This window comes from Nocardia sp. JW2, assembly GCF_051843015.1.
Taxonomy (GTDB): domain Bacteria; phylum Actinomycetota; class Actinomycetes; order Mycobacteriales; family Mycobacteriaceae; genus Nocardia; species Nocardia coubleae.
Map to the genome: position 1 here is coordinate 1 of NZ_JBPXLK010000031.1, position 57671 is coordinate 57671.

Annotated in this window: 49 protein-coding genes; 13 read left to right on the forward strand and 36 right to left on the reverse strand. The window is 67.2% G+C overall.

What is annotated here, in order from left to right:
* Positions 1 to 192: 192 nt before the first annotated feature.
* The 4 genes from ACSVDM_RS27770 to ACSVDM_RS27785 form a co-directional block, all read right to left on the reverse strand.
* Positions 193 to 1683, reverse strand: coding sequence for an aldehyde dehydrogenase family protein (locus tag ACSVDM_RS27770; RefSeq protein WP_439268733.1), 1491 nt, complete (start codon positions 1681 to 1683; stop codon positions 193 to 195).
* Positions 1684 to 1787: 104 nt separating this feature from the next.
* A complete protein-coding gene (locus ACSVDM_RS27775) occupies positions 1788 to 3341 on the reverse strand; it encodes an aldehyde dehydrogenase family protein (protein WP_439268734.1) in 1554 nt (517 codons plus the stop codon).
* A gap of 171 nt (positions 3342 to 3512) precedes the next feature.
* Positions 3513 to 4679, reverse strand: coding sequence for a lactonase family protein (locus ACSVDM_RS27780; RefSeq protein WP_439268735.1), 1167 nt, complete (start codon positions 4677 to 4679; stop codon positions 3513 to 3515).
* A 521-nt stretch (positions 4680 to 5200) separates the two neighbouring features.
* The gene (locus tag ACSVDM_RS27785; protein ID WP_439268736.1) at positions 5201 to 6115 is read right to left on the reverse strand and encodes an alpha/beta hydrolase; all 915 of its coding nucleotides are present in this window, start codon (positions 6113 to 6115) and stop codon (positions 5201 to 5203) included.
* A 312-nt stretch (positions 6116 to 6427) separates the two neighbouring features.
* Between ACSVDM_RS27785 and ACSVDM_RS27790 the strand changes: the two genes are divergently transcribed.
* Positions 6428 to 7657: a CaiB/BaiF CoA transferase family protein gene (locus tag ACSVDM_RS27790; protein ID WP_439268737.1), complete on the forward strand. Its 1230-nt coding sequence runs from the start codon at positions 6428 to 6430 to the stop codon at positions 7655 to 7657.
* A gap of 23 nt (positions 7658 to 7680) precedes the next feature.
* Here the strand turns inward: ACSVDM_RS27790 and ACSVDM_RS27795 are convergent, their stop codons facing one another.
* Positions 7681 to 8706 carry an FAD-dependent monooxygenase gene (locus tag ACSVDM_RS27795; RefSeq protein WP_439268738.1) on the reverse strand — a complete coding sequence of 342 codons (1026 nt, stop codon included), beginning with the start codon at positions 8704 to 8706 and terminating at the stop codon, positions 7681 to 7683.
* A 370-nt stretch (positions 8707 to 9076) separates the two neighbouring features.
* On the opposite strand from ACSVDM_RS27795, the gene ACSVDM_RS27800 reads away from it, so the two are divergent.
* Entirely contained in the window at positions 9077 to 10015 is a 939-nt protein-coding gene (locus tag ACSVDM_RS27800) for an alpha/beta hydrolase (RefSeq protein WP_439268739.1), read from the forward strand.
* A gap of 85 nt (positions 10016 to 10100) precedes the next feature.
* On the opposite strand, the gene ACSVDM_RS27805 is transcribed toward ACSVDM_RS27800, so the two are convergent.
* The 13 genes from ACSVDM_RS27805 to ACSVDM_RS27865 form a co-directional block, all read right to left on the reverse strand.
* The gene (locus ACSVDM_RS27805) at positions 10101 to 11387 is read right to left on the reverse strand and encodes a bifunctional 3,4-dihydroxy-2-butanone-4-phosphate synthase/GTP cyclohydrolase II (protein WP_439268740.1); all 1287 of its coding nucleotides are present in this window, start codon (positions 11385 to 11387) and stop codon (positions 10101 to 10103) included.
* A 39-nt stretch (positions 11388 to 11426) separates the two neighbouring features.
* A complete protein-coding gene (locus ACSVDM_RS27810; RefSeq protein ID WP_439268780.1) occupies positions 11427 to 12611 on the reverse strand; it encodes a thiolase family protein in 1185 nt (394 codons plus the stop codon).
* Positions 12608 to 14074: an aldehyde dehydrogenase family protein gene (locus ACSVDM_RS27815; protein WP_439268741.1), complete on the reverse strand. Its 1467-nt coding sequence runs from the start codon at positions 14072 to 14074 to the stop codon at positions 12608 to 12610. The genes ACSVDM_RS27810 and ACSVDM_RS27815 overlap by 4 nt, the downstream gene beginning before the upstream one ends.
* A gap of 33 nt (positions 14075 to 14107) precedes the next feature.
* Positions 14108 to 15616 carry a GMC family oxidoreductase gene (locus ACSVDM_RS27820; RefSeq protein WP_439268742.1) on the reverse strand — a complete coding sequence of 503 codons (1509 nt, stop codon included), beginning with the start codon at positions 15614 to 15616 and terminating at the stop codon, positions 14108 to 14110.
* 19 nt (positions 15617 to 15635) lie between these two features.
* A complete protein-coding gene (locus tag ACSVDM_RS27825) occupies positions 15636 to 17126 on the reverse strand; it encodes an aldehyde dehydrogenase family protein (RefSeq protein ID WP_439268743.1) in 1491 nt (496 codons plus the stop codon).
* A 61-nt stretch (positions 17127 to 17187) separates the two neighbouring features.
* Entirely contained in the window at positions 17188 to 18273 is a 1086-nt protein-coding gene (locus tag ACSVDM_RS27830; protein WP_439268744.1) for an LLM class flavin-dependent oxidoreductase, read from the reverse strand.
* Between the two features lie 31 nt (positions 18274 to 18304).
* The gene (locus ACSVDM_RS27835; protein ID WP_439268745.1) at positions 18305 to 18691 is read right to left on the reverse strand and encodes a RidA family protein; all 387 of its coding nucleotides are present in this window, start codon (positions 18689 to 18691) and stop codon (positions 18305 to 18307) included.
* Positions 18692 to 18724: 33 nt separating this feature from the next.
* The gene (locus tag ACSVDM_RS27840; RefSeq protein WP_439268746.1) at positions 18725 to 19897 is read right to left on the reverse strand and encodes an LLM class flavin-dependent oxidoreductase; all 1173 of its coding nucleotides are present in this window, start codon (positions 19895 to 19897) and stop codon (positions 18725 to 18727) included.
* A 355-nt stretch (positions 19898 to 20252) separates the two neighbouring features.
* Positions 20253 to 20768 carry an NADPH-dependent FMN reductase gene (locus tag ACSVDM_RS27845; RefSeq protein WP_439268747.1) on the reverse strand — a complete coding sequence of 172 codons (516 nt, stop codon included), beginning with the start codon at positions 20766 to 20768 and terminating at the stop codon, positions 20253 to 20255.
* The gene (locus ACSVDM_RS27850; protein ID WP_439268748.1) at positions 20765 to 21250 is read right to left on the reverse strand and encodes a flavin reductase family protein; all 486 of its coding nucleotides are present in this window, start codon (positions 21248 to 21250) and stop codon (positions 20765 to 20767) included. The genes ACSVDM_RS27845 and ACSVDM_RS27850 overlap by 4 nt, the downstream gene beginning before the upstream one ends.
* Positions 21247 to 22047, reverse strand: a complete 801-nt coding sequence (locus ACSVDM_RS27855) for an enoyl-CoA hydratase-related protein (RefSeq protein WP_439268749.1) — start codon at positions 22045 to 22047, stop codon at positions 21247 to 21249. Before ACSVDM_RS27855 ends, ACSVDM_RS27850 begins: the two co-directional genes overlap by 4 nt.
* Before the next feature lie 5 nt (positions 22048 to 22052).
* Positions 22053 to 22448 carry a RidA family protein gene (locus ACSVDM_RS27860; RefSeq protein ID WP_439268750.1) on the reverse strand — a complete coding sequence of 132 codons (396 nt, stop codon included), beginning with the start codon at positions 22446 to 22448 and terminating at the stop codon, positions 22053 to 22055.
* 26 nt (positions 22449 to 22474) lie between these two features.
* A complete protein-coding gene (locus ACSVDM_RS27865) occupies positions 22475 to 23323 on the reverse strand; it encodes an amidohydrolase family protein (RefSeq protein WP_439268751.1) in 849 nt (282 codons plus the stop codon).
* Positions 23324 to 23667: 344 nt separating this feature from the next.
* On the opposite strand from ACSVDM_RS27865, the gene ACSVDM_RS27870 reads away from it, so the two are divergent.
* Positions 23668 to 24138 carry a hypothetical protein gene (locus tag ACSVDM_RS27870; protein ID WP_439268752.1) on the forward strand — a complete coding sequence of 157 codons (471 nt, stop codon included), beginning with the start codon at positions 23668 to 23670 and terminating at the stop codon, positions 24136 to 24138.
* 12 nt (positions 24139 to 24150) lie between these two features.
* Here ACSVDM_RS27870 and ACSVDM_RS27875 read toward each other — a convergent pair whose 3' ends face one another.
* From ACSVDM_RS27875 to ACSVDM_RS27885, 3 genes are all read right to left on the reverse strand, one after another.
* Complete coding sequence (locus tag ACSVDM_RS27875; protein WP_439268753.1) at positions 24151 to 26493, reverse strand: LuxR C-terminal-related transcriptional regulator; 2343 nt, start codon at positions 26491 to 26493, stop codon at positions 24151 to 24153.
* 51 nt (positions 26494 to 26544) lie between these two features.
* Positions 26545 to 27351, reverse strand: coding sequence for a TetR family transcriptional regulator (locus tag ACSVDM_RS27880; protein WP_439268754.1), 807 nt, complete (start codon positions 27349 to 27351; stop codon positions 26545 to 26547).
* Between the two features lie 210 nt (positions 27352 to 27561).
* The gene (locus ACSVDM_RS27885) at positions 27562 to 28917 is read right to left on the reverse strand and encodes an MFS transporter (protein ID WP_439268755.1); all 1356 of its coding nucleotides are present in this window, start codon (positions 28915 to 28917) and stop codon (positions 27562 to 27564) included.
* Between the two features lie 223 nt (positions 28918 to 29140).
* Between ACSVDM_RS27885 and ACSVDM_RS27890 the strand changes: the two genes are divergently transcribed.
* From ACSVDM_RS27890 to ACSVDM_RS27920, 7 genes are all read left to right on the forward strand, one after another.
* Entirely contained in the window at positions 29141 to 29593 is a 453-nt protein-coding gene (locus ACSVDM_RS27890) for a MaoC/PaaZ C-terminal domain-containing protein (RefSeq protein ID WP_439268756.1), read from the forward strand.
* Positions 29590 to 30039, forward strand: coding sequence for a hypothetical protein (locus tag ACSVDM_RS27895; protein ID WP_439268757.1), 450 nt, complete (start codon positions 29590 to 29592; stop codon positions 30037 to 30039). Before ACSVDM_RS27890 ends, ACSVDM_RS27895 begins: the two co-directional genes overlap by 4 nt.
* The gene (locus tag ACSVDM_RS27900; protein WP_439268758.1) at positions 30036 to 30758 is read left to right on the forward strand and encodes an SDR family oxidoreductase; all 723 of its coding nucleotides are present in this window, start codon (positions 30036 to 30038) and stop codon (positions 30756 to 30758) included. Before ACSVDM_RS27895 ends, ACSVDM_RS27900 begins: the two co-directional genes overlap by 4 nt.
* A complete protein-coding gene (locus ACSVDM_RS27905) occupies positions 30755 to 31903 on the forward strand; it encodes an acyl-CoA dehydrogenase family protein (protein ID WP_439268759.1) in 1149 nt (382 codons plus the stop codon). The genes ACSVDM_RS27900 and ACSVDM_RS27905 overlap by 4 nt, the downstream gene beginning before the upstream one ends.
* Positions 31903 to 32919 (forward strand): acyl-CoA dehydrogenase family protein, encoded by a 1017-nt coding sequence (locus ACSVDM_RS27910; protein WP_439268760.1) that lies wholly within the window; start codon positions 31903 to 31905, stop codon positions 32917 to 32919. Before ACSVDM_RS27905 ends, ACSVDM_RS27910 begins: the two co-directional genes overlap by 1 nt.
* Before the next feature lie 39 nt (positions 32920 to 32958).
* Positions 32959 to 34899: a flavin-containing monooxygenase gene (locus ACSVDM_RS27915; protein WP_439268761.1), complete on the forward strand. Its 1941-nt coding sequence runs from the start codon at positions 32959 to 32961 to the stop codon at positions 34897 to 34899.
* A gap of 283 nt (positions 34900 to 35182) precedes the next feature.
* Entirely contained in the window at positions 35183 to 35863 is a 681-nt protein-coding gene (locus ACSVDM_RS27920) for an AIM24 family protein (protein WP_439268762.1), read from the forward strand.
* A gap of 16 nt (positions 35864 to 35879) precedes the next feature.
* Here the strand turns inward: ACSVDM_RS27920 and arfB are convergent, their stop codons facing one another.
* The 7 genes from arfB to ACSVDM_RS27955 form a co-directional block, all read right to left on the reverse strand.
* The gene (arfB, locus tag ACSVDM_RS27925; protein ID WP_439268763.1) at positions 35880 to 36308 is read right to left on the reverse strand and encodes an alternative ribosome rescue aminoacyl-tRNA hydrolase ArfB; all 429 of its coding nucleotides are present in this window, start codon (positions 36306 to 36308) and stop codon (positions 35880 to 35882) included.
* 75 nt (positions 36309 to 36383) lie between these two features.
* Entirely contained in the window at positions 36384 to 37538 is a 1155-nt protein-coding gene (locus tag ACSVDM_RS27930; protein ID WP_439268764.1) for a CaiB/BaiF CoA transferase family protein, read from the reverse strand.
* Entirely contained in the window at positions 37525 to 38715 is a 1191-nt protein-coding gene (locus ACSVDM_RS27935; RefSeq protein ID WP_439268765.1) for a CaiB/BaiF CoA transferase family protein, read from the reverse strand. The genes ACSVDM_RS27930 and ACSVDM_RS27935 overlap by 14 nt, the downstream gene beginning before the upstream one ends.
* Before the next feature lie 9 nt (positions 38716 to 38724).
* Complete coding sequence (locus tag ACSVDM_RS27940) at positions 38725 to 39147, reverse strand: Zn-ribbon domain-containing OB-fold protein (RefSeq protein ID WP_439268766.1); 423 nt, start codon at positions 39145 to 39147, stop codon at positions 38725 to 38727.
* A gap of 18 nt (positions 39148 to 39165) precedes the next feature.
* On the reverse strand, positions 39166 to 40371 hold the full coding sequence (locus ACSVDM_RS27945; protein WP_439268767.1) for a thiolase family protein: 1206 nt from the start codon (positions 40369 to 40371) through the stop codon (positions 39166 to 39168).
* A 4-nt stretch (positions 40372 to 40375) separates the two neighbouring features.
* A complete protein-coding gene (locus ACSVDM_RS27950; RefSeq protein ID WP_195152253.1) occupies positions 40376 to 40879 on the reverse strand; it encodes a MaoC family dehydratase in 504 nt (167 codons plus the stop codon).
* Between the two features lie 48 nt (positions 40880 to 40927).
* Complete coding sequence (locus ACSVDM_RS27955) at positions 40928 to 42073, reverse strand: acyl-CoA dehydrogenase family protein (protein ID WP_439268768.1); 1146 nt, start codon at positions 42071 to 42073, stop codon at positions 40928 to 40930.
* Positions 42074 to 42417: 344 nt separating this feature from the next.
* Between ACSVDM_RS27955 and ACSVDM_RS27960 the strand changes: the two genes are divergently transcribed.
* Positions 42418 to 43773: a phenylacetate--CoA ligase family protein gene (locus ACSVDM_RS27960; RefSeq protein WP_439268769.1), complete on the forward strand. Its 1356-nt coding sequence runs from the start codon at positions 42418 to 42420 to the stop codon at positions 43771 to 43773.
* A gap of 79 nt (positions 43774 to 43852) precedes the next feature.
* Positions 43853 to 44794, forward strand: a complete 942-nt coding sequence (locus ACSVDM_RS27965; RefSeq protein ID WP_439268770.1) for a LysR family transcriptional regulator — start codon at positions 43853 to 43855, stop codon at positions 44792 to 44794.
* A gap of 82 nt (positions 44795 to 44876) precedes the next feature.
* On the opposite strand, the gene ACSVDM_RS27970 is transcribed toward ACSVDM_RS27965, so the two are convergent.
* The 7 genes from ACSVDM_RS27970 to ACSVDM_RS28000 form a co-directional block, all read right to left on the reverse strand.
* Positions 44877 to 45773, reverse strand: a complete 897-nt coding sequence (locus ACSVDM_RS27970; RefSeq protein WP_439268771.1) for a LysR family transcriptional regulator — start codon at positions 45771 to 45773, stop codon at positions 44877 to 44879.
* 12 nt (positions 45774 to 45785) lie between these two features.
* On the reverse strand, positions 45786 to 47201 hold the full coding sequence (locus tag ACSVDM_RS27975; protein WP_439268772.1) for an MmgE/PrpD family protein: 1416 nt from the start codon (positions 47199 to 47201) through the stop codon (positions 45786 to 45788).
* Positions 47194 to 48678: an aldehyde dehydrogenase gene (locus ACSVDM_RS27980; protein ID WP_439268773.1), complete on the reverse strand. Its 1485-nt coding sequence runs from the start codon at positions 48676 to 48678 to the stop codon at positions 47194 to 47196. The genes ACSVDM_RS27975 and ACSVDM_RS27980 overlap by 8 nt, the downstream gene beginning before the upstream one ends.
* A gap of 201 nt (positions 48679 to 48879) precedes the next feature.
* The gene (locus tag ACSVDM_RS27985; RefSeq protein WP_439268774.1) at positions 48880 to 49971 is read right to left on the reverse strand and encodes an NAD-dependent epimerase/dehydratase family protein; all 1092 of its coding nucleotides are present in this window, start codon (positions 49969 to 49971) and stop codon (positions 48880 to 48882) included.
* Positions 49968 to 51260, reverse strand: coding sequence for a CaiB/BaiF CoA transferase family protein (locus ACSVDM_RS27990; RefSeq protein WP_439268775.1), 1293 nt, complete (start codon positions 51258 to 51260; stop codon positions 49968 to 49970). Before ACSVDM_RS27990 ends, ACSVDM_RS27985 begins: the two co-directional genes overlap by 4 nt.
* A gap of 4 nt (positions 51261 to 51264) precedes the next feature.
* Positions 51265 to 52512 carry an acetyl-CoA hydrolase/transferase family protein gene (locus tag ACSVDM_RS27995; protein ID WP_439268776.1) on the reverse strand — a complete coding sequence of 416 codons (1248 nt, stop codon included), beginning with the start codon at positions 52510 to 52512 and terminating at the stop codon, positions 51265 to 51267.
* A 109-nt stretch (positions 52513 to 52621) separates the two neighbouring features.
* Entirely contained in the window at positions 52622 to 54955 is a 2334-nt protein-coding gene (locus ACSVDM_RS28000; RefSeq protein WP_439268777.1) for an ATP-binding protein, read from the reverse strand.
* Positions 54956 to 55241: 286 nt separating this feature from the next.
* Between ACSVDM_RS28000 and ACSVDM_RS28005 the strand changes: the two genes are divergently transcribed.
* Entirely contained in the window at positions 55242 to 55991 is a 750-nt protein-coding gene (locus ACSVDM_RS28005) for an alpha/beta hydrolase (RefSeq protein ID WP_439268778.1), read from the forward strand.
* A gap of 25 nt (positions 55992 to 56016) precedes the next feature.
* Here ACSVDM_RS28005 and ACSVDM_RS28010 read toward each other — a convergent pair whose 3' ends face one another.
* On the reverse strand, positions 56017 to 57369 hold the full coding sequence (locus ACSVDM_RS28010; RefSeq protein WP_439268779.1) for an SLC13 family permease: 1353 nt from the start codon (positions 57367 to 57369) through the stop codon (positions 56017 to 56019).
* Positions 57370 to 57671: the final 302 nt, after the last annotated feature.

Below are 57671 nucleotides of genomic sequence, written 5' to 3' on the forward strand. Positions count from 1 at the left end.
CACCGTCATCGGCCCAGATACTCATGAAGGTCTGCTCGTCCTTCTGATCGATACCGTGGCAGTACTTCGCCATCAGCATCTTGATCTGCTCCAGGTCGACGACCCATTGGATCTTCTGTTCCAAGCCGTCGTTGAGAATCGCCATAGTCGATCAAACTTTCGGCAGTCGGGATCGGGGATACTTCGTTTGCATCAGCGGTCGAGCAGGGTGACGACCGATTTGGTCTCGAGGTATTCCTCGAGCGCGTCGGGGCCGTTCTCTCGGCCCCACCCGGACTGTTTGAAGCCGCCGATCGGCATCTGGACGCCACCGGCGCGGTGGATGTTCACGCCGATGCGACCGCCGCGCAGGCGGCGGGCGACGCGATGAGCCAGCGCGACATCGCGCGTCCAGACACTGCCCGCCAGCCCGTACTCGGTGTCGTTGGCCGAGGCGATCGCGGCATCGAGATCGGTGAACGACATGGCCGCGATCACCGGACCGAAGATCTCCTCGCGGACGATCCGCATGTCCGGTGTCGCGTCGGCCACCACGGTCGGCGCGTAGTAGTAGCCGCGTCCGTCCAATCGCTCGCCGCCGCTGACGACCCGCGCGCCCGCCGCTCTGCCGCCTTCGACGTACCCTGCTACCCGGTCGAGCTGTCGCTGGGAGATCAACGGGCCGAGCAGCGCGTCCGGGTCGGTGCCGTAACCGACCTTCATGGCCCGGCCCTGCTCGGCGATTCCCTCGATCAACTCGTCGTAGATGTCGGCGTGCGCGAACAACCGCGTGCCCGAGGTGCAGATCTGGCCCGAGTTCCAGAACACGCCGATCGCGATCCCCGCCGCGGCGGCGGCGATATCGGCGTCGGGCAGCACGATCACCGGCGACTTGCCGCCCAGTTCCAGCGACACCTTCTTCAGGTTGCCGGTGGCCGCCGCGACGATCTTGCGACCCACTTCGGTCGACCCGGTGAAGCTGATCTTGTCGACGCCGGGGTGCTCGGCCAGCGCCGCGCCTGTCGCCCCGAAACCGGTGACGATGTTGACCACACCGGCCGGAACGCCCGCCTCGAGCAGGATCCGGCCGAGGGCGAGCGCGGAGAGCGGCGCTTCCTCCGACGGCTTGAGCACACACGCGCACCCGGCCGCCAGCGCGGGCGCCAACTTCATCGACATGGCGATCAGCGGTGCGTTCCACGGCACGATCATCGCCACCACGCCCACCGGTTCGCGGTAGGTCGCGCCCTGCAACCGACGCTCGGCGGTCCCGATCTCGATGGTGGTGCCCTGGATCTTGTCCGCCCAGCCCGCGTAATAGCGGAACTGGTTGACCGCCTCGGCGAGCATCAGTTTCGCCTGCGAGACAGGCATTCCGACGTCGAGGCTCTCGAGCCGGGCCATCTCCTCGGACTTCGCCTCGAGCAGCTCGGCCACCCGCCACAGCACCACACCGCGCTGCGCCGAGGACAGCCGCAACCAGCGTTCCTCGTCGAAAGCGCGCCGGGCCGCCGCGACCGCGGCGTCGACATCGGCGACCCCCGCCTCGGCGACCCTACCGACGACTTCCTCGGTGCCCGGATCGATCACCTCGAACGTCGAACCCGCCGCGGCGGGCACCCACTCACCATCGATGAGCAGGTGCCCGACCTCGGACCCGAACGCCGACCGCACCACCTCTTGCACTGCCACGACCAAGCTCATGCGAGATCGTGGATGTAGCGGGTGAACTGAGCTTTGATCATGGGATTCTCCGGCTCTTTCGGATACGGCCCGCCCTTCGGGCGCGCGGGTTCTGGGGGAACGTGCTACTCGGCCGCGGGTGGGGTGCCCAGCACCAGGCCGTAGGCGCGGCGGCTGACATCACCGGACAGGTCGAGGGTGATGCCCTTGTCCTGGGTGAACTCGTCGAGCGCGTCCGGACCGAGCTCACGGCCGGTACCGGACTGCTTGAAACCGCCGAACGGCAGGTACTGAGAGATGTTGTGGTAGTCGTTGATCCACACCGAACCGGCCTCGATCTGGTGGGCCACCGCGAGCGCGCGCTGGTTGTCGCGGCTCCACACCGCGGCGGCCAAGCCGTACTCGGTGTCGTTGGCGATCTTGATCGCCTCGTCCTCCGAGTCGTACTTCAGCACCGAGAGCACGGGACCGAAGATCTCCTCGCGGGCGATGGTCATGTCGTTGGTGACACCGGTGAACACCGTCGGCTCCACCCAGTAGCCCTTCTCGAAGCCAGCGCCGGTCGGCACGCCGCCACCGGCGACGACCGTGGCGCCCTCGGCCTTGCCCTTCTCGATGTAGCCCAGGATCCGCTCGTGCTGGGTCTTGCTCATCACCGCGCCGATATCGGTGGCCGGATCAAGGGGGCTGCCGATCTTGAGGGTCTTCAGCCGTTCGACCAGGCGGGCGACGAACTCGTCGTGGATCGAGGCGGGCAGCAGCAGTCGGGTGCCGGACTCACACGCCTGGCCCGCGTGCAGCAGGAAGGCGTAGATCGAACCGTCCACCGCCGCAGTCAGATCGGCGTCGTCGAGCACGATGTTCGGGCCCTTGCCGCCGAGTTCGAGCAGCACGCGCTTGACGGTGCCCGAGGCGTCGGCCATCACCTGACGGCCGGTGGCGGTGGAGCCGGTGAACGACACCAGCCGCACGTCGGGGTGCTTCACCAGGTGGGCGCCGACGGTCGGGCCGTCACCGACGACGATGTTGAGCGCGCCGTCGGGCAGTCCGGCTTCCTTCAGCAGCTGGGCGAGCTCGAGAGCGAAGATCGGGGTCTTCTCGTCGGTCTTGAGGACCACGGTGTTGCCCGCCGCCAGCGCCGGGATGGACTTCCACACGGCGATGACCGCCGGGAAGTTCCACGGAACGATACCCGCGCACACACCGACCGGCTCCTTGCGAATGAAGCTCGCCGAAAGCACTTGCCCGGCAACAGGTCCCGAGCGTTCCCACTCATAGGTGCGGGTCAGCTCCGCGTAGTGCCCCAGGTGCATCAGCGGGAAGCCGACACCGATGGCGCCCGCCAGCCGCACCGGCATGCCGGTCTCCCTGGCGCTCAGCACCGCCAGCTCCTCCATCTTGCCGCTCAGCGCGGCGATCACACGGTCGATCACCGCGGCCCGCTCGACGGGCGGGGTGTTGCGCCAGACACCGGACTCGTGGGTCCGCTTGGCGGCGGCGACCGCCGCGTCGACGTGGCTGGTATCGGCCTGCGCGACGGTGACCACAACCTCTTCGGTGGCCGGGTCGATCACCGGAATCGCGGTGTCGGTATCAACCCACGCGCCATCGATGAACAACCGATAATGCGGCACACCGTCACGGTCGACGGCGGCGGTTTCGGGGAGGGTGGCAGTCATTTCTCACCTTTTGTTTCGAGTTGCCGGAAAATCCGGCCGGGCGGGAATGTGTGAATGGTTCGGTCGTCCGCCAGGCAAATGTTACCGATGCAAGGCGGCACGGTTTCGACAGTAGGGAAATAAAGATCACACGAGTGTCCAGATTCTTGGACACTCATTTCGCGCGCAGTGCTATCGACCGGCTACGAGCATCGATGCGGCCGAAAACAGCAGTCCGGTGCCGATCGGCAGTCCGGGTTCCTGCGTCAGGCTGCCGTCGGTGGCAATGCGGTAGCTGCGCAGCGCGGCCGCGGGAGGCGGTGAGGCCCCGGCCAGATCCACGGCGTAGAGCCGTTGACCGTCGGACGAGACGAAGACCTGCCCCGGCATCGTGCCGACCGGTCCGCCGGGGAACGGCGAGCCCGGCAACGGACGCAGCGCGCCATCGGGTTCGACCGCGAAGCCGCTGATGTCGTTGGTGAGCGCGTTCGGGGTGTAGAGGAACCGGCCGTCAGGACTGAGACCGATGCCGTGGGGGGTCGCCCCGGCGGCCGGGAACGGTGAGCCCTCGACCTCGACCAGCGCACCCGTGTTCGGCTGCTGCCGGAAGACCGAGACATCGCCGCTGTGCTCGTTGGACGTGTACAGGTACCGACCGTCCGGGGAGAACGTGGGGCTGACCGGGCCGCCACCAGTGCGCACCGTTTCCCGCGCGGGCGAGACGGTGCTGTCGGCGCGCAGTTCGAACCTGGTCACCGATCCGGCGGAATAGTTGCTCACATAGACGTTGAGGTTGTCCGGCGAGACCACCGGCATCGGCACAGGCCCACCCGCGGCAGAGCCCGCGGGACCGATCGCCACTGCCTCACCACGCGGCGACGGCGCTCCGTCGGCGGCCACCGAGTACCCCTGAAGACGGGCGCCCCCGTCGAGATCGGGGCCGGTCAACAGCACCAGATGCTTGCCGTCGGGCGACAGATTCATCCCGAGCGGGGACGCTGGAACAGCAACCGGCGTGCCGGGAACCGGCGTCAGCCCGCCGCCTCCGCCGATCTCGTAGGCGCGGATCGCGGCGGTCGGCGCGATGGTCAGGACGTAGAGGAATCGGTGATCGGCCGACTCCTTCACCGACAGGTTGCCGAATCCGGTCGGCACATCGGCGACGAGACGGGGTTGCGCCCCCTGGCCCACCCGGTACCCGACCAACCGGCCGGAAGCGGCTCCGGTGACGTAGAGGTAGTCGTCGCCGGGCGCGCCGTGCGCGGTGCTCGCCGGGACGGGCATCAACAATGCGGCGGCCGCCAGGACGCCCAGCGACGCCGAGCGACGCCGTCGGCCCGAATGGTCTCGTATCCTCACGCTTTTCTTTCCTGTGGAGTCGGCGGCTCTGAACAGCCGAAATGCGTCGCGCTGTCGATCGCGAAAGTCACCGTCGCGTCGCGAGCGGATACCGGGAGGAAGATTTTCCCGAGGGGTGTGACCTCGATCCTATCGATGCGCGCGACCGGAGCAATTGACTTTTTCCGAACCACCGCTTCGCCTACTCCGAAACCGTGAGCGCGCACGCACTTCACCCGATTCGAATCGCCGAATTCCGAAACGTCAATTGGCATCCGGTGTGATGCGGGTTACGGTCACCTCGTTCGCTGCCGGAGTTCCGTCGAACATTCCCATTCCTTGACAGGAGTCCCACTTCCATGGCTATTCAGGTGACAATCGACATGTCGGCCGAAGAGGGCCGATTCGATGATCTGCGCGAGTGGTTCATCAAGAACCTGCCGGGCACCCGCAGCTTCCCCGGCAACATCGTCTGACGAAAACGTCTGCCCCGCACGAGGATCACCCGTGCGGGGCAGACGTCTGTGTGAACGGTGGCGGGATCAGCCAGCCAGACCCTTACCGAAGAACTCGTCGAGCTTGTCCACGGCGGGGGTGACGTACTGGTCCAGGTCGTAGAGGTCGACGTGGGTCGCGCCGTCGACCACGAACAGTTCCTTCGGTTCGGCGGCCTTGGCGATGGCCTCCTCGCTGAAGTAGGCGGTGTCGGCCTTCGACCCGACGATCATGAGCAGCGGACGCGGGGAGATCATGGCGATCTTGGCGTACGCGTCGAACTGGGCGATGCGGTCGATGCTCTGCAGCGGCCACTTGTTCTCCGAGCGCTCGTGCTGCCCGCGAGGGGTGCGGTAGTAGTCGTGGGCATCGCGGAACAGATCTGGAGCCTGCTCGAGGCCTTCGGCGCTCGGCGGCGCCCAGATCTGGTAGTTCGGCTCGGCACCCTGCGCCTCGGCGGTGCGCAGCGCACCGGCGGCGTCGAGCATCTCCCGCAGGACCGACGGGTCCTGGGTGCGGCCGAGGCCGTTGCTCAGGTAGTCGCCGATGTCGAGACCGCTGACGGTGGCCACGGCCTTGATGCGGTGGTCGGTCTGCGCGGCGAAAGGCACATAACCACCGGAGGCGCAGATGCCGAGGGCACCGATGCGGGCGGGGTCGATGTCGTCGCGGGTGGTCAGGAAGGTAACGGCGGACTTGACGTCCTCGCTGCGCTGGAAGGGGTCTTCCAGGAAGCGCGGCTCGCCTTCGCTCTCGCCCTGGTAGGCGGCGTCGAACACGAGCGCGGCGTAGCCCTTGTCGGCCAGACGCTGGGCGTAGACGCTGGCGGTCTGCTCCTTCACACCACCGCCGGGGTGCGACACGACCACGGCGGGCAAGCGCTCGCCGCCGCGGTTGTCGGGGGTGAACAGGATGCCCGCCAGACGCAGGCCGTTGCTCGGGAAGGTGACGCTTGTGCGCATCAGGCACGATCCTTTCGATGAGATCTGTTCCGGCTCGAAGCCGATGCGACAACCTTCTCTCCTGCTGGAGCCACCGACAATGGGAAAGATTCTTCCTATGAACGCTGTAGCCCAGTAATAACTTCTGCCGCATGGTGATCGCCCGCGATTCGACCCTCGCGAATTCCCGCTTCGGAACACGTCACTGGGTTCGAGCTGCCCACCGGCCTACGATGAGGTCAGCCGGTGACGGAACCTCGGGTTCTCCCGGCACACGATCGCTGCCGGTGAGCTGCCCCGGCCGGGTTCCCCCATTCACGAAAAGAGACGAACATGACCGGACCGCTCGACGGCGTGCGCATCCTCGACCTCACCTCGAACTTCATGGGCCCGTTCGCGACCCTGCTGCTGGCCGACATGGGCGCCGATGTAGTGAAGATCGAGTCGACGGCCGGGGACACCACCCGTGGGGTCGGCCCACGTCGCAACCCCGGCATGGGCGCGATCTTCCTGCACCTCAATCGCAACAAGCGCAGCGTTGTGCTCGATCTCAAGTCCGCCGACGGCAACGCCGCGCTCCAGCGCATGCTGGCCTCGGCCGATGTGCTGCTCTACAGCCTGCGCCCGAAGTCGATGGCGCGCCTGGGTTTGGCCTACGAGCAGGTCCGCGAGCGCAATCCGCGTCTCATCTACTGCGGCGCTTTCGGTTTCGGCCAGAACGGGCCCTACGCCGACCGGCCCGCCTACGACGACCTGATCCAGGCCGCCGTCGGCATGCCGGTCCTGCAGAGCCGCAAAACCGGTGAGCCCACCTACATCGCCACCGCGATCGCCGACCGCGTCGTCGGCATGGCCGCGGCCAACGCCATCACCACCGCGCTGTACCGCCGCGAACGCTCGGGACACGGCCAGGAGGTGCAGGTCCCGATGTTCGAGACATTCGCCCAGTTCGCCATGGGCGACCACCTCTACGGTCACACCTTCATCCCCTCGATCGGCACCTCCGGGTACGCCCGGATGATGAACTCCGATCGCCGCCCGTACCGGACCCGTGACGGTTATCTCGGCGTGAACGTCTACAACGACAAGCACTGGCACCGTTTCTTCGCCCTGGCGGGCAAGCCGGAGATGGCGCAAGACCCACGCTTCGCCGATATCGGCGGACGCACCGAGAACATCGGCCTGCTCTACCGCTTCCTCGCCGAAGTACTCGAAACCAAGACGACGGCCGAGTGGGTGCGGATCCTCGCCGAAGCCGACATCCCCGCCATCGAGATGAACACCCCCGAAACCCTCCTCGACGATCCGCACATGAAAGACGTCGGGTTCTTCATCGAGGAGGAACACCCGACCGAGGGCCTGCTGCGATCGCTCGGCATCCCGCAGCAATGGAGCGACGACAAGCCCGAATTGCGTTACCCCGCACCGAGACTCGGCGAGAACTCGATACAAGTACTCAGCGAGTACGGGTTCGGTGACGACGAGATCGAGCACCTGGTGTCGACGGGTGCGGCCTACACGCCGGAGACCCTGCACACCCGACCGAAGGAGCCGTCGACCTGATCGACGACAGCGTCGAGCGAGGTTCAGACGCCCGCGAAGGATCGGCTGAACGACTGCCCCGCCGACACCCGGTTGCGCATTCCCACCAACCGGGCGGATTCGTAGCGCGCCAGGCCTTCTTCGACCTCGACGCCGTCGAGCGCCTCGGCCAGCGCCGCCGCGTCCGCAACCGCCTCTTCGAATCCCGCACCGGTCATGGGTGTTTGGGCGTGCGCGGCGTCACCGAGCACACCGATGCGGCCGTTGACCACTCGATGCGGCAAATACTCGGTGATCGGGGTGGCCACCACCTCCCTCGCCTGGAACGCTTCGACAACCCCCGTACGCCACGGTTCGGACCACCGCTGCTCGGCGGTGCGCACCATCTCCTCGTACACCTCGGCGGGAATCGCGTCCACGCGCGGCGTGTGTTTGACCTCGGTGCCCTCGATCGCGCCGATCCGCTGGAACAGCGAGGTGTGGTGCGGATCGAACCAGCCCCACCCGTAGCGGGTGACGCCCCCGTCGCGGTCGATCAGTGGGTACACCGCGAGCATGTCGTCCTCGCCGGAGAAGAAGTCCGGGCCGCTGGTCCGATCGAGATAGGACTCGGGCAACTCCGACTGGCCCAGCCACACGACGTAGCCCGCGTAGTCGGCGACAGGGCGGGACTCGTCCACCCAGCGGCGCACCACGCTGCGATACCCGTCCGCTCCGAGGAGGACGTCGCCGGTCCACGTGGAGCCGTCCGCCTCCCTGGCCCAGGCGGTGGTGTCGTCCTGTCCGACCTCGACGACATGCGCGTTCTCGACCACCGTGACGAGCGGCTCCGCGTCGGCGGCGGCGCGCAACGCCGAGTACACGTCCCACCAGGAGTGCGGGTACACACCCTGGCGCATCGAGGCGGGCCCGAGCGCCTTGCCGACGATCTCGCGCGCTTGCCGACCGAGCGCCCGACGCAGACTGGCGCCCGATACCAGAATCGCCACACCACGTTGGGTGCGCCCGGATGTCCGCTCGAGCACGGTCACCGCTGTGCCGCGAGCCGCCAACGCGAGCGCCGTTGTCAACCCGCCCAGCGAGCCGCCGACGATCAGTGCCGCCGCGTGCCGCGACGTCTGCCCGGAATTATTCGTAGAAATGACGGTCTCCTCAATTCACGCCGCACGACCCCTTCCCCGGCGTCGATGCGGTAGGTGCGATCGGCCCACAGCACTCGGCCGTGCTGATGTTCGACTCGATGGTGGCACCCGCCGACCCCCTGTTGCAGGGGAGAAATCCCTCCCAGGAAGGCGCTGAACACCACGGGGAACACCCGGGGCGAAATTCCTCCCTGGTTATCCGGCGGCTAACGGTGAAGACTGTGAACAGGTCGAAGATGTCGGCCGGTTCGAAATCCCTCGTGCCAGTCGTGCGGGCGGTGGTGAAAGGAGCTAGCTGGTGGCAACCGACAACATCGAGCACGTCAAGTTCCGCAATCCGGATATGGCGTGGGACATCGCCGCGGATTTGTACTTCCCGCCTGCGTTCGACCGTTCGAAGACCTACCCGACGATCGTCTGCGCGCATCCGATCGGTAGCTGCAAGGAACAGACCGCGGGCAACATCTTTGCGACCCGCCTGGCCGAGGAAGGCTATGTAGCCATCGCCTTCGACGCGAGCTTCCAGGGCGAGAGCGGCGGCAGCCCGCGCCGTGTCGAGGATCCGACGCAGCGGGTGGAGGACTTCCGGCGGGTAGCCGACTATCTGATGACCCTGCCCTACGTCGACAAGGACCGGATCGGTGTCCTCGGTGTGTGCGGCGGTGGCGGTTATTCGCTCAACGCCACGATGACCGAGCGCCGGTTCAAGGCAGTGGTTTCGATCACCGGCGTCAACTACGGCCGGATGGTGCGCGAGAACTCGCTCGCTCAGGGCGGGCCCGTCGCGGCTCTCGAGGCAGTCGCCAAACAGCGGTCGGCCGAACTCGGTGGCGCCGAGGGCGAGGTCAGCGCCGCACTGCCGCCCTCGGCCGAGGTCGCCCAGCAGATCGGCGACATCGACGTCATCGAGGCGTACGACTATTACTGCACGCCCCGCGGTCAGGCGCCCAACGGTCCGGCGACGTTCGACATCGCCCACGGTGCGTCGGCGCTCGGCTGGGACGCGTTCCACCTCTCCGAAGTTCTGCTCACCCAACCCGCACTGATCGTCATCGGTGACAAGCCCGGCGCGTTCGGCGCCTATCGCGACGGCTATGAGATCTACAACCGTGCCGCCTCGGCGGACAAGGAGCTCGTCGTCCTGAAGGACGTGTCACATTACGACCTCTACGATCAGCCCCAGGGCGCGGGCGCCGCGCTGGAGAAAGTGATTCCGTTTCTCGCCAAGCACATCTGAGGCACCGATATCGCAGTACCCGGCAGACGGCCGGTAGTCGCGCGGCGACTACCGGCCGTCTCGTGTCGGGGGCAAGACCACCGGCTCAGGAGTACTCGAGAATTTCCGTGGCCGACGCCGTGCTGCCCACTTGGAGCCGGTCGTCGCTCGGCGACAGGAGATCCGGCAGCGCGTGACCCATCCGCTCCCGTTTGGTGCGCAGATACGCGGCGCTGTGCGGGTCGGCCTCCACGGTGAGCGGCAGCAGCGACGACACTCGAATCCCGTTGTCCGCCAACGCCATCGCCTTGTCGGGGTTGTTCGTCAACAGCCGCACCGCGCTGATGTCCAATTCGCGCAGCATCTGGGCGGCCGCACCGTAGTCGCGGGCGTCGACCGGCAGACCGAGCGCGATGTTGGCGTCGACGGTGTCGGCGCCGTCGTCCTGGAGACGATAGGCCCGGAGCTTGTCGGCCAGTCCGATGCCTCGGCCTTCGTGTCCGCGCAGGTAGATCACGACGCCGCGGCCGCGCGCGGCGATGCGGTCCATCGCCTCGCCCAGTTGCGCGCCGCAATCGCAGCGGCGGGAACCGAAGACGTCACCGGTGAGACATTCCGAGTGCACACGGGTGAGGACGGGCTCCGGTCCGGACACGTCGCCGAGGACGAGGGCGATGTGCTCGACCCCGTCCTCGACGGACCGATAGCCCACGGCGGTGAAGTCACCGGACCGGGTCGGTAGCCGGGTTTCGGCGACACGTTCCACGAGGCGTTCGTGTCGGCGCCGGTAGCGCACCAGGCTCTCGATGGAGATCATCGTCAGTCCGTGTTCGTCGGCGAAGGCACGCAGGCCCGGGCCGCGCTTCATGGTGCCATCGTCCTCCACCAGCTCGACCAACACACCGACCGGTGGGAGGCCCGCCAGTCGGGCCAGGTCCACCGCGGCTTCTGTGTGTCCGCGCCGAACGAGCACTCCGCCCTCGCGGCAGCGCAGCGGAAAGACGTGACCGGGCCGGTTCAGGTCCGCCGCGACCGACGACGGATCGGCGAGGACCTGGGCGGTGCGGGAGCGGTCGGCGGCCGAGATCCCGGTGGTGACACCGGAACTCGCGTCCACCGACACCGTGTAGGCGGTGCGCAACGGGTCCTGGTTGTGCGGCGTCATCAACCCGATGTCGAGGCGGTCGAGCCACTCCCCCGCCATCGGCACACAGATCACCCCGCTGGAGTGCCGGATGGTGAACGCCATCAGCTCGGGGGTGGCTTTCGCCGCGGCGAAGATGATGTCGCCCTCGTTCTCCCGGTCCTCGTCGTCGACGACGACCACGGGTTTGCCCGCGGCGATGTCGGCGATCGCCCGCTCCACGTCGTCCCACTGGACCCTGCTGTTCATCGCCATTCTCCTGACTGCCCGGTCACGGCCGAGCACACGTCAATCTCGTTGCAGTACCAGCGCATTGGCCATGCCACCGGCCTCGCACACGGTTTGCAGGCCGTAGCGCCCGCCGTTGTCCTCCATGGCGTGCAGCATCGTGGTGAGCAGCCTGCACCCGGTGGCGCCGAGTGGATGACCCAGCGCGATCGCGCCGCCGCGCGGGTTCAGCCGCTCGGGGTCGGCGCCGAGTTCGTCGGCCCAGGCCAACGGCACCGACGCGAACGCCTCGTTCACCTCGACATGGTCCATCTCGTCGAGTCCGAGCCCGGTGCGCGCGAGCAGCGTCCTGGTGGCCGCGATGGGTGCGGTCAACATCAACAGTGGGTCGTCGCCGCAGGCGTGGAACCCGTGGAACCTGGCACGGGGCTGCCAGCCCATCCGCCGGGCGGCGCGTTCGCTCGCGATCAGCACCGCGCTCGCGCCGTCGGTCAGCTGTGACGAGCTCGCCGCCGTGACCCGCCAGTCGAGCTCGGGGAACCGCGCGGCCAGTTCGTCGGTGCGGAACGCCGGGGCCAACGCGCCGATCTTGTCGGCGGTGGTCCCGGGCCGGATCGTTTCGTCACGATCAACCACCGTCCCGGTACCGGGCACGGTGATCGGCACGATCTCCCGCTCGAACGCACCCGCCGAATCCGCCGTGTGCGCCAATTCGTGTGAGCGCGCGGCGAATTCGTCGAGCCGGTCGCGTCCGATTCCCCATCGCTGCGCGACGAGTTCGGCCGCGACACCCTGGGATACGAGGCCGGGTGCGTACCGTTCGGTCACCGACGATCCGTAGATGTCGGCGCCTTGCCGGTTGGAGCCGATCGGCACCCGGCTCATCGATTCCACCCCGGCCGCGATGACGATGTCGTAGGAGCCCGCCATCACGCCCTGGGCGGCGAATTGCAGCGCCTGCTGCCCCGACCCGCATTTGCGTTCGATCGTCACCGAGGGCACGTGTTCGGGCAGACCCGCGGCCAACCACGCCATCCGGCCGATGTTGCCCGACTGCTCCGCCGACTGCGTCACACAGCCGACCAGCAGGTCCTCGACTTCACCCGGATCGACGGCGGTCCGCTCGATCAACGCCGAAATCACCTGGGCGAGCAGCTCGACCGGATGCACGTCCGCCAGCGCGCCACCGGCGCGGGCGCGCCCCATGGGTGAGCGCACCGCGTCGATCACGAAGGCCGGGTTCACCACCGCGACACCACCAGCTTCTGGTCGGTGAAGAAGTCGAGCGGTGCGGCGCCGCAGACATGCGAATCCCCGTAGAAGGATTCGCCGTATCCACCCATCGTCACGTTGGCCGGCGGGGCGGGGAACGCGTTGACACCGACATTGCCCGCCCGCACGCGACGTTCGAACTCGGCGGCGACCGCACCGGAGGTGGTGAAAATCGAAGCGGCATTGCCGAATTCGGTGTCGTTGGACAGTTCGATCGCGGCATCGAGGGAGTCGACGCGATGCACATTGATCACCGGGCCGAACAGTTCGCGCCGTTCCACCGCTTCCCTCGGGTCGAGTCCGGCGACGATCGTCGGGCCGACGAAGTACCCCGCCTCGGTCTCCGCGCCACCGGTCGGCTTGACCTTGCGTCCATCGAGAACGATTGTCGCCCCGAGCTTTTCGGCTTCCGCCAGGGCGCTGATGATGCGTTCCTTGCTCGCCGCGCTGACCACCGGCCCCATGGTGACGCCCTCGTCGGCCCCGGCGCCGACGACGATCTGCTCGGCACCCGCCACCAGTTTCGCCATCAGCGCGTCGTACACCTCGCCGATCACCACGACCCGGCTGCCCGCCAGGCAGCGCTGACCGGCCATGCCGTAGGAGGACGACAGGATGCCCGCCGCGGCCCGGTCGAGATCGGCGTCGGGGGCGACGACGATCGGGTTCTTCGCGCCGCCGTTGGCCTGCACCCGCTTACCCGCCGCGGCCGCCTGGGCGTAGATGGCCTTGGCGGTCGGCGAGGAGGTGATGCACGAGACCGCCCGCACCGTCGGATGCGCGATCAGGTGCTGGACGACATCGGCGCGCCCGTGTACGAGATTGAGCACACCCGCGGGCAGCCCGGCCTGCTGCAACAACCGGATCGCCGCACTGGAGGCGATCGGGTCCTGCTCGGATGCCTTGACGATCAACGTGTTTCCGGTGACCAGCGCCCACGCCGAGAACTGCACGGTGTTCATCACCGGGAAGTTCGACGGAGTCACCGCCAGGCACACCCCGAGCGCCTCACGCACCCGGCGGGCGTCGAGTCCGGTGGTGACGTTGACGCTCTCACCGTGGTACAGCATCGGCGCGGCGATGGCTGTTTCGAGGAAGTCCATGGCGCGGGCCACCTCGCCGCGAGCTTCCTCGATGGTCTTGCCCTGGTCGCTGGTGATCACTCGGGCCAGCGCCTCGGTGTTGTCCTCGAGCAGCCCACGCATCCGGTAGAGGAAGCGCACCCGGTCCGACAGCGGGCGCGCGCTCCATTCGGGGAAGGCCCGCTGGGCGGCCGCAACGGCGGCGTCGGCGTCGGCGATGGAGGCAGGTGCCACCTCGGCGATGCGGCTGCCGGTGGCGGGGTCGAAGACCTCGATGGTCGCCGTGCCCGACCCCGGCCCCCATTCTCCGTCGATGAGGTTGGCGGCGATCGAATCCAGTTCTGTGAACGTCACTTCGGTAACTCCTTCTCGAGAAATCTGTGGTTTTCAGGCACGCAGCAGGTCGGCGGCCTTTTCGGCGATCATCACGACGGTGGCGTTGGTATTGCACGAGACGATGGACGGCATCACCGAGGCATCGGCGACGCGGAGGCTCTCGATGCCGTTGACCCGGAGCCGCGGGTCGACGACCGCGCGAGGGTCGGCGCCCATCCGGCAGGTGCCGGACAGATGGAAAAAGCTGCTCACCGCGTCGTGAATCGCCCGCTCGAGGCCGGTGGGGCTCAGCTGCAACAGCACCGCCGCCTCCGAAACACCGCCCCACTCGTCGAACGCACCCGTGCGAACCAAGTTGTCGACGGTCTCGATCCCCGTGACGAGCTGTTCCAGGTCGCCGGGTGCGCTGAGGTAGCGCGGATCGATCACCGCGGGCACGTCGGGATCGGCGGCGGCCAGCCGGACGGTCCCCCGGCTGCGCGGACGCATGTGCCCGATGCCGAAGGTGAAGCTGTTGGCGACAGGTTGCTGCCAGGGCAGGTGGTAGTCGACCTGGATCTGCACGATCTGCAACTCCGGTCGGGTCTGCGCCGGGTCGGTCGTCAGGAACAGGGTCGACTCGGCGTAGTTCCCGCTCGGCGGCGGCAACGGACGTTGGGCCCGCACCCGCACCCCGGCGAGCATGATGTGGTCCTGCAGGTTCTCGCCGACCTCGGGCGCGTCGACGACGGGTTCGATACCGAGCCGCGAAAGCTCTTGTGCCGGACCGATTCCCGACAGCATGAGCAAGCGCGGCGAGTCCACCGCTCCGGCGCAGAGCACCACTTCGGTGGCGGCACTCGCCTCGACCGAACGCCCTTCCCGCACGTACCGCACGCCCGTGCACCGCGTGCCACGCATCGTCAGTCCGCGCACCTGGGCACCGGTGCGGACCGTCAGGTTGGGTCGGCCGATCACCGGACGCAGGTAGGCGGTGGCGGTGCTCTGCCGGTGCCCGTCCTCGAGCAACAGGTCGTGGCAGGCGGCGCCGAGCAGTTCGCCGGTGTTGAGGTCGTCGACGACCCGGTGTCCGGCGCGCCGGGCCGCCTCGAGGTGCGCGGTCGTCAGGGGGTGTGGTGAGCGGATCGGCTGCGGGCGCAACGGACCACCGCGGCCGCGGTGGCGTGGGTCACCCTCCGGAACATGCTCGCTGCGCCGGAAATACGGCAGGACGTCGTCGTAGCCCCACCCTTCGGCACCTGCCCGTACCCACTCGTCGAAGTCGAGTCGGTGGCCGCGCAGGTGGGCCATCACGTTGATCGAGCCGGACCCACCGAGAACCTTGCCGCGGGTGGCGGGGATGCTGCGTCCGGTGACCGTTTGCGTGGTCGTCGCATAGCCCCAGTCGGCGTCGCCGCCGATCAGGCTCGGCCAGGCGGCGGCGGTCTCGACGTCGGCCCGCTGTTCGGTGCCGCCCGCCTCGAGCAGCAGCACCGTCACCGCGGGGTCCTCGGTGAGCCGGGCGGCGACGACGCATCCCGCGCTGCCGCCGCCGACCACGATGTAGTCGTAGGTACTCATCGCCGGTTCTCGCGTCCCGTCACAGGTTCACCACGACGGTCTTCAGTTCGAGGTACTCGTCGAGGTTTTCCCGGCAGGTCTCGCGACCCCACCCGGACTGCTTGTACCCGCCGAACGGGAGCGCGGCGTCGACGGCCTGATAGCAGTTGACCCACACCTGGCCGCTCTCGAGCGCTCCGGCGAACCGGTGCGCGCGGCTCACATCGCGCGTCCAGACGCCCGCGCCGAGCCCGAAGTCGGTGTCGTTGGCCAAGGCGAGCACCTCGTCCTCGGTGTCGAAGGGAATCACCGACAGGACGGGGCCGAAGATCTCCTCACGCAGCAGGCGCGACTGCCGATCGACACCGGTGAGCACGGTCGGTTCGACGAAGAAACCCTTGTCGCCGTGGCGATTTCCGCCAGCGGCGAACTCCACGCCCTCGGACCGGCCGAGTTCGAGATACCCGAGTACCTTCTCCCGGTGCTCGGCCGAGATCAACGGCCCCATCTCACTGGCCGGATCGAGGCCGGGGCCGAGGGTGATGGCACGGGCGCGCTCGGCCAGCCCCGCGACGACCTCGTCGTACACGCCGCGCTGCGCGTACAACCGGGAACCGGCCACGCAGCTCTCACCCTGGCAGGCGAAGATCGCCAGCGCCGCGGACGGGATCGCCTTGTCGAGGTCGGCGTCGTCGAAGACGACGTTCGGTGACTTGCCGCCCAATTCCAAAGAGACGCGCTTGAGCGTGTCCGTCGCGGCCCGGGCGATCAGTTTGCCGGTCGCCACCGAACCCGTGAAGGTCACCTTGTTCACGCCGGGGTGGCGGACCAAGGCGGCACCGACGGTCTCGCCGTAACCGGTGACGTAGTTGACGACACCCTCGGGGATACCGGCCTCCAGCACCAGCCGCGCCAGCAACGCGATGGAAAGTGGCGTCTGCTCAGCGGGTTTCACCACGATGGTGTTGCCGGTGGCCAGGGCGGGCGCGAGCTTCTTCACCGTCATCAGCAACGGCAGGTTCCACGGCACGATCGCGGCCACCACACCGAGCGGTTCGCGCACCGTGTACGCGTGGTACGGGCCGCCGAAGTTCATCGGGAACGACACCGGGATGGTGTCGCCGGTGATCTTCGTCGGCCAGCCCGCGTAGTAGCGCAGGATGTCGATCGAGAGCGCCACGTCGACATACCGCGCCTCCGCGATCGGCATGCCCGCGTCCAGCGCTTCCAATTCGGCGAGCTCCCCGGCATGGGCCTCGAGCAGATCGGCGAGCCGCCAGATCAGCTTCCCCCGTTCCTGCGGGGTGAGCAGACGCCACGGTCCGCGCAGCGCCGCACGCGCCGCCGCGACAGCGCGGTCGACGTCCGCGCTGTCCCCGGCGGGAACCTGGGCGACGACGGCGCCGGTCGCCGGGTCCTCCACCGCGAGCGTGCGGCCCGAACAGGCCTGCACCCACTCACCGCCGATCAACATCTGTTGTGCCTCGGCGACCCGCGTGCGCAGGCCGTCGGAGTGCAGGGTCATGGTCATAGCTGCGAATCCTTTGTGGATGGTTCCCGGCCGCCGCGGGCGCGGCGGCCGGGAACTCGGGTCAGACGGAGGCGGGTGTGGCGGTGGTCGCGGTGAAGTTCTTCATCAGCGGGAACACTTCGCTGCCCATGCGTTTGATGTCCTCGACGTAGTCGGGGAAGATCAGCATGTATCCGGCGACGCCGTCGATCTCGGCCCATTCGTCGAGCTGGCGGGCGATGCTGGCCGGTGAGCCGGTGATGAAGTCCGTCGACATCTGGACGGCGCCCTTGCGGTCCATGCTTGCCAGGATCTCGGAGGTGCCGCCCTGCGCGGTGTCGGTCACCGCGCCGCTCACCATGTACTCGATCGCGGCCAGGTCGGCGTGATCGACGTAGTTCTGCAGTTTGGCCTCGGCCTCCTCGTCGGTGTCACCGAGGACCACGCCCAGCGCCACGTACGGCTTGATCGTCCGGCCCGCCTCCTCCATCTGCGCGCCGAACCGGTCGACCACCCCGCGCAGCGCCTCCTGCCCGCCCCACGCGAGACGGAAGGAGTAGTCGGCGTACTTGGTGGTGAACTTGATCGCGTCGTCGGAGGCGCCCGCGCACACGATGTTCATGTGGTGCTGGGGTTTCGGGCCCATCCGCAGGTCCTCGTACTGGAAGTACTCGCCCTGGAAGTTGGTGACCCCGTTCTCCCACAGGTCACGAACCACCTGGCAGTACTCGCCCGCGTAGCGCCAGCGGTAGTTGTTGTACTCGTAGCCGGGCCACACCTTCAGCACCTCGAGTTCGCGCGGATGCCAGCCGCCGGGAACGATATTGAGCGAGAAGCGGCCGTCGCTGATGGAGTCGATGGTCATCGCCATCCTGGCCGCGATCGCGGGGTGGATGGCCAGGATGTTGACCGAGCCGATCAGCTTCATCGAGGTCGTGTCCCTGGCCAGCGCGGCCATCTGGGTCATCGACTCGAGCGCGTCGTCCCAGAAGCCGGTGGTGCCGCCGTGGCCGCGCAGACACGACAGCGACAGCGCGAACGAGAAACCGTTCTGCTCACCGGTCCGCACGATCTCGCTCATGTGCTCGTAGGTTGGCGAGTACTGCGGCGCGGTCTCGGACATGATGTAGCCGTTGCGCGCACTCGGGATGAAGATGCCGAATTCCATGGAATGTTCCTGTCTTTCTGGTTGACGGTGATTACCGGGGCCGGACGGCGATCGCGTCGATCTCCACGCGGCAGTCCCCCGCGATGCCGACCACGAACGTCGTGCGAGCGGGGAACGGTCCCGGCGCGAAGACCTCGGTGTAGGCCTCCCAGAACTCCTTGCGGTAGGAGTCGTCGCTGAGGTAGCAGGTCGTCTTGACCACGTCGCCCAGCCCGCACCCGGCCGCCTTCAGCAGGCCCTCGATCTCGGCCAGCGCGATCTTGGTCTCGTTGGCGATGGTGTCGGCCTCGGGTTTGCGATGCAGCGTCTCCAGATCCAGCGCCATACCGCCCGCGAAGACGTAGTCCCGGGTGGCTACGCCGGGGGTCATGCCGTAGCGCGGGTAGAGCAGGTCGCCAGGGTTCAGGTACTCGGTCATGTTGTGTCTCTTCTCTTTTCGAGGGGAAGGGAGTCAGCCCGCTACGCGCAGCGACGCATCGAGCTTGCGCAGCTGCGGCATCACCTCGGCGGCGAACAGTTCCAGTGAGCGGTCCACATCGGCCGCCGCGATGCCGGGCGCGCCCATCTGCAGCAGCCAGTGCTGGATGCCGTGGGTCTCGGTGAGCCGGGTCATCCGTTCGGTGACGCTCTCGGGCGAGCCGATCATCAGGTGGTCGCGTTCCATCAGCAGGTCCCACGGGTCCATCTCGCGGAAGCGGGGATCGTTCGGGTCCTCGTCGGCGTCGAGCCACACCCCGATACCGCGGACGCGGCACAGGAACTCGAAGAACTCGACGATCGCGGGTTCGGCCACCCGACGGGCCTCGGCAGCGGTCTCGGCGATGCAGCACAGTCGCAGCACCCCGCAGCCCTCGCCGAGCGCGGGCATGGTTCCGGTGGTCGCGGCCACCTCGTCGCGATAGTTCTCGAAGAGGTTGGCGAGGACCTTGCCGGTCGGATACCAGGTGATCGGACGCAAGTTCTTGCGGGCCGCGCCGAGGAAACCCTCCATCGACTCGGTGACAGCGAACAGCGGCGGGGTGGGCTGCTGGAACGGCCTGGGGGTCATGCCGAAGGCGACGAGGTTGCCGTCCTCGCCCACCCAGCCCTCCGGCATCGGGGCGCCCGGCGAGTGGATGAACTTGGTGCCCGGCTCCGGGAAGGTGTATCGGTCGCCTTCCCAGCTGAAGACGTCCTCGGTCCATATCTTGCGGACGATGGCCAGGTGCTCGTCGAAGATCGCCTTGCTGGTGTCGGACCCGTTCCAGCGATTCGCGGCCGGATTCAGGTTCATCACCTCGATGGGCAGGATGCCCCGGCCGAAGGCCACGTCGAGGCGACCGTTGCTGAAGTGGTCGAGCAGAGCCAGATCCTCGGCCACGCGCAGCGGGTGCCACAGCGTGAGCGAGACGGCGGCCATGCCGAACCGCAGCCGCTCGGTGCGGGCGGCCAGGTCGGTGGCGAGCATGATCGGGTTGGGGCTGGCATCGGTGCCGTCGACGTCGAAGTGGTGCTCCCCCAACCAGATCCGGTCGAATCCGAGCCGGTCGGCCATCTCGGTGTGTCGACGGGTTTCGAGCATCACGTCGTGCCAGGACTGTTCGCCCGAGCGGTTGGTGAGTGCGTACAGAAGATCCAATTCCATGGTTACTCCGAGGTTCCGGGCTGTGGCCCACCTGCCGCGGTCGTTCGACCGGATTCCGGGTGGGGCTTGTGCGAGGACAGAGGGGGAAGGTCGCCGATGCGCCTGTTCGCCGAGTGGCAACCGTCACACCAGACTCCACGTGGCCGCCCGGCTCCACGACCGCGCAATTACGTATTCGCTACGTATTCGCGGGTGTACGTAGCGAATACGGCGGGTGAACACGACAACGGCCGGACCCGCACGTGGCGGGTCCGGCCGTTTCGTCGGGCCTGTATCAGCTCCGCCCGATGTCCGGGCAGCACGCAGTCACGGCAGGACTCGCTCGTGAAGTACTGCCGCTCAACGCTTTTCGTTGTCAGTTGGAGACGCGGACCGCTCCCAGCGCGGTGACCGCGCCCGTCGACCAGTCGGCGACGACCTCGGTCAGCCGGTCGATATCGGACTCGAGGACGTAGAGCCCGCGAGTCGGTACGACCGCCCCGAGCTCGACCAACAGCGGGCGCAGATGCACCTCGACCGCCATCGCGTGGGCGGGCGCACCACCGACCATCACCGGGACCGCGACGACTCCGCCCAGCGCGGGCGGGCCGTAGCGGTCGAGGAAGGCTTTCAGCAGGCCGGTGTAGCTGGCCTTGTAGGTCGGTGAGGCGACGACGAGTACGTCCACCTCGCTCAGCGTCGCCATGTCGGCGCGTACGGCCGGACTGTCGGAGTCGAGCACCGCCGGGCCGTGGTCGGCCAATTCGACAACAGCGCCGACCTTTCCGCCGATCGATGCCGCGAGCTGGTCGGCGACTTCCCGCGCGACCTTCGTCGTGCGTGAACCCGAGCGCGGGTTGCCGACGACGACACCGACCACCGGGGCCCTCACGCGCTCACCGCCGTGAAGAAGGCCCGACGCGCGTAGGCGAGGGCATGATCGTCACCGGCCTGCCCCTCGACCACCGCGCCGACGACGATCACATGATCGCCCGCCTCGATGAACTGCTCGACCCGGCACACCGCGTACGCCGCGCAGTGCTGATCGAGGATCGGGCCACCGCACGAGGCGGCGGGCGCCGACCAGACGTGGCTGTCGAACTTCGAATCGGACTTCACCGCGAAGTCCAACGCGACCCGTTCCCGGCCCGCGGCGATGTAGTTGACGGTGAACGCCTTGCTCGCCCGCACCGCCCCCAGGGTGTTGGAGCCGAGATCCAGACACGCCAGCAGCAGTGGCGGGTCGAGCGAGACCGAGCACACCGCCGACACGGTGAGCCCCTGCGGTCGACCGTCCGCGCCGGTCGCGGTGACGATCGCCGCCGGACCGGGCGCGCACGCCATGATCTTCTTGAACTGCTCCTGCTCGATCATTTCTTCTCCTTCGTCGCGGCGCCGGTACTGCGGCCCGCCGCCCGGATTCCCTCACGCACCCCCGGGTGATACGAACTCGCCGCCTGCGCCCACGATTCGAACCCGAGCGTCGCCTCGAACGATCCGTCCGCCGCGATCGCGACCGCGCGTTTGATGTCACGGGCCAGGGACGGCTCCAACGCGGCGACCGACGCCGCGAACGTCAGCGCTTCGGCCCGCGCGTCCGAGGCGAACACATCGGCCAGACCGCGCGTGTACGCCTCTTCACCACCGAGGACAGCCCCCAGCAGCAGCGTGTGCAGAGCCCGCCCGGCGCCGAGTCGTTCGGTGAGGAACCACGAGCAGCCACCACCCGGGTGCAGACCGAGACGGGCGAAGGTCGCGCCGAATTTCGCGGCGGGACCGGCGATGACGATGTCGCAGGCGAGGGCGAAGTTCAGGCCCGCGCCGATGGCGTGGCCCTGCACCGCCGCGATCGTCGGATACGGCAGTTCACGCAGCCAGAGAAAACTCTCGTAGTAGGACAGTTGTCGCTCGCGGATCTGGGCGGGTGTCGCGCCGTCGACATCGAAGAGCGCGATCAGGTCGGCGCCCGCGCAGAACGAGGTCCCCGTTCCGGTGACCACGAGTGCCCTCGCCTCGGTGTCGTTCGCCAATTCCGCTGCGGCGCTGAGCAATTCCTCGCGCATCACCGGTCCGATGGCATTGCGTTTGTCCGGGTCGTCGAGTTCGAGCACCCGCACACCGTCGGCACGACGTTCGAGCCGGATCTTCTGGAATTCGGGTGTCGAGCTCACGGCACTCACCGCGCGTCCGCGCGCACGGCGACCGCTTCGATCTGCACCCGCAGATCCGAGGCGATACCGAGAACGAAAGTCGAGCGCGCCGGGTACGGGCCAGCGCCGAACGCACCCTTGTACGCCTCGATGAACTCACCTCGGTAGGCGTCCTCGCGCAGATAGCAGGTGGTCTTGACGATGTCGCCGAGGCCGAGACCCGCCTCGGCGAGGATGGTGGCGATGTTGTCCAGACAGATCCGGGTCTCGTCCGCGATCGTGGTCGCGTCGGCGCGCCGCTTCATCGTCGCCGGGTCCATGGCCAGACCCGCGGCGTAGACGAACTTCTCGGTCGCGGTGCCGGAGGACAGGCCCGCGGCGGTGTAGTCGCCGATCGCTGGCGGGTTCAGATACTCGATCATGACGGTCTCCTTCGTTGGCGGGTGCGCTACTTGCGCAGGATCAGGTCGAATGGGCGGTTGTAGAGGATGTCCTCGACGACGTCACGCGCGATGGGCAGCGGCATCTCGAGGTCGGCGATGGCCAGGAACTGGTCGGCGGCCTCGCGCGGATCGAACGACGGGAAGTCCGATCCGAAGACGAGCCGGTCGGTGACGTGGCCTTCGACGGCCAGGCGCAGCCCGTTGTACAGCTGCCAGGTCTTCACCGGCAAAGTCGAGACGTCGGCGAAGACGTTGCGGTTCTTCATCATCAGCTCGACGGTCTCGTTCATCCACGGCTTGCCGAAGTGCGCGACGAGGATATTGGTGTCGCGGAACTCGCGAGCGACCTTGTCGAGCAGCATCGGGTACGCGTACTCGTTGCAACCATCGGGCGCGAACACGCTCGCCTGGTGGAACATCAGGAAGATGCCGAGATCCGCGGCCGCGCGGTAGACCTCGTAGGCCTCCTCGCAATGGGGGTGGAACCCCTGATACGGCGGCGACAGCTTCACCCCGTGCAGCCCGTATTCGGTGACGGCACGGCGCAATTCGGCCGCGGCGCCGGGCTGGGTCGGGTCGACGCTGCCCACACCGATGGCGTGATCGCGGTTGGCGTCGAGGTATTCGCCGACGTAGTCGTTGGGGACCTTCATGCCGATTCTGGCCACCTGCAAACCGAGGACCAGGAATCGGTCGACCCCGGAGGCGGCCATCACCCTGGTGTGCTCGTCGAGATCGGCGGCGCCGAATCCGGGGCGGCCGACGAGCTCGGTCCCGCGATCGGTCCATACCGGACCCAAGTGCTCGGGCAGATAGATGTGGGTGTGCCAGTCACTGAAAGCGCGTTCGGGCATCAGTGCCGCTCCTGTCGCCGGTAGGGGTCAATTCGCACGATCTCCTCCAAGTCTCGAAATCGGCAGGCACCGGTATGCTCACGGTCCCGTTCCGACTAGTTGGTACCTTGCGGTGATGTAGGCCACTTTGTCAAGGGGTTACGTCGCAGCGATCGATTCTTTAATGCATTCCGACCAGCCGGTATACGACCCTCGCCGGTGCTTTCGAGAAGCGTATCCCCTGCGCCAGGCGCGCAGCGCCGGATTCGTACCGAGATACGTACGATTACGGATGGCACCGTCGCGGTGAGCGCCGAAGATCTGGTGGTACCAGCGCAGACCCGCCTGTACCAGGAGTGATCGCCATGACGCCAGTGCCCGTCGTAACCCTGTGGCCCCTCGACGAGGGGAGCGAACCCGCGTTCCGTCGCATCGACGGCCTGCCCGCCGCGGTCCACCCGTGGCCCCTCGACGCCGACAACCTGCGCGACGCCGCGGTGCTGGCGGGCAGGCTGGACGACGCGGACGGCCTGACGCCGATGCCGATCCTGCGCATCGACACCACCCGCCACGCGCGGCTCGACCCGGCCATCCACTCACCGCGACCGAGCGAGATCGTCTTCCCCGCCTCGGCACGCCTGCTCGCGGGACTGATCGCCGACGCTGTCCGGGTCGGTGTGGCCGTTGGCGCGCTCATCAGAACAAACGAGGACCCGGCCACCCGCGGTCAGCTGCTCCACGAGGTCGGCGACCATCTGCGCCGAGCCGGATTCGTCGTCGCGTTCGCGGTCGAAGGCTGGCAGCTGTACGACGAAGCCCTGCTGCGCGTGTCGTGACCCGGCGCCGAATCAGCCCTCGTCGCGGGTGTCGGCCACCCACGCGGCGATCTGGGTGCGGTTCCCGAGACCGAGTTTGGCCATGATGTGGTCGACGTGCTTCTCCACCGTGCGCACCGAGATCACCAGCGAGGAGGCGATCTCGCGATTGGTCAGCCCACGGGCGACCAACATGCTGATCTCCCGTTCGCGTCTGGTCAGGGTTTCCTGCGCCGGAGTCGACTCCGCACGGCGGCGTGGTTGCGCGACAACGACATTCGCTCCGTCGTCGAGCGCGAGCGCGACAGCGGCATCGGTCGACAGGTTCGCACCCGCCGAATACGCGCTGCGGAAACCGCGCTCGCTGGCCCGGCGGCGCATGGTGTCCTCACCACGCAGATGGAACGCCCACAACCGGGGGATGCCGTCCAGCGCCATCCCGACCTTGCGCAACATCGCGTCCGCCGCGCCGAGCAGCTGGGCCGCCCGTTCGGCATCACCCTCGGAAGCCACGATCCACGACATCGCCTCCAGACACACCGCGGTGCCGAGCCGATCGTCCAATTGCCGCTTGAGTTCCAGGGTTTCGCGCTCGAGCTTCGCCGCCGTCGCCACATCGCCCTGCCGCAGCTTCTCGATGCCGAAGGCCCACAGCGAGAACGACCGCCACCACGACTCGCCGATCCGGGTGGTGATCGCACAGCACCGGCGATGCCAGTCGGCGGCGCGTTCACCCTCGCCCGCGAGGCTGAGCGCGAGCCCCACCTCGAACATCGAATGAACCTCGGCCGTGCGGTGCCCCAGTTCGGCGAACCGTACGACCGCTTCCTCGAGCCGCTCGACAGCCAGGGGCAGCTCACCTCGGAACAGCGCGAGCAACCCCCAGGTCTGGTCGACGAACGCCGACAGCAACGGGTCACCCGTCGTCGACGCGATGTCCGCGGCTTCCTCGAGCAGGGCTGCGACGACCTCGTGGTCGCCTTGCAGGATGGCCAGCCAGGCATTGAGCCGCAGGACCCGCCCACGCTCGATCGTCGGTTCCGGCCCGGCGGCCGCCAGCAGGTCGAGCCATTGCCTGGCCTCGGCGAGGAAACCCCTGGCGAGCCAATAGTTCTCGATCGAGTAGGCCAGGCGCATACCGGCCACCGGGTCGGCGGCGAGAGCCGAGTTCAGCGCCGCACGCAGGTTCGCGTGCTCCCAGCGCAACCGCTCGAGCCATTCCATCTGGCGTGGGCCCGACCAATCCGCGTCGGCGCGCTCGGCGAGGGCGACGTACCAGTGGCGGTGGTGGCCGTCGAGTTCGGCGCGTTGCTCGGCGTCGAGCCGACCCGCGCCGTACTGGCGGATCGTCTCCAGCATCTGATAGCGCGGCTCCCTGGCTTCCATCACTCTGGTCAGGATCGACTTGTCCACCAGCCCCGCGACCAGGTCGAGCACTTCGTCACGATGGATCTCACCACCGGCGCCGACGGCCTCGGCGGCGTCGAGCCCGAAACCACCGGTGAACACCGACAACCGACTCCACAACAGTCGTTCGGCGGGCGAGCAGAGCTCGAAAGTCCAGTCGATGCAGGCTCGTAAGGTCTGGTGCCGAGCCGGAGCGGTGCGACTGCCCTGGGTGAGCAGCCGGTAGCGGTCGCTCATCCGCGCCGACAACTCGGCCAGCGGCAACACCCGCAACCGGACGGCCGCCAGCTCGATCGCCAACGGGATACCGTCCAGCAACCGGCACAGCTCGACCACCTGTGGTTGCGTGCTCGCACTCAGGGTGAAACCCGGGACCACGCTCGCCGCGCGATCGACGAACAAGCTCACGGCCTCGCTGTCGGCCGCCGCGGCGCTGCGATTCCACCCGTTCTCGACGTCGGGAACCGACAGCGGTGGCACCGGAACAACCGTCTCACCATCGATATTGAGCGCCTGCCTGCTGGTGGCGAGGATCCGCAGCCGCGGACACGAGCGCAGCAGCGCGGCGGCGAGTTCGGCGGCGGCGTCGACCAGGTGCTCACAGTTGTCGAGCACGATCAGCATCTGCCGGTCGCCGAGGTATTCGACGAGCGTGTCGAGCTGCCAGCGAGCGGAGGTCTCCCGGATGCCCACCGCCGCGTTGACGGTGTGACCCAACAGGGTTCGGTCCTGCAGATCGGCCAGCGCGACGATCCGGACACCCTCGTCGAAAGCGCGTGACACTTCCCTGGCCAGCTGGAACGCCAGCCGGGTCTTGCCGACACCGCCGGTGCCGGTCAGCGTCACCAGGCGGGCGCGCTCGAAGGATTGCCGCGCGGCCGCGAGCTCGCGCCGCCGCCCGATGAATCGGGTGAGGTCCACCGGCAGATCACCGGCGGCGCCACCGCCGTCGTCCGGAACAGTCACCACGCCACCAACCTCGGCTATCTCTGATCGGCTACGTCGGTCGCGGCCCGGTTGTCATCGCGCATCTGCGTCATCGGTTTCGAGCAGGCCTTTCAGCAGGATCTCCGCGTAGATGTTGCCGATCTCCTGCGGGGTCACCGGTCCGTTCAGGTCGAGCCACACGTGCGTCCAGGCACCCATGCCGATGATGCCGAAAGCCACCAGCCGGGCGGGGGCGAGTGCGCGGAAGACGCCCTCGTTCATGCCGCGCTCGATCACATCGACGAAGTACTGCTCGAATTCGTCGCGCTTGCGCTGAATCTCGGAGAACACCTCACCGGAGAGGAACCGCCGCTCCTGCAGGAAGACGGTGATCTCCGATTTGTAGAGCGACATCGGTTCCAGCAGGGCCTCGGCGATCAACCGCCGCAGGGTCTGCTCGGTGGACTGCTCGGTGTCGGCGAGAACATTGCGGGCGCGCCCGAGCTGGTAGTTGATGAACTCGTCGTGCACCCTGCGCAGCAGGTCTTCCTTGCTCTCGAAGTGATGGTAGAAAGCGCCTTTGGTCAGTTCGGCGCCCTCCACGATGCTCTGCACCGACGTGGCGGCGTACCCGTTGCGTTCGAACAAGCGCACCGCGCTCTCGAGCAACGCCCGGCGGGCGCCTTCGGGGTCGCGCACTCGGCGGCCGTCGGTGCGCGCGCTGCTCGCGGACGTGGTGTTCGCGACGGCCTCGACGAGGTTGCGCACGTCGGCGGCGTCGTAGCCCTTCTCCTCGAACAGACGCCGCGCGCTCTCGAGCAGCGCCTGGTGCTCGCGCTCGGACGGCCTGCGCTTGCGTGTGCCCTGTTCGGCACCGGTGGACTTCGCTTCTCTGGTCACAACGCCTCTCTTCTCAGGCCGGACCACGGTGCTCCGACGCTCCCCTGTATACCAACGGGTTGGTAGGTTGATCGACCTTTCACTCAGTCGGGGCGAGGAAAGGTCCCGACTGCCTGCCACAATGCGCGTCGTCCGGGGTGCGGCGTTCCCGTACCACACCGGTCGGTACGGCAGCCTAACAAACCGGACGACGCCACCGTGGCGAAATCCTCAGTCGCCGATCCGATACAGGTCGGCCCGTCGCGTCTCACCCAGCGCCCACACGCATCCGGCGCTCACCACACAGAACGCCGCGATCATCACCGACACCGCGATGATCCCCGGCCCGCCCGGTGCGACGAACGTGGCCGCGAGCAGCGGCCCGAGCCCGCCGCCGATCACCCCGGCGAACTGGTAGGCCAGCGACACCCCGGTGTAGCGCGACGAGGTCGGGAACAACTCGGCGAGCAGCGCGCCAACCGGCCCGAGAACCGCGGCGTTGAGCAGCGTCAGGCCGATCACGTAGGCCGTCAGGATCAGTGCGAACGAACCGGAGGTCACCAGCGGGACGACCGTGAAGGCGTGCACGACGGTGAGCAGGGTGGCCGTGATGTAGACCGGCCTGCGACCGATCCGGTCCGACAGGGCGGCGAACAGCGGAATCGTCACCAGCATGCCCGCCGTGGCGATCATGAGGGCATTGAGCATCAGGTGCCGCGGCACGCCGTAGCGCGTGGTGGCGTAGGTGACCAGGAACGAGGTCGCCGTCGCGTAGGCCATGAACGGCCCGGCGTACACGCCGATCCCGAGCAGAACCCGCATCGGCCGCTCGCGAAGCAGCGCGACCAGCGGAGCGGGGCCGCTCTCGGCCGTCGCGGACTGCTGCTGGGCCACCATCACCGGGCTCTCGACGACCGCCAACCGCACATACATGCCGATTCCGAGCAGGACAAGGGTCGCCAGGAACGGCAACCGCCAACCCCAGGACAGGAACTGCTCCTCACTCAACCCACCGAGTGCGGCGTAGGCCGCGAAGGACAGCAACAGCCCCACCGCCGACCCGGTCTGGGTGGCACTGCCGAACAGCCCGCGCGACTTCGACTTCGCGTGTTCCACCGACATCAGCACCGCACCCGCCCACTCGCCGCCGACGGCGATGCCCTGGACGACGCGGAACAGGACCAGCAGGCACGGCGCGAGCACCCCGATCCGGTCCGGGGTCGGCACCAGCCCGATCGCCGCGGTCGCGAGACCCATCAGGGTGAGCGTCCAGATCAGAGTGGACTTGCGGCCGACGCGGTCACCGAAATACCCGAAGACGATGCCCCCGAGGGGGCGCGCCAGATAACCGACGGCGAGCGTGCCGAAGGAGGCGATCACGCCCACGGCGGGACTGGCGCTCGCGAAGAACACCGGGCCGAAGACCAGGCTGGCGGCGGTGGCGTAGATCAGGAAGTCGTAGTACTCGATCGCGCTGCCGATGGCGCTCGCGGCGTACACCCGCCGACGTCGGCGGGCCAGCTCGTCGTCCGTCGGCGTGATCGGTACCGGATCGGTCTGTCGTCGACCGGTGGGCAAGGTGTCCATCTGCTGCTCCAGGACTCGAGGGGTGATGCGTCGGCGCACAGACGGTGTCGGCGAAATCGCGCACCCATGTTCCGACTAGTTGGTACCTTGGATTCACAGTACGCACATGTCAAGGCTTTGAACTGGGAATTATCAATATTGACGTTCCGACTAGACGGTATTAAGTTGCATTCCAGGCGGCGGTTTCCGCCGCACTCCCCCCGGCATCTTCGAAAGGTTCACCATGACCGGAATGTGGTTCGACGACGCCGAGCTCGGCATGCGCTTCGACACCGAGCGGCGCACCGTCACCGAGGCCGACATCGTCAATTTCTGTGGCGTCTCCGGCGACTTCCATGCCCTGCACACCGACGCACAAGCCATGCGCGACAGCCAGTTCGGCGAACGGATCGCCCACGGCGCGCTCATCCTGTCGATGGTCACGGGCCTGCGCGGGCGGTTGAACATCTTCGGCGACTCGCTGCTGGCGTTCGCCGAGATCCGCGGCTGGCGTTTCCTGCGGCCGGTGCTGATCGGCGACACCATCCGGGCCGCCAACGAGATCATCGAATTGCGCCCGACCTCCAAGCCCGATCGCGGGGTGATGGTGCAGCGCGTCGAGGTCTTCAACCAGCACGATGTGGTCGTGCAGGAGGGTGAGATGGTTTCCCTGCTCAAGCGGGCGGTGCAGGTATGAGGGCCAGGGTCATCGATCCCGAACTTTCCGAACATCTGTCGAAAACACCTGTCGGACAGAATGATTCGCCGATCGGTCTGGTGTTCGAAGCCCGCACCGGGCTGTCCGACTGGTCCGCGGCCGAGGACGAACTCGCCGAGGCCTTCGCACTCACCAGGGAGGCCGTGCTGGCCGACGCGCCGGTCGTGTACGTCGTGCGTGCCGCGGCGATCCTCGGCCGCGGCGCACCGCTGGACGCGGCGGTGGCCACCGGCCTGCTCGGGGGCGCCCGCGCGCTGGCGTTCGAGCGCAGGAAGAACGACTGCTATGTGAGCGTGCTCGCCGTTGGCGCGGGCATCGAACCGGCGACAGTTGCCGAGTCGATCGAACTGTTGGTCGCCACCCGCGGCGCCAACGGCCAGATCTTCCCGCTCGGCACCGACCATCTGGGAGCGGCACTGCCATGACCATCGCACTCGTCACCGGCGCCGCGCGCGGCATCGGCGCCGCCATCGCCCATCGGCTCGCGACCACCGGTCACCGGCTCGTCCTGGTCGACCTCAATCCGGCGGTGCGCGACAGCGCCTCGGCTCTGGACGCGGTAGCCGTCGAGGCCGACATCGCCACCGAGCCGGGTCGCGCGGCGATCCGCGACGCCGTCCGCGCCACCGGCGAACCGCTCGCCGTGCTGGTCAACAATGCCGGGATCACCCGCGACGCGCTCGTCGCGGACCTGACCGAGGACATGTTCCGGCAGGTGACCCGGATCAACCTGGGCGCGACCTACGAACTCACCAGTGCGCTGGCCGAGGACATGGCCGACGACGGCGCGGTGGTGAACATCGGCTCACGCGCACACCTCGGCAATGTCGGCCAGTTCAACTACGCGGTGTCCAAGGCCGGAATCGTCGGTCTCACCCGGTCTCTCGCTCTCGCCTACGCCCCGCGCCTGCGGGTCAACGCCGTCGCGCCGGGCTTCGTCGCCACCGACATGACCGACGCGATGCCCGAACGCGTGCGCGAGCGCATCGTGTCGCGCATTCCGCTGCGCAGGCCGGGACAACCCGACGACATCGCGAGCGCGGTCGCCTGGCTCGCCTCCCCTGAGGCGCGCTACGTGACCGGTCAGCTCCTCTACGCCTGCGGTGGACGCAGTTACGGATCGACGGAAGGACCGAAGCCATGACCATCCCGCGACTGGTACCGGCGGTCACCGACGATCCGCACGCCACCGACGAACTGCGCGCCGAGGTCCGCGCCTTCCTCGCCGAACAGCGCGCACGGGGCACCTTCTATGCCGCGGTCGACACCTGGTTGACCGGGTGGGACGAGGATTTCACCCGCGCACTCGCCGCCCGCGGCTGGCTCGGTATGACCGTGCCGACCGAATACGGCGGTCACGGGCGCACTTTCGTCGAACGGTTCGCCGTCACCGAGGAGCTGCTCGCCGCGGGCGCTCCCGTGGCCGCGCATTGGATCGCCGACCGGCAGATCGTGCCCTCCCTGCTGAAGTACGGCAGCGAATCCCAGAAACACCGATTCCTACCCGCGATCGCTCGGGGCGAATGCTTCTTCGCCATCGGGATGAGCGAACCGGACTCCGGCTCGGATCTGGCCAGTGTGTCGACGAAAGCTGTTCGGGTGGAAGGTGGTTGGTCGATCACCGGGGCGAAGGTGTGGACCTCCGGGGCGCACCGGGCCGACGCGTTCATCTGCCTGGCTCGCACCGCCCCGGTCGACCCGGCCCACCGGCACGACGGACTGAGCCAATTCCTCGTCGACCTGCGCGCGCCCGGTGTCGAAATCCGGCCGATCGTCTCGATGAACGGCGAGCACCATTTCAACGAGGTACTGCTCGACGAGGTGTTCGTCGCCGACGACATGGTCTTCGGCACCATCGGAAACGGTTGGCAACAGGTCACTTCCGAGCTCGGCTTCGAACGCAGCGGTCCCGAACGCTTCCTCTCGACCTTCGCGCTGCTCGCCGAAACCGCCGAACAGATGGCGGCGGGCGGGCTGCCACGACACACCGACCTGGGGCGGCTCACCGCGCAGGTGGTGGCGTTGCATCAGATGTCGAGCGCTGTGGCCGGGGCACTCGAACGCGCGGAACCGGGCGCCGATACCGCCGCCGCGGTGGTCAAGGTCCTCGGAACGACCACCGAGGGCGATATCGCCGATTTCGCCGATCTGCTGGTCGACGCGGACTCGCCCGCGCCCTACCGCGCACTCGTCGACCACGCCGTCGTCCAACGTCCCGGTTTCACGCTCCGGGGCGGCACCAACGAAGTTCTGCGCGGTGTGATCGCGCGGGGATTGGGGATGCGCTGATGAGCGCCGTCGACCGCGACCTCACCGACATGATGTCGGCCGTGTTCGCCCGCTACCGCGAGCAGCACCCACCGGAGAAGGTCGCCACCTGGGACGACGACCTGTGGTCGCGACTCGGCGACCTGGGCCTGACCCGGCTGACCGGCAGTGCGACCACGGGTGGCAGCGGTGCGGGGTGGGCCGAGGCCGCGGAGCTGTTGCGCGCCGCGGCGACCCACGGCGTGCGAGTGCCTCTCGCCGAGCACGATCTGCTCGCCTGCTGGTTGCTCGAAGAAGCCGAACTTCCCGTGACCGACGAACGACGCACCGCCTGCCTGCTCGATCACAGCGGCACCGCCCGGCGGGTGCCGTGGGCCGAGGAAGCCGACCGAGTGGTGACCGTGTGGCGGAGTGACACCAGCTACCTCGTCGCCGATGTCGCCACCTCGGAACTGCGGATCACCGGCGGTGTCGATACCGCGGGCGAACCGCGCGACACCGTGACCGTCGATATCGAGAACCTCACCGGTATCCCGTTGTCCGACAGCGTGATCGAGCGCCTGTGGTTGCGCGGTGCGCTCGCCCGCGGGTTGCAGGTGTGCGCGGCGCTGGACCGCATCCTCGACATGTCGGTCACCCACGCGAGCGAACGCGTCCAATTCGGTCGTCCCCTCGCGAAGTTCCAGGCCGTGCAAACCCTCGTCGCCGATATCGCCGCCCAGGCGTCGCTGGCCCGGGCCGCGACCGAGGCCGCCCTCGCGGCGGCGCTGCGCACCGACTGGCAGGGCGAGGAACTGAATTTCCTTGTCGCGGTAGCCCGTTCGTGTGCGGGCCACGCCACCTCGGTGGTGGTGCGCAACGCCCATCAGGTGCACGGCGCGATGGGCACCACGCTCGAACACCGGCTGCACGAGTTCACCGGCGCCGCGCTCGCGTGGCGTTCGGAGTTCGGCTCGGTCAGCTACTGGGACGACAAGCTCACCACGGCCGCGCTCGCGGCGGGCCGCGACGGACTCTGGCCGCTGCTCACCACCTGATCCACCGCGGCGCCGCACTCACTCACGAAGGACATTCCGATGACCGAACCGAACCCGCTCGACCTACGCACCGAAGATCTCGACGACCGGCTCGAACAGAAGCTCGCCTCGGGCAATATCCCGAGCCTGGTCGCGATGCTCTACCAGCTGACCGGCGACGACCGCTGGCTCGCCGACCCCTACCGCCCGCGTCGTGCACCCCAGATCGATAACAACGACGACGGCGGACTCGCACCCGAGATCCGCGCGCAGATCTACGCGGCGGCGGCCACCGTGGTCCGGGCCTGGGCGGCGGGACAGCCTCCTGCCGTACCCGCTCCCACGGGAGATCTACTGCTGCGACTGATGTCTCTGGTCGCGGGCGAGCCCGTCCATGCCGACTTCGAACCCATGATGGCCGACGAACTCGGCTTCCGCCCACACCTGCCACGCGCACCGCACACGGTGAAGCGGCCGATGCGGGTGGCGATCATCGGCGCCGGCGTGTCCGGTCTGCTCGCCGCGCGCGCGATGGACCTCGCCGGGGTCGACCACGTCGTGCTCGAGAAGAACGACGACGTCGGCGGCACCTGGTTGGAAAACCACTACCCTGGTTGCGGCGTCGATACGCCGAGCCAGCTGTACTCCTTCTCGTTCTATCAGCGGGACTGGTCTCAGCATTTCGGCAAGCGCGACGAGGTCGAGACCTACCTGCGGGAGATGGCGGCCGAGTGCGTCGACCGTTCGGTGATCCGATTCGGGCACGAGGTCACCGAGGCGGAATGGGACGAGGTCGAACGGCTCTGGCAGTTGCGGGTCACCGAGCCGGGCGGGGGCAGCGTCACCGTCGTCGCCGATGTGGTGATCACCGCGACCGGCCAGCTGAATCGGCCCAAGATGCCCGAGGTGGCGGGCGCCGAGAACTTCGGTGGGCTGCTGTTCCATTCGGCGCGCTGGCCGGAGAACCTCGATCTGACCGGGCGGCGGGTCAGTGTCGTCGGCTCGGGGGCCACCGCCATGCAGATCGTCCCGGCCATCGTCGGCGAGGTCGAATCGCTGACGGTGTACCAACGTTCGCCGCACTGGATCGCCCCGAGCACCGATTACTTCCGGCTCATCGACAACGACGTGCACTGGCTCAACCGGCATCTGCCGTTCTACCGGCGATGGAACCGCTTCCGGCTGGCCTGGACCTTCAACGATCGGGTGCACCCCTCGCTGCACGTCGATCCCGAGTGGGACGGCGGCGGACGCTCGATCAACCAGGCCAACGACCGGCACCGGCAGTACTTCACCCGCTACCTCACCGAACAGCTCGACGGTCGACCCGACCTCGTCGCCAAGACGCTGCCCGACTACCCGCCCTACGGGAAGCGGATGCTGCTCGACAACGGCTGGTTCGCGGCGTTGCGCGAACCGCGGGTGGAGCTGGTCACCGACGGCGTCGCCGAGCTGACCGCCACCGGCGTGCGCGCCGCCGACGGCACCGAACGGCCTGCCGACATCGTCGTCATGGCAACAGGTTTCGAGGCGCGCCGCCCGTTGTACCCGATCACGGTGCGTGGCCGCGAGGGTCGCCTGCTGCACGAGGTCTGGGGCGAGGAGGACGCGCGCGCCTACCTCGGCGTCACCACGCCCGGGTTCCCGAATCTCTTCCTGACCTACGGCCCCAACAGCAATATCGGCCACGGGGGCAGCTTCATCACGATCGCGGAATGCCAGGTGCGCTACATCGCCGACCTGGTGTGCACGATGATCGAACGCGACCTGGCCACCGTCGAGTGCAAGCAAGAGGTGCACGACCGGTACAACCGGGAGCTCGACGAGGCCCACGCCAGGATGATCTGGAGTTTCGACGGCATGCGCAGCTGGTACCGCAACGCGGCGGGCCGGGTGGTCACCAATATGCCGTGGCGGGTCGCCGACTACTGGCGGATGACACATCAGGTGGAGCTGGCCGATTTCCACACCGAGGGTGCGGTGGTCGAAGCTCGCCGCTGAAACCGGCGCCGAAAACGAAAGGGCTGGAGGAAAATTCGCTCAGCCCTTTCGTTCGGACCGTGCGCCTGGCACCGATTCCTTCACCCCTGCTAGGCAACCGGAAATGGCGCAGGTGTCGAGGTGGGCGAGATCGGCACGAACCCGTCGGAGACGCGAAATCACCCGCTCGCCTCGATTGCCGTGTGGTGGGCGCCCGATTCGCAGGCTCGGTATCGTGAGGCAGGCGCTCGGCCCGAGGGTTCGAACAGGCGCCGACCGCGAGAGTTCAGGAGCACCCACGCGCATGCGTAGCGACATCTTCCACGCGAACAATACTGCCCAGCAGGCGACCCAACTCGGCATCACACTGCAGCACGCCAAGTGTGTGAAGGCGTGCGTCGACGGCGAGATATACGCCCGTCAAGGCGCCATGATCGGCTACCGCGGGCAATTCGCGTTCGAGGTGAAGAGCCAAGGAATCGGCAATCTGGTCAAGCGGTTCGCCACGGGCGAGGGGGTGCCGTTGATGACCTGCCGAGGGCAGGGCGAGGTCTGGTTCGCCCACCATGCGTCGAATTGCTTTCTGATCGACCTCGATCCAGGAGATTCGCTCTCGATCAACGGCAAACATATTCTGGCCTACGAGCCCAGCCTTGGCTACGAAATCCAGATGGTCTCCGGCGCAGGCGCTTTCGTCGGTGGTGGTTTGTTCAACTGTGTTTTCCAGGGGCAGGGCCGGTTGGCGATCACGAGTCATGGTCAGCCGCTTGTCATCCCCGTCAGCCCCCAACAGCCGGTGTTCGCCGATTGCGATGCGCTGATCGGCTGGTCCTCGGGCCTGCAGACCTCCCTCGTGCGCACCCAGAGTTTCGGATCGATGTTGCGCGGCGGTTCCGGCGAGGTGGCACAGGTGCGATTCCTCGGCGCGGGGTTCGTCATTCTCCAGCCCTCGGAATTCAACTTCGGAGCGACAGGCGCGAAGTAGCCATGCCGCGCGTCGGCTAGTCGTCGGGTGAGGCGCGGCGGTTGCGTTTGATGACGCCGCGCCGCTTCTTCGCCGAGATTCGCCGCTCCTTCGCTCCGCGTGAGGGTTTGGTGGCGCGGCGGACAGGTGGCGGGGCGGCAGCGGCCTCACGCAACAACGTGGCCAGGCGTTCGCGAGCAGCCGCGCGGTTCTGCAGCTGTGCGCGCTGCTCGGAGGCCGCGATCGTGAGCACTCCGTCGACCAGGCGAGTGGCCAGGCGGTCGAGCATCCGGGTGCGCAGCCGCTCGGGCACCGACGGCGAGTTGGCGAGGTCGAACGACAGCTCTACCCGACTATCGGTCGTGTTGACGTGCTGACCTCCAGGACCGGACGACCGGGAGAACCGCTCGCGCAGCTCGGAGGCCGGTATCACCAGCGCCCGGGTCACGATCAGGTCCTCAGCCATGGTCCGACGATTACACCATCAGACATGAACGAGGGGCACGGCGGACGATCTCACCACACCCTCTCGGCCCCGCCATCAACCGATGGCGCCCTGACCGCGCAAGGCTGTGAGTTCGTCCCGGGTAAAGCCCCAGTCCCCCAACACCTCGTCGGTGTGCTCACCGGGTTCGGCCGGAGGTCGCTGGATCGCACCGGGTGTGCGGCTGAAACGCGGTGCGGGAGCGGGCTGCACGACTCCTTCGACGTCGACGAAGGTGCCGCGTTCCCGCAGGTGCGGGTTACTCGGCGCCTCGGCGAGGGAGAGCACCGGAGTCAGGCAGGCCTCCTGTCCCGCTGCGAGAGCACACCATTCGTCGCGGGTCTTGGTGCGGAACACCGCGGCGAACCTCTCCCGCATCGCGGGCCACTGCGGTTTGTCGTGCTGGTCGGGCAGCTCCGCCGCGTCGAGGCCCATGATCCGCAGCAGATTGCGCCAGAAGCGGGATTCGTTGGCGCCCACACTGATCCAGCCACCGTCGGCGGTTTCGTAGACGTTGTACCAGGGCGCGCCCGAGTCGAGCCGGTTCACACCGCGCTCGTCGCTCCAGTAGCCCGCGGCGAACAGGCCGTAGAACAGCGTCATCAGCGAGGCCGAACCGTCGACCATGGCGGAGTCGACCACCTGGCCCCGGCCCGACGTACGACTCTCCAGCAGCGCGCAGACCACGCCCAGCGCCAAATACAGTGAGCCACCGCCGAAGTCGCCCGCCAGGTTGAGCGGGATGGCAGGCGGTTCACCGGCGCGCCCGACCGCATGCAGCACCCCGGTCAACGAGATGTAGTTGACATCGTGACCGGGGTCTTTCGCGAGCGGACCGTCTTGGCCCCAACCGGTCATCCGGCCGTACACCAACGCCGGATTCACCGCCAGACATTCATCGGGGCCGAGCCCGAGTTTCTCCGCGACCCCCGGCCGGAATCCCTCGAGCACCACCTGCGCCTCGCCGACGAGCCGCAACACGGCCGCGACCGCCTCGGGCTTCTTCAGGTCGAAGACCGCGCTGCGCCTGCCCCGGTTGAGCAGGTTGAACTTCGCGTCGATCGGTGCGCCACCGTCGTAACCCGGCGGCCGGTCCAACCGGATGACGTCAGCGCCCAGATCCGACAGCAGCATCGCGGCGAACGGAGTCGGTCCGACCCCGCCCAGTTCGACGATGCGGATGCCCGCCAGGGGGCCGCTACTGCTCGCCATCGCTCTTTCCGTTGCTGTCGGCGCCGGTTCGCTGTCCGAGCAGCTCACGCAGCTGATCGTCGGCACCACCGATATCCTGGGTGGTCGGCAACGGGGGCGGTCGCTTGCCATCGAACGACAACGGCAGCCCGACGACCCCGATCTCGTCGTCGGTGGGGGAACCGATGATGCCGAGCGCCTTCGTTTGCTCGTGGGCGACCATTTCGGCGGTCGTCTGCACCGGCGCGACCGGAACTCCGAAGTCCTGCAACCGTTTCTGCCAGTAATCGCGCGGGTGCTTCGCGAGCCGCTCACCGATCAAGCGGTCGATCTCCGCCCGGTTGGCCAGGCGAGCCGCGTTCGTGGCGAATCGGTCGTCGCTGGCCCACTCGGGGCGGTCCAGCGCCTGGCTCAGGCGCGCGAACAGTCCGTCGTTGCCGCAGCTGATGATCAGATCACCGTCGGCGGCCGAGTAGGCGCGGTGCGGGACGATGAACGCGACCCCCGAGCCGTGACGCTCACCCGGCGCTCCATCGGCGTTGTAGCCCGCGACGCCGATCGACATCCACGCGATCGCCGTTTCCAGCAGCGACGCGTTCACCGCGGCACCGTCCAGTTTGGAACTGCGCCGATGCAGCGCGGCGAGAATGCCGATCGCGGCCCACATTCCGGTGCCGAAGTCGATGATCGACACCCCCGCGCGCACCGGCGGACCGGTGTTCTCGCCGGTGATGCTCATGATCCCGGAGAACGCCTGCATCAGCGGGTCGTAACCGGGCAAGGTGTTCATCGGACCGCTGTGGCCGAAGGCACCGACTTCGCAATGCACGAGCTCGGGCTTGGTCACCCGCAGACTCTCGGCGTCCAAGCCGTACTTCGCCGCGGAGCCGGGTCGCAGATTGTGCAGGAACACGTCTGCTCGCTCGGCGATCAACTGGTGCAGCAGCGCCAGCTGCTCACGGTCCTTGATGTCGATCTTGATCGACCGTTTACCTCGGTTGAGCGCGTGGAACGCCGCCCCACTGCCCTTCCACATGCTCGGGCCCCAACCGCGCGACGAATCGCCGGTCGGCCGTTCGACCTTCCACACCTCGGCGCCGAGTTCGGCGAGGATCTTGCCGGTGAACGGCGCCGAGGCGCTGTCACCGAGTTCGACCACGACGATTCCGGACAGCGGAAGTTCGCTCTGCTGGTTCATAGTGCACCTCTACCCGGGGTTCGCGGCGGTGAAGACGGGGATGGTCTGGGCACCGCGTTCGACGAACCGGACGGTGACGTCCTGGTCGATCGCGATGGCCTCGTGGTCGCCCTCGATCTGAGCGAAGAGCATGTACCCCTCGGCCATCTGCACGAACCCGACGGTGTACGGCGTGATCGACGCCCACACCGGGGTCGGGCCGCGCATCACCGTGCTGAAGGAGTACACCGTGCCGCGCCCGGCCGACTCCTCCCAGTTCAGCGCGGACGAGGCGCAATAGGGGCAGTACGAGTGCGCGGGCCACACGGCTTCGGCGCAGTCGGCGCAGCGTTGATAGGTCAGGCGCTGCTCGTCCAGCGCCGCCCAGTACGGTGCGGCGTCGAGCAACTGGTACGGCTGTGGCCAGTCGTTGTGTGCGGTGGTCTCACTCATGATGTTCTCCGATTCCGCTCAGGCCGCCAGCACCAGGACACTGCCCGCCGCCAGCATGCCGCCCGCACCTTGCACCAGCGCGGTCTCCGGCTTGCGGGTCGGCGCCAGCCCCAGCGCCTGCCCGCGCAGCTGGCGCACGGTCTCGATGATGGTGTCCATATTGCAGGAGATGCCGGGCTGGCCGAAGGACAGCCAACCGCCGTTCGTGTCGGTCGGCAGGTCGCCGTCGACGCCGGTGCGGCCTTCGCGATAGACGTCGATGCCGCGGCCCTTCTTCGCGAAGCCCAAGTCCTCCATGACGATCGGTCCCATGTGCGCGAAGTTCACCGACATCTGCACCATGTCGATATCGGACGGGCCGAGCCCGGCCATCGCGTAGGCCTGCCGTGCCGCCTCGATGGTGGCGGTGTGGGTCAGGTTCGGCAGGGTACCGAAGTCGGCGAATCGGCAACTGCGCATGTTCATCCGGTCTGACAGGTATTCATGGGTAGTGGCCGATCCATACCCTTGCAGGTAGACCGGCTTCTGCTCGGCACGCACGTTGTCGGGCGCGGTGACGATCAACGCGCCGCCGGTGCCACCGCCCCAGGTGGAGCACATCCACCGCCGCAACGGCGTGGCCACGTACGGCGAGGCGAGCACCGTGGCGACATCGATCTCGCCGTGTTTGGCCTTGGCCGCGTGCGGATGATGGGCGCCCCAGCGCTGATTGGCGACGGCGACCTCGGCCAGATCGGCTTCGGTGATGTCGAATTCGTGGAAGTACCGGCGCGCGGCCTGGGCGTAGAGGGACGGGATCGTCGGTCCGTACATCACTTCGAACTGCGGATCCGCGTCGGCCTCCGCGCCCATGGCCACCGCGTCGACGAACAACTCCGTCGCATCGCTCTGCAGGCAGAGCACATACTCCGCCTTACCCGCGGCGATCATCTGCGTCGCCTGCGCGAGCGAAGCCGTGAGGCCCGCGCCGTGCATGGTGAGTTCACTGGTGAAGGTCAGCGGCATCTGCATGTGCGAGGCGAAGATATTGCTCCACTGTGAGCGCTTGTCGGCCCACGGCGAGCGACCGGTGAACAGGGCGTCCACCTGGTCTTTCGTGATCCCCGCGTCGGCGAGCGCCGCGACGGTGGCCTCGGCGGCCAACTGCAGCGGGTCCTTGCGATTCGCGCGCGTGGCATAGGCGTCGCCCATGCCGACGATCGCTGCGACGGGTTGTGCGGTCATGGGATCAGCCCCGCACCTTTTCGGTCGGCAGCGAGGCGCCGACGAGTGCGTCGAGGTCTTCGCGCTTGCGCAGCATGAGCAGGCTCCACTCGCTGCGCTGGACCACGTCGCCGTGCTGGTTGAGCGCCTTCATCAGGAAGGTGATGACGCCGAACTTCTCGTCCTTGTCCTTCTTGGCGATGACCTCGGCGGTGACGTAGATGGTGTCGTTGATCAGCACCGGCTTGAGGTAGCGCAGGTTGTCGATGCCGTAGTTCGCCTGGATCGACGGGCCGAACTGGATCAGGCCGGTCATCAGCGAGTAGGTCAGCGAACCCTGCACCAGGCGCTCACCGAAGCGGGTCTGCGCGGCGTAGTGGACGTTGGAGTGGATCTCGATCCAGTTGCCGGTCAGCGCACAGTAGTTCACCACGTCGGCTTCGGTGATGGTGCGTCCGCCAGAGCGGAAGACGGTGCCGACCTCGATCTCGTCGAGCGGCATGTCGATGCGGTTGTTGATGGTTGCCATCGAAGTTCTCCTCGAAAGTTCTTGCGAGAGGGTGGATTACACGCCGGATTACAGGCGCATCGACTTGGCGATGATGGTGCGCTGGATCTGCGAGGTGCCGCCGCCGATGGTGGACTGCACGCTCTCGCGCAGGTAGCGCTCCATGTCGGCCTCGGGCAGGTTGGCGTAACCACCAAGGATCTGCATACCGTCGAGGGCGCACTGCTTGAGCGTCTCGGAGCCGTAGAGCTTGGCCATCGAGGTCTCGCGGGCGGCGGGCAGCCCGGCGGCCTTCATCTTGGCGGCGCGGTAGCAGAGCAGGCGCGCGGCGTCGACGCGGGTCTGGTTCTCGGCCAGCATGTGCTTGAGCACCTGGAACTCGTAGATCGGCTTGCCGAACTGGATGCGCTCGTGGGCGTACTTGTTGGCCGCGCGCACCGCCTCCTGAGCGTTGCCGACATAGGCCGCGGCGACCGCGCAGCGCTCGAGTTCGAGGTGGTCGGTGATGATCTTCCAGCCCTGGCCGACCTGGCCGAGCAGCGCGTCGGCGGGCACGCGGACCTCGTCGAGGAAGATCTCGGTGGTGCCGGTGGCGTGGCGCGACAGCGTCGGCAGCTTGCGGATGTCCAGGCCGGGAGTGTCGTTGGGGATCAACAGGACCGACAGGCCGCCGTGCTTGTCGTCGGCGTCGGTGCGCACCAGCATCGCGATGACGGTGTCCTTGGCGGCCGCACCCGAGCACCACAGCTTCTGCCCGGTGACGATCCAGTCACCGTTCTCGTCACGACGCGCGCGGGTCTTGGTGTTGGAGGCGTCGGAACCGGCGTCGGGCTCGGAGATCGAGACCGAGAAGCGGATCTGCCCGTCGATGAACGGCTTGACGTAGCGCGCCTTCTGCTCGTCGGTGCCGTACTTCAGGATGTTCATCGCGGTGAAGGTGGGAACGAGCACCGAGCAGGCGAAGTCGAAACCGAACTTGCCGAGGCCCTCGGCCATCAGCGAGTAGTCGAAGATGTCGCCGCCGGAGCCGCCGTCGGCTTCATCGATGAGGATGCCGAGCCAGCCCTGGGCGGCGATCTTCTCGTACGCCTCGTACGGGTACTCCCGGCCGCTGTCGCACTTGCGCACGTACTCCACGGTGATCTCGTTGTCCATGAACTTGTTCACGGTGTCGAGCCAGTCGGCCTGCGCCTCGTCCAGGAAGTTCGAATTCATTCTTGTGCTCCGTATGCGATGAGTTCGGATAAATTGTTCGCCGAGCAGTACGTTAATTCCGCTCGGCCGATGCGCCAAGTGATGATCTTCGAATTGCCTGTTCGACAGCTCCGAATCCCGGTAACGAGGTCGGGGTGGTCAGGAAATCAGCAGGTCAGCACGGCTTGTCATCGACAATTCGAGGCTGACCCCCGGACCGGAAGTTAGCAAGTGAAAAATACCGAATCGGTGATTCGAAGACGGTGAATTGAATAGCGGTAAAGGCCGAACTATGGTCGAGGAACAATCGTCGCCGGACCACCACGGTAGCGCGGCGACGTTGCAACGGCCATTCGGGAGTCATCATGAGAAGTGTTCCTTTCTCGGCGCGGTACTGGAGTGCTGTCGAGACCTTGTCGGCGCAGGAGGCGCGCCGGGTGCAGGACGAGCGGCTCCGCGAGCAGCTCGCCTACCTGGCCACCCACAGCGCCTTCTACCAGGCGAAGTTCGCCGAACACGGCGTCGACGTCGACAAGATCGAGACCGTGGACGACCTGGCCGGTCTGCCGTTCACCGAGAAGCAGGAACTGCGCGACAGCCTCGCGTCCGCGCCGCCGCTCGGCACCCACGTCGCCGCGTCCGATGCCGACATCGTGCAGATTCAGGCGTCGTCGGGGACCACCGGCTCACCGTCCTACGTCGGTCTGACGGCAAGCGATATCCGCACGTGGAGTGAGCTGGGCGCACGTGCCCTCTACGCCAACGGATTCCGGCCCGGCGATCGCCTGCTGCACGGCTTCGGCATGAGCAAGGGCTTCGTCGGCGGCCTGCCGGTCGTGCAGATTCTGCAGTACATGGGCATCGTCGACATCCCGATCGGCGCGGAAGCGGGCGCCGAGCGGTTGCTGCGCGTGCAGGCAGATCAGCGCCCCAACGCCCTGATCGGCACCCCCTATTTCCTCACCCATCTGGCCGAGCAGGCGCCGCAGATCGTCGGCCGCGCCGCCGCCGAACTGGGTGTGCGCGCGATCAGCGTGGGTGGCGAACCGGGCGGCGGGCTGCCCGCGGTGCGCGAGAAGCTCGAATCGCTCTGGGGCGCCACGGCGCGCGAGATGTTGGGCGGCACCGATATCGCGTGCACCTACTGGGGCGAGTGCGAGGTCGGTGACGGCATGCACTTCCTGTCACCGGATCTGATGATCGCCGAACTCATCGACCCCGAGACCGGCGACCAGGTGGCGCCCGTCGAAGGTGCGAGCGGTGAACTCGTCTACACCGCGCTGCGCCGCCAGGCGTCGCCCCTGCTGCGTTTCCGCACCCGCGACCACGTGGTCGTCACCGGAACCGATTGTGCTTGCGGCCGAACGGGTTACAAGGTTCGTTGTGTCGGGCGCACCGACGACATGCTGATCGTGCGCGGCATCAACCTGTTCCCGTCCGCGGTCAAGGAACTGGTCATGGAACTGGCGCCCGCGACGACCGGCGAGATGCGTATCCGCGCCGATTTCGAGGGCCACTCCACCCAGCGCCCGCTGCCGCTCGTGGTCGAGCACGCACTGGACCTGACCCCCGAACAGCGCGACGAACTGCGGGCAACCATCGAAGGCCGGGTGCGCTCGGCGCTCAATGTGAAGACGATCGTGGAGCTGGTGCCCGACGGCACGCTGAAGCGCCCCGACCACGTCAAGGTCGCCCTGATCGAGCGGGTGCCGACCTCCTGAATGCGGCATATGAAATATTCTTCGCCCGGACCCCCACTATGATCGGAGACACCGGTCACGGCCCGACAGCGGAGGTGAGATGGGCACGCTCAACCGGTTGCACCTGATCAGACAGGTCGACCTGTTCACCCTGCGTCTGTTCCTCACCGCCATCGAGGAACAGCAGATCGGCCTCGCCGCGATCCGCGAGAACATCGCCGCATCCACCGCGACCAAACGCATCCAAGTCCTCGAGAACATCGCGGGCGTCAAACTCCTCGAACGCACCCCCAAAGGGGTGGTACCGAGCCCGGCGGGGGCGATTCTGGCCCGCCACGCGCGGATGATCTTCGACAGTCTCGACGACATGCGCACCGAATTCGCCTCGCTCACCGAGGGCGTGCAGGGTGAACTACGGATCGTCTCGGCCCGGTCGGTGATCGTGCCGTTCCTGGCCCGCGAGCTCGGCGAGTTCAGCCGCGAATACCCCCTCGTCGATCTGGTGGTGCACGAAGTCGAGAACACCGACATCGTGCAGGAAGTAGCCCGAGGCGAAGCCGACCTCGGCGTCTTCGCCTCGGCCTACGGGCTCGACCTCGACGGTGTCGAGGTGACCCCCTATCGGCGCGACCGCATCGTCGCCGTGGTCCCCCTCGACCACCCACTCGGCGCTCAGCCGAGTGTGACGATCCGAGATCTGTTGCCCGAGAACCTCATCGCGCCACGCGCACTGGTCGGTGCGTTGCGCGCCGCCGCGCAACGCATCGGCGAGGAATACACCCCGAAACACGTGTTGCGCAGCGGCGGCGTCGCCATCAGCCTGGTACACGCCGGACTCGGCGTCACCGTACAACCCGAGTGCCTCGTCGGCCACGAATGGACCGGCCGCGTCGCCGTACTCGAACTCGCCGAACCCTGGGCAGAACGCCGCATCCACCTCGCCACCGCACGCGACCGCGAATTCAGCCCAGCCACCAAGGCTCTCATCGAACAACTGCTGGCTCGGCCCGCCGACGCGGAAGAACTGCCCGCCGACCTCTGAGCGGTACGACATCGCGACCACTCCTACCGGCGCGCGATCACATCGATTCCGGTAGCCACGTGGCGATGTGTGGCCGCGGCGTCTATTCGGTTGGCATCTGCGACATCTGCGTGATGAGGCAGGCGACAAAAGCCTCGGCTACCGGGTTGCCGACCATCCTGGTCGCGGTGGCGACGTTGATGCGTCGCACCGCCCAGTCCTCGTCGAGTGTCCGCACCAGCATCTCGGAATCCGCTGCCTGCCCGGCCATTCGCCGCGGAACGATCGTCGAACCCAGGCCTGCCCGCACCATGCCGAGTGCCACCTCACCCGTCCGCACCACATGGCGCAAGGCCCCGGATCCGGCGCCATGAGCTCGGTAGATCGCTGCCGTCGTGTGCGTCGCGATCAGGCCCTCGGCGACGAGTTCATCGAATCCCACCGAGCTCCTGTCCGCGAGTCGGTGCTCGCGCGGCAGGACAGCGACGAGTGGTTCGCTTCCGAGCAGCTCCATTCCGGCGGCGCCGCACTCCGGTTCGCCGACACTGGCGAACACACCCAGGTCACAGTCCCCTGCTTCGATCTGGCGGACGACCTCACTGTTGTCCACCTCGCGCAGCGACAGCTCGACGAAGGGACACTCGTTGATGAACATCCTGACCGCGGGCGCCAAGAGGTCGATGATGACCGAGTGCGCTGCCGCGACTACCAATCGATCTTTCACCTGCGCGGTGAGCGCGGTCATCTCCGAACGCAGATCCTCGATGTCACCGAGCATCTTCCGCGTGTATCGAGCCAGGATCGTCCCCGCCTCGGTGGGCACCACACCCGTTCGATTCCGGTCGAGCAGAGGCACGCCGATCATCGCTTCGAGAGCCTGAATTCGCTTTGTGGCGGTGGAGGGCGCGATGTGTTCTCGTGCCGCCGCGCGACCGATCTGGTGTTCTTCGACGGCCGACAGAAAGAGTCTCAGGCTGAAGAAATCGACCTGCCAATGCATGATCACGAAATATTACCGCAGGATCTTTCGTGCCTGGGCCCATAATGCCGTGGCCATGGTGAGTGGATCGGCGTCTTCGCGCCAGATCGCCTCCGCTAACCGCGCACCGCAATCATCGCCCCCCGCACCGGCGAGTCCGGCAGCTTTGGCGATGATCTGCTCGACCGACATCGGATGTTCCGATGTTCCGACACTGTCCACGACCTGTGCCGAGCGCACCGATCCGTCGCCGAGTTCCACCCGCACCGCGGTCGCGAAGTGCTCCGGGTAGAACTCGGCCTCCATCACCTCGTCCACCTCGAACCGAACCCGCTCGACAACGCCGAGCACCGCCGGGTCCCGCAGGTTTTCCTCGGTGTACGCGTCGTAGCGCTCGGGACCGTGCACGATCGTCGCCGCCACCACGAACGGACAGCTGTACTGTGCGGTCATCGACGAGTCGACCCGCGTGAGGTGCTGCTCAGCGATCAGCCGAGGTCCCGTCACCAACACGTCCCGGATGTCGTCGGCGGGCACCGTGAATCCGTCGGTCACCACCCGGAGCGCGTCGATCGTGGAGTGGAACAGGCGGCAGCACGCGTACGGCTTCAGGCTGATCTGGTGGATCGCGGCCTCTCTGTCGGTGCGGACAGGAGTGAGCTCCCCACCGAAGCATGCCGCCAGGCCGTACACGCCTTCCAGCGCCAGCCGCGGAGCGGTGACCGCTGGCAGCGCCGCGAAGTCGGCCGCCCGGATCGCATTGTGCGCGCCGAGACCCGCGTGCACGCGCTTGACCTCGCCGCTCTCCGGTTCGGCCGAGAACTGCATGGAACCGGAGGGCTGTGACAGCGCATGTCCCCACGCGGTCTCGATCGCCAGCGGATCGATTCGTTCGCCCGCGCGCAGGGCTCGCAGCACGAGCGCGGTGGTCGCACCGCCGTAGGTGCCGAGCACAGATGTGGGGTGGAAACCACGATGGACCACGCTCATGCCGCCCGCCGCTTCACCGAGCAACGCCATCGTCTCGTACCCGGCGGTGATCGCCTGGAAGAAGTGCTCGCGCGAGACCGGCGCACCACGCTCGGCGGCAACCGCGAGCGCGACCGCCATGATGACCGAGCCGGGGTGGCTCGCGGTCGCGTTGTGGGTGTCGTCTAGCTCGAAGGCGTGGGCCGCCGTGCCGTGCACGAGACCGGCGAACGAGGGGTCGGTGCTCCAATCACGCCCAAGCACAACGCTTTCGCCGGTTCCGGCGAACCTTTCGGTCCAGTCGGCGAGTTCGGTCACCACCGGACGCGTGAGCCCCCACAACGAGACGATGAAGTTGTCCAGGAGCAAGCGACGCAGAACTTCGACATCGCGCGCCCGCGGTGGCGTCTCCGCGACGGTGACGACGTGGCGCGCGATTTCGGCTGTGGTCGACGCGAGATCGTATTCAGTGTCATCCATCGAAACGCCGGTGTTCTTCGAATGAATCGGCCAGTGCCGCAGGCACTCCGAACGACGTGATCTCGGTGAAGGCGTCGAAACCCTCGAGGCCCGCCTCGCGGCCGATACCACTGTGCTTGAATCCGCCGAGGGCGGCGTGGAATCCGGTGCTCGCGCCGTTGACCTCGACACTGCCGGTCTCGAGACGCTGCGCGACGCGCATCGCCCGCTCGTCGTCGGCGCTGAACACCGCGCCGGACAGGCCGTAGACCGAGTCGTTCGCGACAGCGACGGCCTCGTCCACATCGTCGACGGCGATGACCGCGACAACCGGACCGAAGATCTCTTCCCGCGCGATCGTCATCGTGTTGGTCACGTCGGTGAACAATGTCGGCTCCACGAACTGACCGACGCCGAACCCGTCCGGACGGCCGCCGCCGACAGCGGCTACCGCCCCTTCGCCGCGTCCGGCCGCGAGATATCCCTCGACGCGGGCGCGTTGCCGGGCGCTGACGAGCGGCCCGAGCTCGGTGGTCGGGTCGGCGGGATCGCCGACCCGGATATCGGCGATCTCGCTCGCCAGCGCGTCGACCAGCGCGTCGTGCACGGAACGGGGAACGACGACCCGAGTCTTGTTGGTGCAGGCCTGGCCGTTGTAGCGGAAGGACAGGGTACGCAGGGCCTTGGCGGTGGCCTCGATGTCGGCGTCTTCCAGGACGATGGCCGCGGACTTGCCACCGAGTTCGAGGGTGTACCGCCGCACATCGTCGCCACACAGGGAAGCGATCCGGCGCCCCGCGGCGGTGGAGCCGGTGAACGACACCTTGTCGACGCCGGGATGGGTGACGAGATACTCGCTCTCGGCACGGTCGGCGGTGACGATGTTCAGGACGCCGTCGGGCAAACCTGCCGCGGTGGCCGCCGCCGCGAGGTGATTCGAACTCAGTGGGGCTTCCGGGGAGGGTTTGAGGATCACCGTACAGCCCGCCAGCAGGGCGGGCGCGAGCTTGAGCATCGCGACCGAGATCGGGGCGTTCCACGGGATCACCGCCGCGACTACACCGATCGGGCGCCGAACGACAAGCGCGTTCCCCAGCGCGGAACGTCGCAGCGACCGCCACGGATAGTGTTCGGCGAGTTCGAGATTCGTATCCAGCAAGGCCAGCGCCGCGCCCGCCTGTGACGCCGTCGTCTGCGTGATCGGCACACCCATCTCCGTGGTGACCGTCTCGGCGATCCGCGCCGCGTCGGCGGCCAGGTTCTCCCGGAACCGGCGAACCACTTCGGCACGTTCGCTCAGCGCCATGCGTGGCCAAGGACCGTTGTCGAATGCTTCCCTGGCCGCGGCTACAGAGGCGTCGACGTCGGTCTTCGACGCGGCGGCCACCGTACCAACCAGCGCACCGGAGAATGGCGATACGACCTCGAACGTCGCGTCCGTCGCCGCGGCGACCCACTTACCGCCGATGAAGAAGTGTGCCGCGTTGTCGTGTCGCACGCTGACCGCCGTTTCTGCAGAATCGCGGGCCTCGAGACTTCTGCGACTGCCACCGCCGACCCGCGTGAATGTGATGTAAACCTCCCACTCAAGATCAGCCCGCTGGGGCTGAGAGTCAATTGGCAATCGGGAAACGTGGATTCGGGGTCGTCGAAGCGAGCTGGTCTGTGTCCGATCAGCCAGTCCTTCGTCGCCTGCATTTCAACGCCGCGTCGTAGCGGTTTCCTTCTTCGGATGCGCGTACGGATGGCTGTAGCGCACTCCTGCGAAGGGGATGTCCGCGGCCTGGGCTGTCAGGTTGTCGAGGAGCGCGATGTACGCGTCCTCCGCGGCGTAGTCGAAGGGATCGCCGATCTGGGACTCGGCCTGCCCGCCCCGCACCAGGGGATGCCGGAGGTAATAGTCGACGGTGCGCCGCACACCCTCCTCGAAGCTCACCACGTCGGTGTATCCGAGCTCGGTGCGGATCTTGCCCGTGTCGATCAACATGTGATGGGTCGTGGGCGGCAGACCAGTCCGGGTGAAGTTCAAGTCGCGGTTCACACCCCACCAGTAGGCGGGTTTGCCCATGGTGTCGGGGAAGTTCGCGAGGGTGACCTCGGTTCCCATGGCGCGCGCGATCGCGTGGACCACCACAGCGTCCGGTGGCGTGTACTGATCGGCGACGTTGTACAACTGGCCCGCCGAATTCTCGGGTCGGTCCACACAGAGCAGGACGGCATTCGCGGCGTTCTCGACGTAAGCGCGCGTCTCGAGGGTGAGTCCCCCGTTGAGGACCGGAATCCGATTGCGCCCGTCCAGAATTCGGCGCATGACGCTCCACTCCCGCGGGGCGAGTTGCCGGGGCCCGTACAGGCACGGGTACCGCAGATGGGTGATGTTGTATCGCCCGGTTCGGTGTGCCTCGGTGAGGATCGCTTCGGTGCGCACGATCTGATCGACGAGTTTGTTCCCCTGCTTGCGCGGCGCGTTCTCGTCGGACGGGTGCGCCTGGTTGTCGCCGTAGGCCGAACCACCGACGGTGATCAACCGCTCCGTGACCCCTGCCAGCGCGTCCACGTAGAGGCGGAGACGTCCGTATGTCGCCACCACCAGGTCGTACCGTCGGCCCCGCAACTCCGCGGTCAGCGCTTCGGGAAAATGCGGGTCGACATGGATGTGTTGGACGACTTCCGGCAAGTCGATCTCATGCTTGCCGGTGTGCAGGATCGTCGTCTCGTAGCCACGATCCAGGAGTCCGTCGACGATGAAGGGTCCGGTGGGTCCGGTACCGCCGATAACAAGTGCTCTCACGATGCAGTCCTCCATGTCGGTTCGGTCGGGCCCGCCGTCGGCCGCGTGTGGTGTTGCGCGGGCAGGCGCACACGGTGGCTGACAGCTCCACGTTCCCGCAGTGCGGTGATCTCGTCCCCGCTGTACCCGGCCTCGCGCAGGATTTCGTCGGTGTGTTCGCCGAGATCAGGGGCGTACCCGCGCGGGCCGGTCTCGGCGCGGGCGAATCGAATCGGGTTGTTCGGAGCGCGGTAGCTGCCGTGGACCGGGTGGTTCAGGCTGATCACCGAGTCGTTGGCGCGGGTCTGTGGATCCTCGATGGCGTCGGCGAGCGAGTTGATCGGCCCGCACGGCACACCGGCGGCTTCGAGCTCGGTGAGCCAGAATTCGGCGGGGCGAGTGACGAAGAGGGCCTCGAGTCGGCCACACAACTCTTCCCGGTTGTCGACCCGTCCGGTGTTGGTGGTGAATCGCGCGTCGTCGAAGTCGTCGTATCGGTCGAGCACCGATAGCAGCTTCTGCCAGAACTTGTCGCTGAGACAGGCCAGTACGAAGTACCTGTGGTCCGATCCGAGGAACGGCTGGTACGGCACCAACTGCGGATGACCGCCACCCTGGCGACGAAACGGAATCCCGGTCTTGTCGTACACGGTGAGATAGTTGGCGAAAGTCGCGATCTGCCCGTCGAGCAGGTTCAGCGTGAGCTTGTCGCCGTGGCCGGTGCGGTCCCTTGATCGCAGCGCCGCGCAGACGCCGAAGCCGAGCAGGAAAGAGACGACGAAGTCGGCGATCGGTACCCCGACCTTCACCGGCCCGCCGTCGACTTCGCCGGTGACGCCCATCAGTCCGCTCATGGCCTGCGCGAGAATGTCCATTCCCGGCTGGTCGGCGCGCGGCCCCGTTTCGCCGAATGCGGTGATCGAGCAGTAGATCAGGCGATCGTTGAGCCGCCGCAGCGACTCGTAGTCCACGCCGAGGCGCCGCACCGCGTCCGGCCGGAACGCGACGACGAACACATCGGCCTCCCGGACCAACCGGGTGAGCACGTCGAAACCGTGCTCGCTCTTCAGATCGAGGGCGATCGAGCGTTTGCTGCGGTTCACCCCGAAGAAGTAGGCGCTCTCCCCTTCACCGAAAGCGTCGTCGACATAGCGGAAGCTGTCACCCTCGAGCGGCTCGACCTTGATGACGTCGGCGCCGAAATCCCCGAGCAGCGACGTACCGTAGGGCCCCGCTCCTACTTGGGACAGGTCGATGACCCGTACGCCGGACAGGGGTCTCTCGGCACCGATATCGGTCGGGTTATTCATTCGATCAGCGTTGTGCGACATTGTTTTTCGATTCCTCGCGGTCGGGTTCATAGGGCAGGCGCGTGCGCAACGCGTCGCGGTGTTCCGGAGCCGCCACCGCGATCAGGCGCTCGGCTCGCTCACGGAGACTCGTCCCCCGGATGTCCGCGATGCCGTATTCGGTGATCACCAGGTCCACATCGCTCTGCGGTGAGGTCACCGGTCCACTCAGACTGCCGACGATCTGGCTCGTTCCGGCCGGGTTCCTGGCGGGCACGGCGACGACGGCGAGCCCGGACTTCGCCGCCCGGGTGGCGCGGAAGGTGTCGACCTGGCTGCCCACCGCACCGATATAGGCCCCGTTGATCATCTCGGAGTTCACCTGTCCGAGGAGATCGACCTCGAGCGCCGAGTTGACCGCGACATAGGGATCGCACCGGGCCACCGCCGCAGCCGACACCAAGTCGGTGATCGGCATGAACTCGATCGCGCGGGCATCCTGGACGAACGCGTACAGTTGCGCGTCACCCAGTGCCATTCCGGCCACGCAGGAGCCTTCCGCGGTATCGAGCGCGCCCGCGGCACGCAGGTCGAGCAACCAGTTTCCGACCAAGCCCGACCGCACCCGCAGTCCGCGGTGACCGCGCAGCGCGGCGGCGATGGCACTGGCCATCGCGCCGATGCCCAACTGCACCGAGGCGCCGTCGGGAATCACCGACGCCACCTTGCGGGCCACCGCGTGATCGGTCGACGTCGGCTCCCGCGCCGGGGTACCGGCGAGCGGGCGATCAGTGGTGATCGATGCGGTGATCCGCGAGCTGTGCAGGCGTAGCGACGCCCGGGTGAACGGCATGTTCTCGTTGATCTCCGCGATGATCACCGGGCTGGACTGGGCGGCTTGTGCCACGTAGTCCAGCGACGTGCCGAAGCTGTGGTAGCCGTCCGCGTCCGCCGGTGACAGTTGGACCAGGACTACGTCCGCCTTCAGCGGCCCGGTGGTCACGAGGTGACCGAGCTGGCTGTAGTGACACGGGAGGATCTCGAGCAGGCCTTCACGTGCCAGCCGCCGCATGGGTCCGTGGGCCGAATAGGTCAGAACTTTCGGGTGTTCCGGGGTGACCTTCGCCCAGGCGTCGGTCAGTGCGTAGCCGACGACCGCGGTCACTCCGTCGATGTCCTGTGTCGCCTCGATGAGGTGGGCGACGAGTTCTCGCGGCTCCGCGGCTGCCTGGCCGACGACCACGGTGTCGCCGGGCCGGAGGAACTCGGCCAAACTGAAATCCCCGGGCGGCCGATATGACGTGTTCATAGCTACCAGCCTGGGGGAACGAGGCGCCGAGTACTCGGGGGTGAATACCCGAACAGGTACCTGTTTTCGGCGTTCAATCCGGGCGTCGACGGTGCTCGGTCACCCACGCCGCGATCTGGGCGCGCGAACGGAACCCGAGTTTGGTGAGTATCCGCTCGACGTGACCTTCGGCCGTTCGCCGCGCGATCGTCAGTTCGTCGGCGATCGCCCGATTGCTCAGACCTGCCGCGATGAGGTCGGCGATCTCGCTCTCCCGTCGGGTGAGCCGGATCGGCGAGGACGGTGTCCGCGTAGCCACCGATCGGGGTCGGCCACCGAGCGCGTATTCGACGGCCTCCGCGACGGTGAACGCCGCGCCGCGGCCGAACGCGGTCAGGTATCGGGGCTCGCTCAGCGCCTGGCGGATCGCGTCACCGATCGGTTCGGTTCCGAGACTGCGAACCACAGCGTGAGGGAAAGGCGCCGCGGTGGCGCGCCATGCGGAGTCGGCGGCGCCTCGGAGCGTGGCGGCGCGTTCGTGGTCGCCCACCGAGGCGGCCGAAAGGGCCAGTCCTTCACAGCACATCGCGATACCCGCGACGAACCCGAGCGCGTCGTACAACGGCAGGGCTTCCCGCAGTCGCGCGGTTGCGCGTTTCTGGTCCCCGTCGCGCCAGTGCTGAAGCCCGTCGATCCACAGTCCGCTGGCGATCCGATACGGCGAGCCGTGCTGGGTGGCCAGGGCCAACGACGCACGCGCGAACTCCGCCGCCCGGCCATCCGCCATCCCCAGAGCCGTGACCGCCGCCCGGTACAGCGCATCGCAGGCGGCGGCCGCATTGCCCGAGTCGAGCGACACGGCGACGGCCTCCTGCGAAAGCCGCAAGGTTCGAGCGCTGTCGCCGCCATGGAAACTGGCTCGGGCCATACCGCACGCCGCATCGGCACCGAGCTCCCGAAGGCCGAGCTCCCTTGCCAGCGCGGCGGCTTCGGTCGCTCGTCGCTCCCCCATGGCGCCGTCCCCCATGAGCGATGCGGCATAGCTGCACGCGGCCAACGCCCGCACCCTGATCTCGCTCGGCTCCACGTCCAGGTCGAGGGCGCAGTCGAGCCACCGGTACTCCTCGACGACGAAGCTGGCTCCGACTCGATACAGCTGCAGCGGCGCCACGATCTCCAACACCGCTGTGTAGTCGCGCAATTCGGCCTGGCAGAACTGCACCGCGGCCCGGATGTTCGCATGCTCTCGGCGCACCCGGCGAGACCATTCCAGTTCGCGCGGGCTGAAGTACTCCGTCCGTCCGCACAACGCGAGCACACGGAAGTAGTCGCGGTGGCGTAAACGCACGGAGTGCTCCGCACCGGACTCGCTCAGCCGCTGCGCGCCGAATTCACGGAGCAGACCGAGCATCTGCAGTCGGGCGGTCCGCCCGTTCGCGGCACCGTGCCTGGTCACGATCGACTTGTCGACCAATCCCGCGAGCAGTTCGAAGATCGTCTCCCGTCGCACAGGATCGCCGGAACAGATCTCCTCGGCGGCCTCGACGGTGAACCCATCCGAAAACACCGACAGGCGCGCCCACAGGACCTGTTCGGCGGGCGAGCACAGCCGGTAACTCCACGCGACAGCCGATTCCAACGTGCGATGACGCTCGGGTGTGGTGCGCAGGGTGCTGGTCAAGGAGTGCGGCGAATCGTCCAGTCGGGCCAGAATGTCCTCGAGGGAGAACGCCCGCAGGCGGGCGGCGGCGAGTTCGATGGCCAGCGCGATTCCGTCGAGGCGCTGACAGATCCTGATGACCAGTTCCCGGTTGGTGTCCTCGACAGCGAAGCCGGGCAGAGCCGCCGCCGCACGCTCCCCGAACAGGGCGACAGCATCGGAGCCCGCGGCCGTCGGCCGGTCCACCGTCGGCATCGACAGCGGCGGAACCGCGAGTACGAGTTCGCCTTCGACGCCGAGCACCTGTCGGCTGGTCGTCAGGATCCGAAGGGTCGGCGCGGCCGCGAGCAGGTCGTTCAGCAGGGCGGCCACCGGTTCGACGAGGTGCTCGCAGTTGTCGACGATCAGCAGCAGTCGCCTGCCGCGCAGATACTCGGCCAGGTCGAGCGCCGGTGCGGTCGACGTGTGAAACCGCCCGAGCGCCGAGCCGATTGCCGAGGGGATTAATTCGCCCTCGGTCATGTCGGCGAGCTCGACCAGCCATACCCCGTCGGGGAACGCGCGTCTGACCTCGGCGCCGATGGTGCGGGCCATGCGCGATTTACCGACGCCACCGGGCCCGGTCAAGGTCAACAGGCGGGCGGATCTGAGCAGCCTCGTCGCTTCGGAGAGCTCGGCTCGGCGACCGACGAAGCTCGCGGCTTCGGCGGGCAGGTTCCCTCGGCCGTGCCTGGCGAGCTCGCCCATTCCCGGTGTAGACGCGGGCATCAGCCGTCCTTTCCCCAGGTCGGCGGGGGAAGCACCAACCAGGCGGTATATATTGCATATTATGTTCCCAGCCACCAGCGATTTGGAAGCTTGGCGACCGGATCTACGCGAGATGGTCCCCGCCACGAGATCGTTCACGCTGCGCTCGGAGGAAGTCGACGCCACCTTCGGAGTGTGGGTGACGGTGCCGCCAGGATACGGCGATGGAGACGACGCGTTTCCGGTCGTCTACGTACTCGACGGCAACACTCAGCTGGCCCTCACCGCGCCTCTCGGAGTGTCGATGATGCTGTCGTCGGTGAATCCGATTCGGCCGTACATCCAGGTGACCATCGGCTACGTCGGCGAGGACGCGAGGAACTTCCTCCGGGTGCGCAATCGCGATCTGGTCCCCCCTGGCGAGCCGTATCCCCACCAGATGGCAGATCATCTTCACCCTCGCGTCGACCTGGGCATCATCACCGAAGAGCAGTTCGCCGCTCTGCTGGAGGATCTCGACCAGTCCGCGGCTGACCGGTTTCTGAACTTCGTCCAGCACGAACTACACCCACGAATCGCCGCGCGGTGGCGCGTGGATTCCACCGATGTAGGGCTGTTCGGCTATTCCTACGGCGCGCTGTTCTCGATGTACGCCTTCGTCACCGCCAGCCCGCTGTTCTCGGTGATCGGAGCCGGTAGCCCCGGGATACTCTCGCCCGACAGCGAGATCTTCCGACACTACGACCGGCGGATCGCGGAAGCCGACCGTACCTCGACAGCACGTTTGCATCTGACGATCAACGACAGCGAGTTGACCAGCGAGTTCCCTCTCTACCGCGCCCTCGCCTCCCAATACCTGTCGCTGGCGGACCGGATCCGCCGAACGCCGTTGCCCGGCATGCGCGTCACCGCGGAGGTTGTTCGCGGCGAGACCCACGGCACCGGCATCGTGGACGCCTTCCGCAGTTTCATACGGTCGTGCTACTCGGTCCGAGGACAGTCCGCAGGGTCGGAGATCGCGTGGGAACCGGCGGACCGACCTGCTCCGACGCGCTGACGAGTCGCCGTCCGAGCAACCGACGCTAGAGGGAAGTGGGTAAGACGACGAGTGCCCATACGAGAAGCGGAGCGAACAACACGACGATGCCGCAGTAGCTCAACATCTTTCGTTGGAATCGAGTTTTGTTCTCGACCTCGGCGTTCGCCAGAATCATGACGCCGTGCAGGGAGAACGGACTCACGTCGACCACGGTGGCCGAGAAGACGATAGCGGCGACAAAACCCAGCACACCCACCTCACCGCCGAGCAGCAACGGCATTGCCAGTGGCACAGCGATGCCGATCGTCGCCGTCGACGAGGCGAACGCCGAGAGAACAGCCACCGCGTAGCACAGGATCAGCGCGGTGAACAGCGGGGCCACAGCCGCCGAGGCCGCGTCACCCGAGAAGTCCAAAGTCCCGTTCTTGGTCAGAACCGCCATATAAGTCAGCATTCCGCAGACGAGAATCACCGCGGGCCACGCGACGTTGTCCACGATCTTGGGATGCGAGTTGGGCGCCATCAGCAACAACACGGCGCTCACACAGACTGCGCTGACACCGATGTCCAACCCGAATCCGATCGAACCAACCGCGAGGAAGACAAGCCCGGCCAACGTCGCGTATTGATAGCGATCCAGCCGGGGAACCGCTGGGGCCACAGCGACAACTGACTCGACCTTGGTCGGACTCGACACGGTGGTTCCACCACCAAGTGCCGCGACCACGGGAGTCGAGGACGGCACTCCTCCGATTTCATCGGGTGCGCTGATTCCCTCGTCATCGCCGGACCCGTCACCGTTGCGCATGAGGTCACGACCGAAGATCACGAACAACACCGCGGCGATCGCCAGATTGAGCACAAAGGGAACCAGGAAGATCAGGCCTGGATTCGTCGGCAGGCCCGCCGACTGCATGATCCCGGTGACCAGCGCGCCGTACAGATTGATCGGGGAGAACACGCAGGCGAGCCCGCCGTGCGTGATCATCATGCCCATCAGAAACGGGTTGATGCGGTTTCGCGCCGCGAGCGGCATCGCGATGGGGGCGAGCATCCCCACTGCGAGAACCGCCCCCATGGCCATGAGAAGTCCGGACAGCGCGAACAGCATCCACACGATCGCCCAGCGTCTACCGCGTACCAGGTGGAGACATCGCGCCATGATGTAGTCGAGCGTGCCGTTCGCCTTCGCGATGGCGAAGAGAAGAGTAATTCCTCCGACAATAATGAACGTTCCCGCGGGAAAGGCGTCGACGACATCCGAGATCGGGATGGAAGAGACCCAGGCGCCGACGATGAACGCGGCCGCAAACGCAAGCACTCCCATATTTATCGAGGTAATGGACGCAACGGTGAAAATCAACACCAGAATCAGACCAGAAATCGCATAGACCATACCCAGATCCTTTCGCGAACAATTCTATTGAGCTCGAAGCTCGAATCGCATGCTCTCTGCTACAGCCCCCACCGCTCGAACGTGATCTGAATCATCATTCGGCACCATCCGGTAGTCAACTGACGAGTTCCGAATCGTCTGTTCGAAGGAAACGAATCGCCGCCGCGACGGTCTTCGAATCCGAGGTGCGGCGCTGAGCCGATTTACGGATTCGCCCTCCCCCACACCGCACGTCATATATTATATTTGAAAAACCGGAGTGGCCCCGGCCCCTCGCATCCACACTTTTCCTCGCCCCGAGA

Bases quoted from the DNA above. Each gene is read 5' to 3' on its own strand.
- ACSVDM_RS27840 (WP_439268746.1), bottom strand. From the start codon at position 19,897: ATGGAATTGGATCTTCTGTACGCACTCACCAACCGCTCGGGCGAACAG.
- ACSVDM_RS27950 (WP_195152253.1), bottom strand. From the start codon at position 40,879: ATGGCAACCATCAACAACCGCATCGACATGCCGCTCGACGAGATCGAG.
- ACSVDM_RS27825 (WP_439268743.1), bottom strand. From the start codon at position 17,126: ATGACCATGACCCTGCACTCCGACGGCCTGCGCACGCGGGTCGCCGAG.
- ACSVDM_RS27820 (WP_439268742.1), bottom strand. From the start codon at position 15,616: ATGAGTACCTACGACTACATCGTGGTCGGCGGCGGCAGCGCGGGATGC.
- ACSVDM_RS27850 (WP_439268748.1), bottom strand. From the start codon at position 21,250: ATGATCGAGCAGGAGCAGTTCAAGAAGATCATGGCGTGCGCGCCCGGT.
- ACSVDM_RS28010 (WP_439268779.1), bottom strand. From the start codon at position 57,369: ATGGTCTATGCGATTTCTGGTCTGATTCTGGTGTTGATTTTCACCGTT.
- ACSVDM_RS27890 (WP_439268756.1), top strand. From the start codon at position 29,141: ATGACCGGAATGTGGTTCGACGACGCCGAGCTCGGCATGCGCTTCGAC.
- ACSVDM_RS27945 (WP_439268767.1), bottom strand. From the start codon at position 40,371: ATGACCGCACAACCCGTCGCAGCGATCGTCGGCATGGGCGACGCCTAT.
- ACSVDM_RS27915 (WP_439268761.1), top strand. From the start codon at position 32,959: ATGACCGAACCGAACCCGCTCGACCTACGCACCGAAGATCTCGACGAC.
- ACSVDM_RS27775 (WP_439268734.1), bottom strand. From the start codon at position 3,341: ATGACTGCCACCCTCCCCGAAACCGCCGCCGTCGACCGTGACGGTGTG.
- ACSVDM_RS27885 (WP_439268755.1), bottom strand. From the start codon at position 28,917: ATGGACACCTTGCCCACCGGTCGACGACAGACCGATCCGGTACCGATC.
- ACSVDM_RS27990 (WP_439268775.1), bottom strand. From the start codon at position 51,260: ATGAATAACCCGACCGATATCGGTGCCGAGAGACCCCTGTCCGGCGTA.
- ACSVDM_RS27920 (WP_439268762.1), top strand. From the start codon at position 35,183: ATGCGTAGCGACATCTTCCACGCGAACAATACTGCCCAGCAGGCGACC.
- ACSVDM_RS27895 (WP_439268757.1), top strand. From the start codon at position 29,590: ATGAGGGCCAGGGTCATCGATCCCGAACTTTCCGAACATCTGTCGAAA.
- ACSVDM_RS27970 (WP_439268771.1), bottom strand. From the start codon at position 45,773: ATGCATTGGCAGGTCGATTTCTTCAGCCTGAGACTCTTTCTGTCGGCC.
- ACSVDM_RS28000 (WP_439268777.1), bottom strand. From the start codon at position 54,955: ATGCCCGCGTCTACACCGGGAATGGGCGAGCTCGCCAGGCACGGCCGA.
- ACSVDM_RS27835 (WP_439268745.1), bottom strand. From the start codon at position 18,691: ATGACCGAGTACCTGAACCCTGGCGACCTGCTCTACCCGCGCTACGGC.
- ACSVDM_RS27870 (WP_439268752.1), top strand. From the start codon at position 23,668: ATGACGCCAGTGCCCGTCGTAACCCTGTGGCCCCTCGACGAGGGGAGC.
- ACSVDM_RS27805 (WP_439268740.1), bottom strand. From the start codon at position 11,387: ATGAACAGCAGGGTCCAGTGGGACGACGTGGAGCGGGCGATCGCCGAC.
- ACSVDM_RS27770 (WP_439268733.1), bottom strand. From the start codon at position 1,683: ATGAGCTTGGTCGTGGCAGTGCAAGAGGTGGTGCGGTCGGCGTTCGGG.
- ACSVDM_RS27935 (WP_439268765.1), bottom strand. From the start codon at position 38,715: ATGAACCAGCAGAGCGAACTTCCGCTGTCCGGAATCGTCGTGGTCGAA.
- ACSVDM_RS28005 (WP_439268778.1), top strand. From the start codon at position 55,242: ATGCTGTCGTCGGTGAATCCGATTCGGCCGTACATCCAGGTGACCATC.
- ACSVDM_RS27960 (WP_439268769.1), top strand. From the start codon at position 42,418: ATGAGAAGTGTTCCTTTCTCGGCGCGGTACTGGAGTGCTGTCGAGACC.
- ACSVDM_RS27785 (WP_439268736.1), bottom strand. From the start codon at position 6,115: ATGCGCACAAGCGTCACCTTCCCGAGCAACGGCCTGCGTCTGGCGGGC.
- ACSVDM_RS27830 (WP_439268744.1), bottom strand. From the start codon at position 18,273: ATGGAATTCGGCATCTTCATCCCGAGTGCGCGCAACGGCTACATCATG.
- ACSVDM_RS27860 (WP_439268750.1), bottom strand. From the start codon at position 22,448: ATGATCGAGTATCTGAACCCGCCAGCGATCGGCGACTACACCGCCGCG.
- ACSVDM_RS27900 (WP_439268758.1), top strand. From the start codon at position 30,036: ATGACCATCGCACTCGTCACCGGCGCCGCGCGCGGCATCGGCGCCGCC.
- ACSVDM_RS27975 (WP_439268772.1), bottom strand. From the start codon at position 47,201: ATGGATGACACTGAATACGATCTCGCGTCGACCACAGCCGAAATCGCG.
- ACSVDM_RS27905 (WP_439268759.1), top strand. From the start codon at position 30,755: ATGACCATCCCGCGACTGGTACCGGCGGTCACCGACGATCCGCACGCC.
- ACSVDM_RS27955 (WP_439268768.1), bottom strand. From the start codon at position 42,073: ATGAATTCGAACTTCCTGGACGAGGCGCAGGCCGACTGGCTCGACACC.
- ACSVDM_RS27940 (WP_439268766.1), bottom strand. From the start codon at position 39,147: ATGAGTGAGACCACCGCACACAACGACTGGCCACAGCCGTACCAGTTG.
- ACSVDM_RS27790 (WP_439268737.1), top strand. From the start codon at position 6,428: ATGACCGGACCGCTCGACGGCGTGCGCATCCTCGACCTCACCTCGAAC.
- ACSVDM_RS27910 (WP_439268760.1), top strand. From the start codon at position 31,903: ATGAGCGCCGTCGACCGCGACCTCACCGACATGATGTCGGCCGTGTTC.
- arfB (WP_439268763.1), bottom strand. From the start codon at position 36,308: ATGGCTGAGGACCTGATCGTGACCCGGGCGCTGGTGATACCGGCCTCC.
- ACSVDM_RS27965 (WP_439268770.1), top strand. From the start codon at position 43,853: ATGGGCACGCTCAACCGGTTGCACCTGATCAGACAGGTCGACCTGTTC.
- ACSVDM_RS27865 (WP_439268751.1), bottom strand. From the start codon at position 23,323: ATGCCCGAACGCGCTTTCAGTGACTGGCACACCCACATCTATCTGCCC.
- ACSVDM_RS27930 (WP_439268764.1), bottom strand. From the start codon at position 37,538: ATGGCGAGCAGTAGCGGCCCCCTGGCGGGCATCCGCATCGTCGAACTG.